Source organism: Citrobacter sp. CK185 (assembly GCF_030333565.1).
In the GTDB taxonomy this organism is placed as follows: Bacteria; Pseudomonadota; Gammaproteobacteria; order Enterobacterales; family Enterobacteriaceae; genus Citrobacter_B; species Citrobacter_B koseri.
Map to the genome: position 1 here is coordinate 1 of NZ_JAOWFR010000020.1, position 57,671 is coordinate 57,671.

General features: G+C 54.9%; 53 protein-coding genes (1 of these 53 running past the window's edge). 38 read left to right on the forward strand and 15 right to left on the reverse strand.

Annotated elements, in window-relative coordinates:
- Positions 1–128: 128 nt before the first annotated feature.
- Positions 129–2,336: a TonB-dependent receptor gene (locus OGV79_RS04465; RefSeq protein ID WP_286467833.1), complete on the reverse strand. Its 2,208-nt coding sequence runs from the start codon at positions 2,334–2,336 to the stop codon at positions 129–131.
- Between the two features lie 341 nt (positions 2,337–2,677).
- Between OGV79_RS04465 and OGV79_RS04470 the strand changes: the two genes are divergently transcribed.
- Positions 2,678–3,745 (forward strand): LacI family DNA-binding transcriptional regulator, encoded by a 1,068-nt coding sequence (locus tag OGV79_RS04470; protein WP_338405124.1) that lies wholly within the window; start codon positions 2,678–2,680, stop codon positions 3,743–3,745.
- Positions 3,746–3,783: 38 nt separating this feature from the next.
- Here the strand turns inward: OGV79_RS04470 and OGV79_RS04475 are convergent, their stop codons facing one another.
- From OGV79_RS04475 to uxaC, 7 genes are all read right to left on the reverse strand, one after another.
- A complete protein-coding gene (locus tag OGV79_RS04475) occupies positions 3,784–4,203 on the reverse strand; it encodes an RbsD/FucU family protein (protein ID WP_200091104.1) in 420 nt (139 codons plus the stop codon).
- A 45-nt stretch (positions 4,204–4,248) separates the two neighbouring features.
- Complete coding sequence (locus OGV79_RS04480; RefSeq protein WP_049011919.1) at positions 4,249–5,013, reverse strand: SDR family NAD(P)-dependent oxidoreductase; 765 nt, start codon at positions 5,011–5,013, stop codon at positions 4,249–4,251.
- A gap of 117 nt (positions 5,014–5,130) precedes the next feature.
- Positions 5,131–7,005 carry a TRAP transporter large permease gene (locus OGV79_RS04485; protein WP_012134503.1) on the reverse strand — a complete coding sequence of 625 codons (1,875 nt, stop codon included), beginning with the start codon at positions 7,003–7,005 and terminating at the stop codon, positions 5,131–5,133.
- A gap of 76 nt (positions 7,006–7,081) precedes the next feature.
- Entirely contained in the window at positions 7,082–8,125 is a 1,044-nt protein-coding gene (locus tag OGV79_RS04490; RefSeq protein WP_012134504.1) for a TRAP transporter substrate-binding protein, read from the reverse strand.
- A 372-nt stretch (positions 8,126–8,497) separates the two neighbouring features.
- Positions 8,498–9,961 (reverse strand): mannitol dehydrogenase family protein, encoded by a 1,464-nt coding sequence (locus tag OGV79_RS04495; RefSeq protein ID WP_049011920.1) that lies wholly within the window; start codon positions 9,959–9,961, stop codon positions 8,498–8,500.
- A 73-nt stretch (positions 9,962–10,034) separates the two neighbouring features.
- The gene (locus OGV79_RS04500) at positions 10,035–11,579 is read right to left on the reverse strand and encodes an MFS transporter (RefSeq protein ID WP_047459551.1); all 1,545 of its coding nucleotides are present in this window, start codon (positions 11,577–11,579) and stop codon (positions 10,035–10,037) included.
- Positions 11,580–11,599: 20 nt separating this feature from the next.
- Positions 11,600–13,009 (reverse strand): glucuronate isomerase, encoded by a 1,410-nt coding sequence (gene uxaC / locus OGV79_RS04505; RefSeq protein WP_047459554.1) that lies wholly within the window; start codon positions 13,007–13,009, stop codon positions 11,600–11,602.
- Between the two features lie 478 nt (positions 13,010–13,487).
- On the opposite strand from uxaC, the gene uxuA reads away from it, so the two are divergent.
- From uxuA to pmrB, 15 genes are all read left to right on the forward strand, one after another.
- Positions 13,488–14,552, forward strand: coding sequence for a mannonate dehydratase (gene uxuA / locus OGV79_RS04510; RefSeq protein ID WP_012134508.1), 1,065 nt, complete (start codon positions 13,488–13,490; stop codon positions 14,550–14,552).
- 207 nt (positions 14,553–14,759) lie between these two features.
- The gene (gene hemP, locus OGV79_RS04515) at positions 14,760–14,939 is read left to right on the forward strand and encodes a hemin uptake protein HemP (protein ID WP_024130814.1); all 180 of its coding nucleotides are present in this window, start codon (positions 14,760–14,762) and stop codon (positions 14,937–14,939) included.
- Positions 14,940–15,014: 75 nt separating this feature from the next.
- Entirely contained in the window at positions 15,015–16,997 is a 1,983-nt protein-coding gene (locus OGV79_RS04520; protein WP_049011922.1) for a TonB-dependent hemoglobin/transferrin/lactoferrin family receptor, read from the forward strand.
- 45 nt (positions 16,998–17,042) lie between these two features.
- Entirely contained in the window at positions 17,043–18,071 is a 1,029-nt protein-coding gene (chuS, locus tag OGV79_RS04525; RefSeq protein ID WP_049011923.1) for a hematinate-forming heme oxygenase ChuS, read from the forward strand.
- Positions 18,068–18,889 carry a heme/hemin ABC transporter substrate-binding protein gene (locus OGV79_RS04530; RefSeq protein ID WP_286467848.1) on the forward strand — a complete coding sequence of 274 codons (822 nt, stop codon included), beginning with the start codon at positions 18,068–18,070 and terminating at the stop codon, positions 18,887–18,889. The genes chuS and OGV79_RS04530 overlap by 4 nt, the downstream gene beginning before the upstream one ends.
- On the forward strand, positions 18,889–19,881 hold the full coding sequence (locus tag OGV79_RS04535; protein ID WP_047459566.1) for a FecCD family ABC transporter permease: 993 nt from the start codon (positions 18,889–18,891) through the stop codon (positions 19,879–19,881). Before OGV79_RS04530 ends, OGV79_RS04535 begins: the two co-directional genes overlap by 1 nt.
- Entirely contained in the window at positions 19,874–20,653 is a 780-nt protein-coding gene (locus tag OGV79_RS04540; protein WP_049011926.1) for a heme ABC transporter ATP-binding protein, read from the forward strand. Before OGV79_RS04535 ends, OGV79_RS04540 begins: the two co-directional genes overlap by 8 nt.
- A 105-nt stretch (positions 20,654–20,758) precedes the next feature.
- Complete coding sequence (locus OGV79_RS04545) at positions 20,759–21,712, forward strand: nickel/cobalt transporter (protein ID WP_049011927.1); 954 nt, start codon at positions 20,759–20,761, stop codon at positions 21,710–21,712.
- A 109-nt stretch (positions 21,713–21,821) separates the two neighbouring features.
- Positions 21,822–23,453 carry a sensor histidine kinase gene (locus OGV79_RS04550; protein WP_047459570.1) on the forward strand — a complete coding sequence of 544 codons (1,632 nt, stop codon included), beginning with the start codon at positions 21,822–21,824 and terminating at the stop codon, positions 23,451–23,453.
- Positions 23,450–24,169, forward strand: coding sequence for a two-component system response regulator DcuR (gene dcuR, locus OGV79_RS04555; protein ID WP_049011800.1), 720 nt, complete (start codon positions 23,450–23,452; stop codon positions 24,167–24,169). Before OGV79_RS04550 ends, dcuR begins: the two co-directional genes overlap by 4 nt.
- A 597-nt stretch (positions 24,170–24,766) precedes the next feature.
- Entirely contained in the window at positions 24,767–26,107 is a 1,341-nt protein-coding gene (gene dcuB, locus OGV79_RS04560) for an anaerobic C4-dicarboxylate transporter DcuB (protein WP_012134520.1), read from the forward strand.
- An 86-nt stretch (positions 26,108–26,193) separates the two neighbouring features.
- A complete protein-coding gene (gene fumA / locus OGV79_RS04565; protein WP_047459573.1) occupies positions 26,194–27,840 on the forward strand; it encodes a class I fumarate hydratase FumA in 1,647 nt (548 codons plus the stop codon).
- 198 nt (positions 27,841–28,038) lie between these two features.
- Positions 28,039–29,682: a phosphoethanolamine transferase EptA gene (gene eptA, locus OGV79_RS04570; RefSeq protein ID WP_058668434.1), complete on the forward strand. Its 1,644-nt coding sequence runs from the start codon at positions 28,039–28,041 to the stop codon at positions 29,680–29,682.
- The gene (gene pmrA / locus OGV79_RS04575; protein ID WP_012134524.1) at positions 29,679–30,347 is read left to right on the forward strand and encodes a two-component system response regulator PmrA; all 669 of its coding nucleotides are present in this window, start codon (positions 29,679–29,681) and stop codon (positions 30,345–30,347) included. Before eptA ends, pmrA begins: the two co-directional genes overlap by 4 nt.
- On the forward strand, positions 30,348–31,433 hold the full coding sequence (gene pmrB, locus OGV79_RS04580) for a two-component system sensor histidine kinase PmrB (protein ID WP_024130816.1): 1,086 nt from the start codon (positions 30,348–30,350) through the stop codon (positions 31,431–31,433).
- Here the strand turns inward: pmrB and pmrR are convergent.
- Together pmrR and proP are read right to left on the reverse strand one after the other, a co-directional pair.
- The gene (gene pmrR / locus OGV79_RS04585) at positions 31,427–31,516 is read right to left on the reverse strand and encodes an LpxT activity modulator PmrR (RefSeq protein ID WP_052194426.1); all 90 of its coding nucleotides are present in this window, start codon (positions 31,514–31,516) and stop codon (positions 31,427–31,429) included. The two genes, pmrB and pmrR, sit on opposite strands and share 7 nt — an antisense overlap.
- Before the next feature lie 178 nt (positions 31,517–31,694).
- Positions 31,695–33,197 (reverse strand): glycine betaine/L-proline transporter ProP, encoded by a 1,503-nt coding sequence (proP, locus tag OGV79_RS04590; RefSeq protein WP_047459579.1) that lies wholly within the window; start codon positions 33,195–33,197, stop codon positions 31,695–31,697.
- Between the two features lie 708 nt (positions 33,198–33,905).
- Between proP and kdgT the strand changes: the two genes are divergently transcribed.
- Positions 33,906–34,904, forward strand: coding sequence for a 2-keto-3-deoxygluconate transporter (kdgT, locus tag OGV79_RS04595; protein ID WP_286467854.1), 999 nt, complete (start codon positions 33,906–33,908; stop codon positions 34,902–34,904).
- Positions 34,905–34,921: 17 nt separating this feature from the next.
- Here kdgT and OGV79_RS04600 read toward each other — a convergent pair whose 3' ends face one another.
- Together OGV79_RS04600 and crfC are read right to left on the reverse strand one after the other, a co-directional pair.
- Complete coding sequence (locus tag OGV79_RS04600) at positions 34,922–35,815, reverse strand: diguanylate cyclase regulator RdcB family protein (protein ID WP_012134530.1); 894 nt, start codon at positions 35,813–35,815, stop codon at positions 34,922–34,924.
- Positions 35,812–38,166 (reverse strand): clamp-binding protein CrfC, encoded by a 2,355-nt coding sequence (gene crfC / locus OGV79_RS04605; protein WP_286467861.1) that lies wholly within the window; start codon positions 38,164–38,166, stop codon positions 35,812–35,814. The genes OGV79_RS04600 and crfC overlap by 4 nt, the downstream gene beginning before the upstream one ends.
- Before the next feature lie 431 nt (positions 38,167–38,597).
- On the opposite strand from crfC, the gene OGV79_RS04610 reads away from it, so the two are divergent.
- The 16 genes from OGV79_RS04610 (at position 38,598) to phnP (ending at position 50,429) form a co-directional block, all read left to right on the forward strand.
- Positions 38,598–38,933, forward strand: a complete 336-nt coding sequence (locus tag OGV79_RS04610; protein ID WP_003031835.1) for a zinc ribbon domain-containing protein YjdM — start codon at positions 38,598–38,600, stop codon at positions 38,931–38,933.
- 120 nt (positions 38,934–39,053) lie between these two features.
- Positions 39,054–39,500, forward strand: a complete 447-nt coding sequence (yjdN, locus tag OGV79_RS04615) for a VOC family metalloprotein YjdN (RefSeq protein WP_047459584.1) — start codon at positions 39,054–39,056, stop codon at positions 39,498–39,500.
- Positions 39,501–39,632: 132 nt separating this feature from the next.
- On the forward strand, positions 39,633–40,421 hold the full coding sequence (phnC, locus tag OGV79_RS04620) for a phosphonate ABC transporter ATP-binding protein (protein WP_012134537.1): 789 nt from the start codon (positions 39,633–39,635) through the stop codon (positions 40,419–40,421).
- A 23-nt stretch (positions 40,422–40,444) separates the two neighbouring features.
- A complete protein-coding gene (gene phnD / locus OGV79_RS04625; RefSeq protein WP_024130817.1) occupies positions 40,445–41,461 on the forward strand; it encodes a phosphonate ABC transporter substrate-binding protein in 1,017 nt (338 codons plus the stop codon).
- A 104-nt stretch (positions 41,462–41,565) separates the two neighbouring features.
- The gene (gene phnE / locus OGV79_RS04630; RefSeq protein ID WP_012134539.1) at positions 41,566–42,345 is read left to right on the forward strand and encodes a phosphonate ABC transporter, permease protein PhnE; all 780 of its coding nucleotides are present in this window, start codon (positions 41,566–41,568) and stop codon (positions 42,343–42,345) included.
- A 20-nt stretch (positions 42,346–42,365) separates the two neighbouring features.
- Complete coding sequence (phnF, locus tag OGV79_RS04635) at positions 42,366–43,091, forward strand: phosphonate metabolism transcriptional regulator PhnF (protein WP_024130818.1); 726 nt, start codon at positions 42,366–42,368, stop codon at positions 43,089–43,091.
- 4 nt (positions 43,092–43,095) lie between these two features.
- Positions 43,096–43,548 carry a phosphonate C-P lyase system protein PhnG gene (gene phnG / locus OGV79_RS04640; protein WP_286467868.1) on the forward strand — a complete coding sequence of 151 codons (453 nt, stop codon included), beginning with the start codon at positions 43,096–43,098 and terminating at the stop codon, positions 43,546–43,548.
- Positions 43,545–44,129, forward strand: a complete 585-nt coding sequence (phnH, locus tag OGV79_RS04645; RefSeq protein ID WP_058668431.1) for a phosphonate C-P lyase system protein PhnH — start codon at positions 43,545–43,547, stop codon at positions 44,127–44,129. The genes phnG and phnH overlap by 4 nt, the downstream gene beginning before the upstream one ends.
- Positions 44,129–45,196, forward strand: a complete 1,068-nt coding sequence (locus OGV79_RS04650; RefSeq protein ID WP_012134543.1) for a carbon-phosphorus lyase complex subunit — start codon at positions 44,129–44,131, stop codon at positions 45,194–45,196. Before phnH ends, OGV79_RS04650 begins: the two co-directional genes overlap by 1 nt.
- Before the next feature lie 46 nt (positions 45,197–45,242).
- Positions 45,243–46,034 (forward strand): alpha-D-ribose 1-methylphosphonate 5-phosphate C-P-lyase PhnJ, encoded by a 792-nt coding sequence (gene phnJ / locus OGV79_RS04655; protein ID WP_174234025.1) that lies wholly within the window; start codon positions 45,243–45,245, stop codon positions 46,032–46,034.
- Positions 46,031–46,789 (forward strand): phosphonate C-P lyase system protein PhnK, encoded by a 759-nt coding sequence (gene phnK / locus OGV79_RS04660; protein WP_047459591.1) that lies wholly within the window; start codon positions 46,031–46,033, stop codon positions 46,787–46,789. Before phnJ ends, phnK begins: the two co-directional genes overlap by 4 nt.
- An 81-nt stretch (positions 46,790–46,870) precedes the next feature.
- Entirely contained in the window at positions 46,871–47,551 is a 681-nt protein-coding gene (gene phnL, locus OGV79_RS04665) for a phosphonate C-P lyase system protein PhnL (protein ID WP_047459594.1), read from the forward strand.
- Complete coding sequence (gene phnM, locus OGV79_RS04670) at positions 47,548–48,684, forward strand: alpha-D-ribose 1-methylphosphonate 5-triphosphate diphosphatase (protein WP_248623025.1); 1,137 nt, start codon at positions 47,548–47,550, stop codon at positions 48,682–48,684. Before phnL ends, phnM begins: the two co-directional genes overlap by 4 nt.
- Before the next feature lie 2 nt (positions 48,685–48,686).
- The gene (gene phnN / locus OGV79_RS04675; protein ID WP_012134548.1) at positions 48,687–49,241 is read left to right on the forward strand and encodes a ribose 1,5-bisphosphokinase; all 555 of its coding nucleotides are present in this window, start codon (positions 48,687–48,689) and stop codon (positions 49,239–49,241) included.
- Complete coding sequence (phnO, locus tag OGV79_RS04680; protein WP_012134549.1) at positions 49,228–49,662, forward strand: aminoalkylphosphonate N-acetyltransferase; 435 nt, start codon at positions 49,228–49,230, stop codon at positions 49,660–49,662. Before phnN ends, phnO begins: the two co-directional genes overlap by 14 nt.
- An 8-nt stretch (positions 49,663–49,670) precedes the next feature.
- Positions 49,671–50,429, forward strand: a complete 759-nt coding sequence (gene phnP, locus OGV79_RS04685) for a phosphonate metabolism protein PhnP (RefSeq protein ID WP_049011829.1) — start codon at positions 49,671–49,673, stop codon at positions 50,427–50,429.
- A 55-nt stretch (positions 50,430–50,484) separates the two neighbouring features.
- Here the strand turns inward: phnP and yjdP are convergent, their stop codons facing one another.
- The 3 genes from yjdP to rpiB all read right to left on the reverse strand — a co-directional run bounded on the left by yjdP (position 50,485) and on the right by rpiB (position 52,144).
- Positions 50,485–50,817 carry a DDRRRQL repeat protein YjdP gene (yjdP, locus tag OGV79_RS04690; RefSeq protein ID WP_286467881.1) on the reverse strand — a complete coding sequence of 111 codons (333 nt, stop codon included), beginning with the start codon at positions 50,815–50,817 and terminating at the stop codon, positions 50,485–50,487.
- A 69-nt stretch (positions 50,818–50,886) separates the two neighbouring features.
- Positions 50,887–51,519, reverse strand: coding sequence for an N-acetyltransferase (locus OGV79_RS04695; protein WP_048902409.1), 633 nt, complete (start codon positions 51,517–51,519; stop codon positions 50,887–50,889).
- A 175-nt stretch (positions 51,520–51,694) separates the two neighbouring features.
- On the reverse strand, positions 51,695–52,144 hold the full coding sequence (gene rpiB / locus OGV79_RS04700) for a bifunctional allose-6-phosphate isomerase/ribose-5-phosphate isomerase RpiB (RefSeq protein WP_024130821.1): 450 nt from the start codon (positions 52,142–52,144) through the stop codon (positions 51,695–51,697).
- A 359-nt stretch (positions 52,145–52,503) separates the two neighbouring features.
- On the opposite strand from rpiB, the gene OGV79_RS04705 reads away from it, so the two are divergent.
- The 5 genes from OGV79_RS04705 to alsE form a co-directional block, all read left to right on the forward strand.
- Positions 52,504–53,394 (forward strand): MurR/RpiR family transcriptional regulator, encoded by an 891-nt coding sequence (locus OGV79_RS04705; RefSeq protein WP_012134556.1) that lies wholly within the window; start codon positions 52,504–52,506, stop codon positions 53,392–53,394.
- Positions 53,395–53,447: 53 nt separating this feature from the next.
- Complete coding sequence (alsB, locus tag OGV79_RS04710) at positions 53,448–54,383, forward strand: D-allose transporter substrate-binding protein (protein ID WP_012134557.1); 936 nt, start codon at positions 53,448–53,450, stop codon at positions 54,381–54,383.
- A 250-nt stretch (positions 54,384–54,633) separates the two neighbouring features.
- Positions 54,634–56,166, forward strand: coding sequence for a D-allose ABC transporter ATP-binding protein AlsA (gene alsA, locus OGV79_RS04715; RefSeq protein ID WP_112001345.1), 1,533 nt, complete (start codon positions 54,634–54,636; stop codon positions 56,164–56,166).
- Positions 56,145–57,125 carry a D-allose ABC transporter permease gene (gene alsC, locus OGV79_RS04720; RefSeq protein ID WP_012134559.1) on the forward strand — a complete coding sequence of 327 codons (981 nt, stop codon included), beginning with the start codon at positions 56,145–56,147 and terminating at the stop codon, positions 57,123–57,125. Before alsA ends, alsC begins: the two co-directional genes overlap by 22 nt.
- Positions 57,126–57,134: 9 nt before the next feature.
- A protein-coding gene (gene alsE / locus OGV79_RS04725) for a D-allulose-6-phosphate 3-epimerase (protein WP_047459608.1) crosses the window boundary here: on the forward strand, positions 57,135–57,671 show its 5' portion. It continues 159 nt past the right edge of the window; the window shows 537 of its 696 coding nt (coding positions 1–537); it begins with the start codon at positions 57,135–57,137; its stop codon lies beyond the right edge, outside the window.

Consider the following 57,671-nt stretch of genomic DNA (forward strand, 5'->3'; position numbering starts at 1 on the left):
TAGTACCGTAGGCCGGATAAGGCAAAGCCGCCATCCGGCATTACCCGCACCACACCGTAGTACCGTAGGCCGGATAAGGCAAAGCCGTCATCCGGCATTACTACCGGGCATCCCTGCCCGTTTTTAACTCAGAAGTCGTAATTAATAGACAGCTTCAGGGTACGCGGTTCGCCACGGAACACATACACGCCATCGTAGTCGGATACGCCAGACCAGTATTGCTCGTTGGTGACGTTATCCACCCCTAAACGCCATACCATCTCATTCTGCTCCTGGTTTACGCGCATCCGGTAACGAACGCCGAGGTTAAGCGTGGTGTAACTGTCCAGCTTCTTCTCATTAGCGGCGCCGTCATACTGCGAGCCGGTGTGATTCAGTCGCGCGGTAGCGGTCAGCCCATCAACCTGCCGGATATCATATTCAGCACCGAGAACGGCGGTGAAACGTGGAGTACCGGAAGCATCATTCCCCTGGTTGACGCCATCCTGCGTTTTGGTCAGTTTCGGCTGTAACCAGGTCGCACTGCTGTTCAGACGCAGACCGTAAACCGGCTCACCAAACAGGTTAACTTCCACACCCCGGTTACGCTGCTCGCCATCGGTCGAATATTCCTGCGTCGTCTCGTTCTTAATCACAGACGGTTTCTTAATCTCAAACAGCGCCAGGCTACCGCCGACAGTGCCGAAATCAATTTTCACGCCCACTTCATTTTGCTTAGAGTGCAGAATACCGATGCTTTTACCGTAATCCGGCGACTCCTGATCGGTAATGTTTTCACCCGGCTGTAATGCCTCGGTGTGGTTGGCATACAGTGACACCGTGTCCCACGGCTTATATACGATACCGTAGGTCGGCATCCATCGACTTTCCGTATAGCGAGAAGCGGTGTCTTCTTCACCGGTCGCATTGCTGTAGTTACGCACCACCACTTTCTGATTACGCGCGGCAACGGTCAGCAGCACCTGGTCATCAAAGAATCCCAGCGTATCACTGAGGAGATAACCCTGAGTACGGTTTCGGGAGGTTGTCAGCGGATCGTGATAGTTGCCGCCGGCGAGATCCCACTGCGGCATTGGCACATCATGGTTGTCATAGATATTGGTCATGGAGCCAGGGTTAGCCCAGTTCATACGCCATGCCGTTTTATCGCGTTTGATCACCGCCGAATAGCCCAGGTTCACCTTATGGCTGACCGACCAGGTATCAAATTCGCCGCGAATACCCGCCATACTGCTGAACGCGTCAATAATACGGTTGGTATACAGCACATTGACGACAGCATCACCCGATCTGTCCAGTAATTTTGGCGCGGTATAAATCCCGGTTTCATGCGCATGTTGCGCCCCGGCGCCGCCGTAGACCGTCCAGTTATTCAGGATGTCGTATTCAGCGCGCGCCATACCGAACTGGTTAGTGATATCACTGTAGCCCCACTTCTGGCTGTAGTTATCCGTGTTGTTCGGTACATCCGGCACGAAATCGACGCCGCTTAAGTTAATTCCCATCGTCCCGCCGTGGAACGTCTTTTTCTGGGCGGCGACATCCAGCGAGGAGCGCAGTTTATCGCCGCGATAATCCAGCCCGAGGGCGGCCAGCGTCGTGCGCTTTTTCTCGTTATCAACGGCGGTTTCGCCTTCACGATGCAGAATGTTTACTCGCGCGCCAAACTGATTGTTATCGCCAAAACGACGACCGGCATCCAGCGTGGTGCCTACCTGAGTTGAAGAGGTGTAATCCACTCCCAGGCGCGTCAGCGGCAGGTCATCAGCATGTTTCGGCTCCATGTTGACCATACCGCCCACGCCGGAACTTGCTGCGCCGTTCACGAAAGAGCTGGCGCCTTTAAACACTTCCACGCGCTCAAACAGCGAAGCATCCACGACCTGACGCGGCAGCACGCCAGCCAGACCGCCCCAGGTCACGTCATCCCCCGCCAGCTCAAAGCCGCGAATACGATAGTTTTCTGAGAAGTTCCCGTATCCCTGTACGGGCTGTACTGCGGCGTCGTTTTTCAGCACCTCGCCGATGGTCTTCGCCTGCTGGTCTTCCACCAGTTTTGAGGTGTAACCGATAACGTTAAACGGCACATCCATCGCTTTTTGTTCGCCCAGAACCCCCAGTCGTCCTCCGTGGGCAACCTGCCCCTCCAGGAACGCGGGCACCTGCGCGTCGCCACCGGCTTTAAAACCACTGTTTGCGGATTTGGCCTCAACGACCATCGTATCTTCTTTCCCGGTAGTGTCTTCTGCTGCGTAAACACCGTGAGCGGCGGCACCAATCGCGAATGCCAGCAAGGATTTTTGCAGAGAATAATTATTTTTTGCGCTGCTTTTCATCATTAATCTCATGAATACAAGGACACGAAAAAAACCCTTTAAAATGGGGTTTTATTGAATGAAACCCGAACAAAAATGCTCGTTTTATGTATGGGAAGGGTTTTCCATATATATGTTCTGTGTCCATCCTTGATACGAAGAATAATCACCGAAACCCGCACAGCAAACATGATAATGAGAGTAAAACTCATTATCAATGTTATTTAGATTTTTCATTGTGTGAACAACGGTTACGGGATTTATGGCATTGACACGATTAGCTGTAACGTTACACTAAACCGTTGTAGTTTATACTCTGCTATCCAGATGGCGATACTGAATGAGCCGCCATTCACCGATTGCTGCAAAGGAGATGTATGGCAAACATTCGAGATGTCGCAAAGCATGCGGGCGTTTCCGTCAGCACGGTGTCCAATGTGCTTAACGGCCGCGCCGATCAAATGCGCCCGGAAACGCTGGCGCGCATTCAGCAAAGCATGCAAACGCTCAACTATTTCCCCAACCGGGTCGCCCAGCAGCTCAAAACGGGGCAGGCAAAAATGATCGGGTTACTGGTGCCATCCATCGTGAACCCCAGCTTTGCGGCACTGGCGCGTGAAGTGGATCTGGCCGCCAAAAAACACCTCTACCGCGTGCTGATCGGCAACACCTATCGCCAAATCGAAGAAGAAGAAGCGTTTCTGGAAGATATGTTTGCTCATGGCGTTCGCGGGATTATTGTGGCCGCCTGTGATATCGAAAAGCCGCATTTCGCCCGCGCGGCGGCGCAGGGCATGATAATGGTGAACTACGATGGCCGTATGCCCGCAAGCGTTGACTCTGGCGGTTTCGCGCTGGACAGCGTGTCGATGGATAACGTTGAGGCGGGCCGAATGGCGGCAGAGCATCTTATCGCGCGCGGGTGTCGCCGCCTCGCGTTTGCGACCGTCGCAGGAATGACCCCCAGCCGCGCGCATAAAATAGAAGGCTTTCTCAGCGCGGTACGCCAGCACGGCATGTATCGTGAAGGGATGATCATCGAAGGAAAAGCGATGGCCGCCTACGGAGATACCGAAATGACCGAACTGGGCCGTTCTCTGGCGCAAACCCTCTGCCAGCAATCCCTTCGTCCTGACGGCATCGTCGCCATTAACGATGCGCTTGGCATTGGTTTGATGAGTGGTTTGCACGAAGCCCGCATCCGCGTGCCGGAAGAGATCTCTCTCGTCGGTATCGACAATATTTCACTCTCTGGCCTGGTTTACCCCGGCCTGACCTCTATTATGCCGCCGCTCACGGAGATGGCGGACGTGATGGTTGAGCGCCTGATCGCCCGAATAGAGACTCCGGCAATCCCTCCCGACGAGTTTTTGTTTCCCCCTTCCCTGGTATGCAGACAATCGGTGCGGGAAGCGGAAAATATACGATGAGAATAACGCGAGAAGAACATCGCGTTCTTCTCGTCTTCTCAGAGTAATGTCGGGCCGACGGTGAGGAGAATATTGGCAAAACGGCGGGTTTCGCCCGACGCGATCACCAGCAGCGTATCCGATGATTTCGCCAGCGCGTAAAACGCATTTCGCTCAACATGAGAAAGTTCCGTCATTTCTGAAAGCAGACCACGGTATTCACGCTCAATCGTGTTATCAAATTCAGCCGGGCTCGTCATTAACGTCGCTTTCTCTGCGTTAATATAGCCAAGAATTTTCTCCAGAATCATCACGCTGCCAATTAAGCCGGGAGAAAAGTTAAGCCAGATAATACGTGCCTGCGGTGACGAGTTGGTCAGGAAAGAGTAATTCGCATCCGCGATCAGAATATTGGCTTTATGACCGCACTGCGCCAATGCCTGTAATAAATCGGGATGAATAATATCTGACTTTATCATAAAGAGTCCCTTTTAAATCAGGCGGGTTTTACAACCCGCCCGCTTTTACGCCCGATAAATACCGCCATTAATATCAATCGTCGCGCCGGAGACAAAACCATCATATTCAGAGGCGAGGAAACAGATTACCCGGGCGACATCTTCAGGCGTACCGGCGCGCCCCAAAGGAATAGCCTGAATCGTCTGGTCGGCAGACGCCTGCGTCGTATGCTGATTATGAAAACGGGTGCCCAGAATCAATCCTGGGGCCACGGCATTCACCCGAATGCCAGATTCGCCCAGTTCGGCGGCAAGTGAGCGCGTCCAGGTCAAGACGGCGCCTTTCGTGGTGGAATAAACCAGAGAGCCCGCATGGCCGCCGGAACGACCGGCTAATGACGCCAGATTCACAATGCTCGCCCCATCTGGCGAGGCTTTCAGCCAGGGTAACGCCTGCTGGGTGACATTGAGCATCGTGGTCATATTCACGTCAATAACGGTACGCCAGAACTGTGGTTCGATCTCGCCGAGCCATTTTCGGGCGATAATTCCACCGACGTTATTCACCAGAATATCAATGCCGCCAAGAAACGCCGCGCCCTGTGCAACGCACCGCGCGGCATCTTCCTCATTCGTTAAATCAGCATAACCGCAAGCCGCCCGGCTTCCCTTTTGCTCCGCAATGGCCATTAATTCTCGTGGGCCTTCTTCGCCGCTGAAATAATGAATATAGATATCACATCCGGCCTCAATTAATTTTCTGGCCGTTTCTTTACCAATACCCTGTTCCGCACCGGTAATAAAAACTTTTTTACCCACTAATGATCCCATTTCATACTCCACTTATTCAGATTTAAACATCGCCAGGCGATAACCTGTCGCGTTACTGCCATTTTCAGCGCGCGGACATCCCCGCCACTGAGCGTGGCGAATATCCGTAATGAATAATCAGTAGCCTGCCAGTCCAGGCAACCAGGTGGTTAATGGCGGTGCCATCGCCACAATGATGATGCCGACGAAAACAACCGCCAGATATTTCGCCATTGGCCGAATAACATGTTTCATCTCCACGCCGCAGATGGCGCAGGTGGTATACAGCCCTAATCCAATCGGCGGTGAAAATAAGCCAAAGCCCATCGCCAGAATCATGACAATACCGAAATGCAGCGGGTTAAACCCAAGCTGAATGGCGATTGGCACCAGGATAGGGGCGAAAATGATCAACGCTGGCGCACCTTCCAGAACCGCGCCAAAGATAATCAGAATCACAATGGTCAACAGCAGGAACAGCCAGGCGCCCTGCTCCATCCCAATCCCCACCAGCAGTTCAGCAATTTGCTGCGGAATCATCTGTATCGTCAGCGCATAAGAAAGGCTGGTCGCGCAGGCGACGATGAACAGCAGTACGCCGGACATGGCCGCGATATCAATAAACATTTTCACCGTCGCTTTCAGCGTCAGCTCGCGAAACGCCAGACGACCGACAACGATGGCGTAAATCACCGCAAAGGCAGAGATTTCTGTCGAGGTCGCAATCCCCATCATCACCCCACGGCCAATCATAAAGATCATGACCAGCCCCACGGCGGCACCAAGGTAGAGCTGCGCACGCGGGCGTAAAACCGGGTAAGCCTCGCTGACGTTAATTTTTCCGCCGAAACGATTGGCCGCGATCATCAGCAGTACCAGCAGGCAGACGGCGGGAACCAGGCCGGCGATAAACAGCGCGCCGATGGAGATATTCGCCACAAACCCCATGACGATCAGGTTTACGCACGGAGGAATGGTCTCCGCCATCACCGCCGATGCGGCGAACACCCCTGCGGCCTCTTCGCTGTCCTGCTTAGCGCGACGCACCGCAGGCATCAAGACACCGCCCACTGCGGCGACATCCGCCAGTTTGGAACCGGAAATCCCGGAGAAGAAGGCCATCGACAGCACGGTCGTCATGTTTAACCCGCCGCGAAAGCGCCCCATCCCGCGCACAATCAGCTCAACCAGACGCGTTGACATCCCGTTGATTTCCATTGCCGCCCCGGCAAGTAAAAAGAACGGAATCGCCAGCAGAACAAAGTGATCCACCCCGGCGGCAACCTGCTGAGAGAAAAAGACAAACGGTAACGATGGATCGCAAATAAAGAACACCATTGCGGACATGCCCAGCGTAAACGCGATAGGCACACCGGCCAGGATACCCAGCGCAAAACAGATCAGCATCAGCCCCGCCGCCGCGCTGGCCGGATCGGCCATCAGCGAGAGTTTCAGATACCCCAGCGCCGCCAGCACCAGGATTCCGCCGCCGCTGAGCAGAACAACCCGCGCGCGTTCATGCAGCGCATGTTCCAGCGCGGCCACCATCATCACCACGGAACCGATCAACACCGGGATAACGTAAATCGTCTGCGGCAGGCCGGTCTCGGTCGTTTGTACCCGCGCGGCCTGCACCAGGTCATAACTGGAAATCACCAGCCCCACCGACACCAGAAACAACACCCAACGACTGGCGTGGATAACATAAGGGCGCACCTGCTCGGGCAAAAAACGCAGGAACAGATCGACGCCAATATGCCCGCCTCTGCCTGTGGACGTGGCCACGCCAAAAAAGACGAGGGCAATCATCAGCGCACGCGCCACCTCTTCCGCCCAGTGAATCGGTGAATGCAATGCGTAGCGCCAGATAACGGATGCGAATACCACCAGTACGTTGATAAACAGCACCAGTGCCCCGGCCCAGGATGTTAAGGTCGTTAAGCCTCTGCTCAGTCGGCCTAACAGCATCAGCAAAGCATTTTCATCCTTTGCTTTCATAGAGATATCTGCCATGTTGGACTCCTTTCATGGGCTTACCGGGTGATACCGCCGACCCACCCCAAAACCGGCTGAATCGGCGGCTCACGTATTACGACTTATCGCCTGGCGCCGCGGCGGTAATCTCATCAACAATCGGTTTCATATCAGGATATTGATCGAGGAATGCCTTCCAGACCGGCTGCACCTGCTGCGCAAAGTACGCGCGATCGGTCTCGCGGAATGTCACCCCTTTGGCTTCCAGGTTTTTAATCGCTTCCTGCTCTTTCTGGCTTGCCTGCTGGCGCTCGTACTCTGTGGCTTCCTGCGCCGCCGCAAGGACGTCGGCCCGCAGCGCTTCTGGAATTTGCTCGAAGCTCTTCTTATTCATGGCGATCATCAGCGGGTTAAAGCTATGGCGGGTCAGGGTGCCATTCTTGATAATTTCATAATATTTGCTGGAGTAGATGGTCGGCGCATCATGTTCAACGCCGTCGATAACGCCCATTTGCAGACTGGAATAGACCTCGCCGCCCGGCATCGGAATCGCCACCGCGCCCATATGATTCAGCGTGGCGATAAAGTTAGGCACTGGCAGAACGCGGATTTTCAGATTCTTTAAATCTTCAGGTTTTTCAATGGCCTTTTTGGTATACACATTACGCGCGCCTAAGTTATAGCCATAACCCAGCACCATAACGTTGGCTTTATTCAGCATTAACGCAGAAAGCTGCTCGCCCGCTTTTCCGTCCAGCGTTTTGCCAACCTGGTCGTAATCTTTAAACAGATAGCCCAGATCCAGAACGCCAATTTCAGGCACCAGCGTGGCCCAAATCGAGGTGCCGGAAATCATCATATTGATTGCGCCAATGCGTACCTGCTGCGTGGCATCGGCCTCTTTTCCTAACATCCCGTTGGCGAAATAGTTGAGCTTAATTTGCCCTTTCAATTTTTCGTTTTTGTTCAGGTTCTCCTGAAAACGGGTAAACCAGATATAGTGCGCGGAGGAATCATCCCCGGGCAAAGAGGAGTAAACGCGAAAATTAAGCGCTGCCTGAGCAAAAGAAGTCACCACACTGCCCGCTATCAGCGCGGTACTTAAGCAAGCTAAAGCTAAAAAACGTCTGGTCGAACGAAGCTGTTTTATTTCCATCATGATTGTCCTTCCACATACCATTAGGGTAGCGATAACGCCGTCTGGCACCGCTAAATCGCCAGGAGAGTAAATGAGAAAAACTGCTGTATGTTTCTTCTGTAACGTTTTAGTGTAACGTTACAGAAACTATCCGCCTCCCTGTACAAAAGCAAGTCGCTTCCTTTCATCAGTGGGAGTGATATGTGAATTTTGTGGCGGACATCGCTAATTCGCGCAGGTGCGTTACATCGTTAAAACGACATCATTGCTGTTTAGTCACTGTTTAGCGCAGAAGGAAGCGACGGGAGAAAAAAAAGAGGAAAAGGGTTGGTGAATGGGGGGCGTCAGTCAACGCAGGAGTGCCGTCGTTATCTGGCGGCACTCCTTTACGCTTTACCGTTCAGAGATATAGCGGGCGACCGTCGCTTTCGCGCCGTTTTCCAGCAGCGACAGGTAAGCCTGCGTTACCTGCGCCACAAACAGCGGCTCATGCGGTAATTCGTTCCCGAAAATGGCCTCCACGCCCAGCAGCGCTTTTACCCGCGCCTCGCCTTCCGCGCTCTGCATCACCGCATTCTGCAAGACCGGCAACAGTGGATCGCTAACGTCAATACGGTTTCCCTGTTCGTCCACCCCGCCGACGTAACGCATCCAGCCCGCAACGCCCAGCGCCAGCAGATCGAAACGATGGTGGTGAACCAGGTGCCAGCGAACGGAATCCAGCATGCGCTGCGGCAGTTTCTGGCTGCCGTCCATCGCAATCTGCCAGGTACGGTGACGCAGTCCCGTGTTGCTGTAGCGCGCAATCAGCATATCGGCATAGCGAGTGAGATCCACCCCCGTCACGTTCAGCGTCGGCGCCTGCTCTTCCAGCATCAGCGCCCTCGCGGCGCGTCGGAAGTGCTCATCTTCCATACACTCATTAATGTGCTGATAGCCGGAAAGATAACCCAGATAAGCGAGGAAAGAGTGGCTGCCATTAAGCATACGCAGCTTCATCTCTTCAAACGGCAGCACGTCAGCCACCAGTTCGGCTCCGGCCTTTTCCCATTCCGGGCGGCCTGCGACAAAGTTATCCTCGATAACCCACTGACGGAATGGCTCGCAGGCCACGCCTGCCGGGTCGCGCACGCCAGTAAGCTGTTCAATCTTATCCAGCGTTTCCGCCGTCATCGCCGGGACGATACGATCCACCATCGTGGAGGGGAACGTCACGTTCTGCGCAATCCAGGCAGCCAGCCCGGCATCAACGGCTTGCGCATAGGCGCATATTACGTTGCGCATAACATGACCGTTTTCCGGCATATTGTCGCAGGACATCACGGTAAACGCCGGGAGACCCGCCGCTCTGCGGCGCGCCAGCGCGGCGACAATAACGCCCGGCGCTGACTTTGGCTGCTGAGGGTTTTGCAGATCGGCAACGATAGCCGGGTGATCGAGCATCAACTGGCCGGTAGCCGGAGAGTGGCAGTAGCCTTTTTCCGTGATCGTCAACGATACAATGGCAACCTGCGGCTCGCACATGGCAGCCAGCACCGTTTCCAGGCCATCCACCTGCGCATGCAGCGCGTTCTTCACTACGCCAACCACGCGGGCGGTCCATGCATCAGCCGACATTTCCGCCACCGTATAGAGGCGATCCTGATTTTTCAGATCGGCGATCTGCTGCTCGCCGCCAATCAGGTTAACTTCGGTGTATCCCCAGTCGCTGCCGTGTTCCGCAGCCAGAATATCCGCATAAACGGCCTGATGCGCACGATGAAACGCGCCGAATCCCAGGTGAACAATTCGCGGAACCAGCGCGTTGCGATCCCAGTTCGGAACGGTGGCATTCGCGTGTAATAGCTTATTTTGCATCTTTCTACTCACTGTATAAAAAGAGGGATTGGCGGCAGCAGGCCTATTGCGCCCTTGCTGCCGCCAGGCTGTATCAGCTCAGTATGGAGGTGGGTTCAGCGGGCTTTACCCGTTCAGGCGCGCTTTGACACCAGAGCGAGTCATAGCTGTAGCCCGTCAGGTCTTCCACAATATGGCGGGCTTCCGGCGTCACATCCTGTTTAAGACCGTCCGCTTTGAGGCGTTCAATTTCGTCCACGAAAATTTTGTGCGTGCGCTTATTCAGATGGAAGGTCAGCGCTTGCCACAGTGCAATGATCAGAAGCCCGGCCGTACCAACGAACAGCAGCATGGCAATGGTCGTGATCGCTTCCTGCGGCTGCGTCTGGCTGCCTTTCACGAAGCCGCCGCTTTGCAGAAGCAGGCCCACGGCAAAGGTCGCAATAGCTACCGTTGTCTTACGGGAGAACGTCATGACGGCGGCAAACAGCCCTTCACGGCGCTGACGGGTGATCATTTCGTCAATGTCCGGGATGAACGGGAACACGTTCCACGGCGTGAACTCCAGAATGCAGCGCCCGACCTGGTAAACCCCGGCGAGAATCACCAGCAATACGATTTTGTTGTCTGTCGGGAACTGGTAAACCAGGAAGAACCCGCCCAGGCACAGCATCATCAGGCTGTAGGAGAAGACATAGAGGCGAGAAGGGCCATATTTAATAATCGCCACGCCCGCTGCCAGCGTGACCGGCAAGCCGACGATACTCATCGACAGCAATGTTCCCGCCAGCGAGGATGAAACATTCAGGCAGTAGACGCAGAAAAAGACGAATACGGTGTTGTAGACATCCTTGGCGGTAAAGGAGAAGAGATAGATCGCCAGATGTTTACGGAACGCGCGTACTTTTAACGTTGAGGCATACTCTTTGAACAGGTTGCCAAACGCCGCCAGTTTTTCGCCAGCGGTCATCGGCTGACGCTCTTTTTCCATTTCCGCCAGCATTTCCGGCGTCAGTTCACGTTCCCAGGTCACTTTCCAGGAGATAAACACACAGACCGTAAACAGCACGGCAAATACAACGCCGTTGATCAGATATGCATCCGCGTTGTTTTCACCCAGCCAGCCGATCAGCAGGCCCGGAATAAAGGTGGCAAGGAACGTCCCGGATGCCGACAGGAACATGCGGCACGTTGACAGTTTGGTACGGTCATTGAAGTCTTTGGTCATCTCAGACGGCAGCGTTTCCCACGGGATCAGCACCATAGCGGCGATAATCTCAAAGGCCAGGTACACAGCGAGATAGAACCAGAAGTTCATGCCGTTCATCCATAACAGGATGTAAACCAGCATGAGTGGCGCGCCAATGAGCAGGAAGAACCGGCGGCGGCCAAATTTCTTGCCCAAATAATGCTTATAGAAATGGTCCGTGAAGCTGCCCATAAACAGGCTCACGATCGCATCGACAATACGCGCGATCGCCACAATAGACGCCGCTTCAATCGGCGACAGACCAACAAAGGTGGTATAGAAGAAAAGCAGCCAGGCACCGATAACGGTAAATGCGCCGCCCCCCATGATATCCGTCAGGCCGTAGCCGATACTGACGGGAATGGTGACTTTTCTGTTCTTACGGGTCATCGTTTATTCCTGCATCAGTCTTATCGAAAACGGAAATAGCGGCGGGCGTTATCCACGCAGATGCCACGAATCATGTTATTGAGGATCGCATCGTCCTCCGGCACTTCCCCTCTTTCGACCCACCCGCCAATCAAATCACAGAGGATTCGGCGGAAATAATCGTGTCGGGTATAGGAGACAAAGCTACGGGAATCCGTCAGCATACCAATAAAGTTAGAGAGTAATCCCTGATCGGCAAGCGCATTGAGCTGATTCACCATGCCGCGTCGCGTATCGTTAAACCACCAGCCGGAGCCAAATTGCAGCGGGGATTTCACGCCATCTTCACCGCTCTGGAAATTAGCGATGGTGGAGGCAACCACATCGTTATAGCTGGCGTTGAGGTTATAGAGGATCGTTTTCGGCAGACCGTTGTTTTCCGCCATTGCGTTCAGCAGACCATTCAGGCTTTCCGCAAGGTGCGTCTGATCGCCAATGGAATCAAAGCCACAGTTAATGCCGATTTTTTCGAACATTGGCGTGTTATTGTTGCGAATCGCGCCAAAGTGAATCTGCATTGCCCAGTCGCGCTGTTTGTACATTTTGGCTAAGGCGACAAAAATAAGGCTATCCCAGGCCTGAAGTTCATCTTCACTCAGCGCATCACCTGCCAGTCGGCGCTGGAACAGCGCGGCCTGCCCGGCAGCATCAAGCGGGCGAAAACGAACGGCCAGCGGCCCATGATCCGACACCCGGCAACCCGTGCTGTGGAAAAAATCGACGCGCGCTTCAAGCGCCGCGAGAAACTCATTCAGAGTGGTAATGGTTTTTCCGGTTTTCTGCGACAGGCGGGAAACAAACGTCAGGAAACGATCGGGATGCGTTTCAAACAGTTCATCGGGACGGAAGGTCGGCAGCACGAGCGTTGAAAAATCACGCTTTTCCGCCAGTCGCTGATGATATTCCAGATCGTCAAGCGGCCCATCGGTTGTGCAAAGCGCTTCAACATTTGAACGGGTAATTAACGCCTGCGGTAAAAAATCATCGCGACGTAATTGTTCATTACACTGCGCCATAATCGTGCGCCAGTTCTTACTGTTTAGCGTTTCCTCAATCGCGAAATAATATTTCAGTTCAAGATGAGTCCAGTGATACAGCGGATTACCAAAACTGGCCTCAACGGTTTGCGCCCACGCTTCAAATTTTTCCTCTGAAGAGGCATCGCCGGTAATTTTCCGCTCGGGTATGCCATTGGCGCGCATCGCCCGCCATTTATAATGGTCCCCTTCCAGCCAAAGCTGGGTAATATCGGCAAAAGGTTTGTTTTCCCAAATCGCTTTCGCTTCAAGATGGCAGTGATAGTCAATAATAGGTAACGTCTTAGCCAGCTCAGAATACAACCGCTGACCCGGTTCGTTATTTATCATAAAACTTTGATTTATCATGGACATAATTACTCCGCACAAGGGGATGGCTTTTGCTAAAACGTCCCCAGGTTGAGGCTAAAATCGGTGTATGACAGGTACTTAATAGCCCCGACATTACCCCTCCCGCCCATTTAAAGTCTACTACCATACAAGTGTAATTAAGAAATTTGTGACTTAAATCATGTTATGCAACTTTCAATAAAAAAATCACTTTCAGTCGTAATGGCGTGTATTAATCCCTGTGCTATAGCGGTTATTTTCACGATAAACGACAAATAAGAACAAACTGATCATTATATTTTACAAAATTAAAACACTTACCGGAAATAAGCTTTCCAGTAAAAGCTTCCCCTTAACGGAAATGTATATTCCTGGCGGCATTTAATCTTTTTTCTACGGTAAGGTTGATCAAATTGTCATTACTGAATATGCTAGTCAATACTAGTATGGTATGAAGTCAAATATACGAAATACGCAATAAGATAAGAAAGGCGGACAAAGAATGCAGATGACAATGCGCTGGTTTGGGCCACAGGAAGACAAAATCCCGTTGGAATACATTCGCCAGGTGCCGGGTGTAGAAGGCGTCGTCGGGGCGCTCTATGATGTCGCCCCTGGAGAAGTGTGGCCGGTTGAAAAAATTAAGGCGCTGGTTGAGCAGGCGCACGCTGCGGGCCTGAAGATGGAAGTCATCGAAAGCGTCAATATCCACGATGACATCAAAATCGGCACCCCGGAACGCGATCGCTATATTGAGAATTACAAGCAGACGATCCGCAACCTGGCGGGCTTTGGCATAAAGGTCATCTGTTATAACTTCATGCCGGTCTTCGACTGGATGAAAACGGACATGAACTACGTCCTGCCGGACGGTTCTCTGACGATGGCCTTTGAAAAACATGGCATTGATAAGACGCTGGAAGAGGTCGTAAAAGAGGTTCTGGATAACTCCAACGGTTTCGCATTACCGGGATGGGAACCTGAGCGCCTGGCTAAAGTGCAAGAATTATTCGCGCGCTACAGTGGGGTGGATGACGACAAGCTGCGGGAAAACCTGTTTTATTTCCTCCGGGAGATTATTCCCGTGTGCGAAGAAGTGGGCGTGAAAATGGCCATTCACCCGGACGATCCGCCGTATTCTATTTTCGGCCTTCCGCGCGTGGTCAAAAACCACGCCGACCTGGCGATGATTTGCGATGCCGTTGACTCTCCGGCGAATGGCATCACCCTCTGTACCGGTTCGATCGCGGAAGATCCAGAAAATAACGTCTATGAAATCCTGGCTGAATTCACGCGTCGCAAGCGCCTCCATTTTGCGCACGTACGCAACATTAAGCTGATCAAAGATAAAGACTTCTACGAGTCGGCCCACCCTTCGCAGTACGGTTCGCTGGACATGTACCGCGTAATGCAGGCGCTCCACGATAACGGCTTTGATGGCTATATCCGCCCGGATCACGGTCGCTTTATCTGGGGAGAAACGGGACGCCCAGGCTATGGTCTTTACGACCGCGCGCTCGGCGTCACTTACCTGTCAGGTCTCTGGGAAGCGCTGGAGAAAAAATAAAGTCCGTTGTGAATCACGATGTAACGAGATAAAAAACCCGCCATTTTGCGGGTTTTTACTTGCCGTACCCCTCAATATCACCGCTTTTCTCACCAAAGTTGATCCAGACGCTATTTTACGAAAAAACGCTTGATGCAAAAATTGATCTTGATGATAATCATTCTTGTTATCATGTTTATTATCATTTTCATAACGGATGTGCCCGCTATGCATAACACTATGGCTGCAATAATAAAAAACAACGCTCCGCTTTCTCCTTCAGGCACCAAACGCCAGATAGACAGCAAAGTATTGCTCGGCGAAGAAGGCTGGGTACTGATTGAGCATAAGGGTGAACATTATCTGCTCCGCCAGACGCAATCCGGGAAACTGATCCTGACTAAATAAATAACCAATTTCGCCAGCCACCCAGGTCTCCCCCCAGGCAGCCAGCACTTTTCAATTTCCTTATGGAGAGTTGTTATGTTACGCCTGCAATCTGCCTCTTTGCGCCCATCTCTGCTGGCGCTGGCAATCGTTAGCACCCTGCCAGGAGCGGCTTACGCGACCACAGACGATATCACCGTCACTGCGACCGGTAATGCGCGCAGCACCTTTGAAGCCCCCATGATGGTGAGCGTTATCGATACGTCCGATCCCGAAAACCAGACCGCCAGCTCGGCAGCCGATCTGCTGCGTCCTGTTCCAGGGATCACCCTGAGCGGAAGCGGGCGAACCAACGGCCAGGATATCAGTATGCGTGGCTATGACCGTCGCGGCGTACTGATTCTGGTGGACGGCGTTCGTCAGGGAACCGATACCGGGCACCTCAACAGCACCTTCCTCGATCCGGCGTTGATCAAACGTATTGAGATCGTTCGCGGCCCTTCCGCACTGCTGTACGGCAGCGGCGCGCTGGGCGGCGTGATCTCTTATGAAACCGCCGATGCGAAAGATCTGCTTCAGGAAGGCCAGAACAGCGGTTTCCGCGTCTTTGGCACTGGCGGCACCGGTGATCACAGTCTGGGAATGGGCGCCAGCGCCTTTGGCCGAACCGATAACCTTGATGGACTGGTGGCGTGGTCCAGCCGCGATCGTGGCGACCTGCGCCAGGGCGACGGCTCCACGGCGCCAAATGATGAATCGATCAATAACATGCTGGCAAAAGGCACCTGGTATATTAACGATGCGCAGGCGCTGAGTGGGTCATTACGTTACTACAACAACGACGCGCAAGAGCCGAAGAACCCGCAAACGATTGATGCCTCCACCAGCAACCCTCTTGTGGATCGCTCGACCATCCAGCGCGACATGCAGCTCTCTTACAGGATCGCGCCGCAGGGCAACGACTGGCTGAATGCCGATGCTAAAGTGTACTGGTCTGAAGCGCGCATCAACGCCCAGAACGTCGATAGCACGGGCGAATTTCGCAAACAAACCACCAAAGGCGGAAAAGTTGAAAACCGCACGCGTCTCTTCAGCGACGCTTTCGCCTCTCACCTGCTGACGTATGGCGGAGAGTATTACCGTCAGGAGCAAAAACCCGGCGGCGTGACAACCGGCTTCCCGGAAGCAAAAATCGACTTCAGTTCCGGCTGGTTGCAGGATGAAATCACCCTTCGCGACCTGCCCGTCACCCTGCTGGGCGGCACGCGTTACGACAACTATCGCGGCAGCAGCGACGGCTATGACGATGTTGATGCCGATAAATGGTCATCCCGCGCCGGGTTAACCGTCAGCCCGACGGACTGGCTGATGCTGTTTGGCTCTTACGCCCAGGCATTCCGCGCGCCGACAATGGGTGAAATGTATAACGATGCAAAACACTTCTCCATTGGCAGCTTCTACACTAACTACTGGGTGCCAAACCCTAACCTGCGCCCGGAAACCAACGAAACGCAGGAGTACGGTTTTGGTCTGCGTTTCGACAATCTGATGCTGTCCAACGATGCGCTGGAGTTCAAAGCCAGCTACTTTGATACCAAAGCAAAAGATTACATCTCCACGACCGTCGATTTCGCCGCCGCGACCACCATGTCTTACAACGTCCCGAACGCCAAAATCTGGGGCTGGGATGTGATGACGAAATATACCGCTGATCTGTTCAGCCTCGACGTGGCCTACAACCGCACCCGTGGGAAAGACAAGGATACCGGAGAGTATATCTCCAGCATTAACCCGGATACCGTCACCAGTAAGCTGAATATTCCCGTCGCGCAGAGCGGCTTCTCCGTTGGCTGGGTAGGAACGTTTGCCGATCGCTCAACGCATATCAGCAGCGAATACAGCAAACAGCCGGGTTATGCCGTCAACGACTTTTACGTTAGCTACCAGGGACAGCAGGCGCTGAAAGGCATGACCACCACGCTGGTGTTGGGTAACGCCTTCGATAAAGAGTACTGGTCGCCGCAGGGCATCCCGCAGGACGGGCGCAACGGCAAGATTTTCGTGAGCTATCAATGGTAATCACCCGCCCCGGTTCGCCGGGGCAAACACTGGAAGGAAGAAACAATGAACCACTACACACGCTGGCTTGAGCTAAAAGAACAACATCCTGGTAAGTACGCGCGTGACATCGCTGGTTTACTGGGGATCAGCGAGGCGGAGCTGACGTTTGCCCGCGTCGGTCATGACGCATGGCGGCTGCGCGGCGACACGCGTGAAATTTTCGCGGCGCTGGAATCCGTTGGCGAAACAAAATGCATCTGCCGCAACGAGTATGCGGTACACGAGCAGGTCGGCGCATTCACCAATCAACACCTGAGCGGTCACGCCGGACTGGTACTGAACCCACGCGCGCTCGATCTGCGCTTATTTTTAAATCAATGGGCCAGCGTGTTCCACATTAAGGAAGCGACCGCCCGCGGCGAGCGCCAGAGCATTCAGTTCTTTGATCATCAGGGCGATGCGCTCCTGAAGGTGTATGCCACGGACAACACCGACACCGCCGCCTGGAACGAGCTTCTGCAACATTTTATCGTGACCGAGAATGCGCCGCTGGCGCTGAAAGCGGCTGAAACCCCTGTTAACGAAACGGCTGCCGATGCCGTGACCGTTGACAGAGAGTGGCGCGCGATGACTGACGTTCACCAGTTCTTCACGCTGCTCAAGCGCCATAACCTGACCCGCCAGCAGGCTTTTGAACGGGTCGCTGACGATCTGGCCTGCAAGGTGCCGAACAGCGCGCTGGCGCAGCTCCTCGACGCCGCCCTTAAAGACGGCAATGAAATCATGGTGTTCGTCGGCAACAGAGGCTGCGTGCAAATTTTCACCGGCGTGGTCGAAAAAGTCGTGCCGATGAAAGGCTGGCTGAATATTTTCAACCCGACGTTTACGCTGCACCTGCTGGAAGAGACGATTGCCGAGACCTGGATAACCCGCAAACCTACCGCAGACGGCCACGTCACCAGTCTGGAACTCTTTGCGCATGACGGCACGCAAATCGCTCAGCTTTACGGTCAGCGTACGGAAGGCGAACCAGAACAGACACAGTGGCGCAAACAGATTGAGGCGCTGATACCAAAAGGGCTGGCGGCATGAAAAAACTGCCTGCCCTGATTGCCGCCCTGCCGCTGACGGTTCTTGCCGCGAAACAGGATAAGATCGTCGCGCTCGGCGGAGATGTCACCGAGATCGTGTACGCGCTCGGCGCACAGTCTTCGCTGGTCGCCCGCGACAGCACCAGCCAGTGGCCGCCGGAGGTCACTGCCCTGCCGGATGTGGGGTATCTGCGCCAGCTAAATGCCGAAGGTATCCTCGCCACGCGTCCCGATCTTGTGCTGGCAAGCAGCCAGGCTCAGCCCTCGCTGGTACTCAAACAGGTCGAGCAAAGTCATGTTCGGGTCATTACCGTACCGAGCCGCAACGACCTGCGCGTCATCGACGAGAAAGTGCAGGTCATCGCCAACGCCACCGACCGGGTGGCTGAAGGCGAGGCGCTGCGCCAGACGCTGAATAAAGAGATTTCCGCGCTGCCGACCACGCCGCTCAATAAGCGGGTGCTGTTTATTCTTAACCACGGCGGAATGAGCGCGATGGCCGCCGGACAGCAAACGGGAGCGGATGCCGCCATTCGCGCGGCAGGGCTACAAAATGCGATGCAGGGCGTCTCCCGCTATCAGCCGCTCTCACAGGAAGGCGTGATCGCCAGCCAGCCCGATCTGGTGGTGATTCCCCAGGAGGGATTAACGGCGATGGGCGGCGAAGAGAATCTCTGGAAGTTACCTGGACTGGCGCAGACCCCTGCCGGTCGCAATAAGCAGGTGTTCGCGGTTGATGATATGGCGCTGCTCGGTTTTAGCGTGCGTACGCCTCAGGCGATTCAGCAGCTACGCGCGAAAGCGGAGTCATTGCCCTGATGCCACGGCGGATCACGCTTTCTCTGTATACGCTGGCGCTGATGCTGGCAGTGGTGACGGTCGTGGCAAGCGGTTTTGGCGCATTACGCCTGCCGCTCAGCCTGCTCTGGCATGACGGCGACGACGCGTTACGCCAGATCTGGTTCAACATTCGTCTGCCCCGGGTTCTGCTCGCGCTGGTAATTGGCGGCTCGCTGGCGCTGGCCGGGTGCGTGATGCAGGGGCTCTTTCGCAACCCCCTCGCCGATCCGGGACTGCTCGGCATCAGCAGCGGCGCGGCGTTAGCCGTTGCGCTGTGGGTCGTCCTTCCGCTCACGCTGCCTCCCCTGATTATGCTGTATGCGCCGATGCTGGCGGCATTCATTGGCGCGCTCATCGCAACAGTCGTTATTTTCCTGCTCAGCCGACAGCGGGACAGTTCGCTCTCCCGGCTGCTGCTGGTCGGCATCGCCATTAATGCGCTATGTGGCGCGGCGGTGGGCGTGTTGTCGTGGATCAGCAATGACACCCAGCTACGCCAGCTCTCGCTATGGGGAATGGGCAGCCTTGGCCAGGCGCAGTGGTCAACGCTGCTGGCGGTCGCCTCTTTGATGATCCCAACGGTATTTCTCATCTGGCGTCTTGCTGGCGCGCTTAACCTGCTGCAACTGGGAGAGGAAGAGGCGCATTACCTGGGCGTCGATGTCCGGGTTGTTCAGCGAATCCTGCTGATCTGTAGCGCGTTGCTGGTGGCGGCGGCTGTCGCCGTCAGCGGCGTGATCGGGTTTATCGGTCTGGTCGTGCCGCATCTGATACGGATGTGGCTAGGGGCGGACCATCGTGCGGTGATCCCCGGCTCCGTGCTGGCGGGCGCCTTTCTGCTGCTGATTGCCGATACCATCGCCCGAACGCTGGTTGCCCCGGCTGAAATGCCGGTCGGGCTGCTGACCAGTATTCTGGGCGCGCCGTGGTTCCTGTGGCTTATTTTCCGCCGGGGAGGTCAATATGGCTGAACGTTTTCTCGCTGACAGCGTCAGCTACGCCGCTGCGGGCAGAACAATTATTCGCGATATCTCGCTCTCCCTGACCCAGGGAGAACTGCTGGCATTAATTGGCCCCAACGGTGCCGGGAAATCGACGCTGTTAAGGCTGCTCACCGGTTATCTCACTCCGGCAGACGGACGTTGCCTGCTGGCCGGCAAACCGCTTGAGCAATGGCCTGCGCAGACGCTGTCCCGCTACCGCGCGGTCATGCTTCAGCAAACGCGAATGGGGTTCGACTGGCCCGTTGAGGCCGTAATCGGCATGGGGCGAATGCCCTGGACGCAGCAGCCCGAAGCGGCGGTGATCCATCAGGTGATGCAGCTTACCGAATGTTTGCCGCTGGCGGGAAGACGCTACGCTTCCTTGTCCGGCGGCGAACAGCAGCGCGTACAGCTGGCGCGCGCGCTGGCGCAGCTATGGTGCGACGGCTCCCCACGCGGCTGGCTTTTTCTTGATGAGCCCACCTCCGCGCTGGATCTGTTCCACCAGCAGCATTTACTGCGGTTGCTGAAAACGCTGACCCGTAAGGGCCATCTGCATGTTTGCATCGTGCTGCACGATCTCAACCTGGCGGCCCTGTGGGCGGATCGAATCGTATTGCTGCATGGCGGCAACATCGTTGCCGAAGGCGCACCCGCCGAGGTTCTGCAAGCCGGTACGCTAACCCGCTGGTACGGCGCGGAAGTCCACGTCGGAACACACCCGACAAGCGGCGGGCCGCAGATCTTCCTCGCGCCTTAACCGGAAAATGCCGGATAACGGCTTCGCCTTATCCGGCTGACAATTCTGCGGAGAATCGCTTTCCTCAGGCTATACTTTCCGCAAAACTCATTACCAGGCGGAATCATGATCGCACCAAAACAGCTTCCCTCCCTGCGTTTACCGCTGGCAGGACTTCTGATGTTGACGCTGCTGTGGGCAGGTTTCACCGTGCACAGCCATTGGGAAGCGTTTATCCAGTGGTGTCTCGCCGCCCAGATCACCCTGCACCGCTATCTGGTCATGTATTTGCTGCAACTCAATAACCACCAGTACACCGGCGGGCTATGGCTGCTGACCGGCGCGTTCTTCTATGGCGTACTGCATGCGATTGGGCCGGGGCATGGGAAATTTATCGTCACCACCTGGCTGAGTACGACGAAAGAGAGCCTGCTTGCCGCGCGGGTCGTGCCCTTTATTGGCAGCCTGATGCAGGGCGTCAGCGCCATACTGTTCGTGTTTATTCTGGCGGTCGGCTTCAACCTGGCCGCCGGCGATCTCAGCACCAGCCGCTGGTACGTCGAGAAAATCAGCGCCGTCCTGATTGGCGCGTTCGGGCTATTTATCATCTACCAGGCGCTAAAAACCCTGCGTCCAAAGCCCATTTTCTCGCGTTTCTCCCAGCCGCACAGCCACGACGAACACTGTGGCTGCGGGCATCACGGCGTGGGCGCAGAACTCACCGACGGCAACTGGAAAACACGCCTCGGCGTGATTCTGGCGACAGGCGCCCGCCCCTGTAGCGGGGCAATCATGATTTTACTGTTCTCCAACGCGCTCGGTATTGTCAGTTGGGGGATTGCCGCCGTCATGACCATGTCCTTCGGCACGGCGCTGTCGATTATGGGGCTGTCGCTGGCGGTACGTTACGCCCGCAACCAGACCCAGGCGCTGTTTGCCGGGAACCATGCCCCCCTGCGCTGGCTGGGGCCGGTTATCCGTATCATCGGCGGGCTGGCGCTGGTACTGTTTGCCCTCATTCTGTTTCTGACGGTGATCCCCATCAGTGCGAACGGTGATTATATTGCGGCGGGGTGTTAACCTGTTTGCCGGGCGATAGCGTGCTTATGCCCCTGTCTTTCCCTACCTCCTTTGAATTACCCGTCCCATCAGGGATAATACCCACACAATGTGTAATCTCAGGATCGCGATGAAACATTCTCTGCAACGCCGCGCTGGACGAAAACGCCAGATGAAACTCGGCACGACCGTGATATTGATGGTCAGCGCCGTGTTGTTCTCCGTGCTGCTCGTCGTCCATCTGATTTATTTCTCACAGATCAGCCACATGACGCGCGACGCGCTGGCAGACAAAGCGCTGGCGGTCGCCCGTACGCTGGCGGACTCCCCGGAAATTCGCCAGCGTATGAAGCAAAAGCCGACAGAGAGCGGCATTCAGGCGATCGCCGAGGCGGTTCGCAAACGCAACGATATGTTATTTATCGTAATTACCGATATGAAAAGCATTCGCTATTCGCACCCGGAAGCGCAGCGAATCGGCCAGCCGTTTAAAGGCGACGACATCCTGCTGGCGCTACAGGGGCATGAAAATGTCGCCATCAATCGCGGTTTTCTTGCCAAAGCGCTGCGGGTTTTCACGCCCATTTATGACGACAATCATCAGCAGATCGGCGTCGTGGCGATTGGCCTTGAACTCAGCAGAGTAACGGAGCAGATCAACAACAGCCGCTGGAGCATCATCTGGTCGATTCTGTTCGGCGCACTGGTGGGATTGCTGGGCACTTACGTGCTGGTGAAGGTGCTCAAACGCATCCTGTTCGGCCTGGAGCCGTATGAAATTTCCACGCTGTTTGAGCAGCGCCAGGCGATGTTGCAATCCATCAAAGAGGGGGTGGTCGCCGTTGACGATAGCGGCGAGGTGACGTTAATCAACCAGGCGGCGCAGGAACTTCTCGATTACCGCAAATCGCAGGATGACGCGCACTTATCCTCGCTTAGCCACGCCTGGTCGCAGGTAGTGAATCTGAACGACGTGCTCCGCGACGGTACGCCGCGCCGGGATGAAGAGATTACCGTTAAAGATCGTCTGCTGCTTATCAACACCGTTCCGGTGCGCAGCAATGGAAAAATCATCGGCGCGATCTCCACGTTCAGGGACAAAACAGAAGTCCGCCAGCTCATGCAGCGTCTGGACGGAATGGTCAACTACGCGGATGCACTCCGTGAACGATCCCACGAATTTATGAACAAATTACATGTCATTCTGGGATTATTGCATCTGAAGAGTTATAAGCAGCTTGAAGATTATATTATTAAGACGGCTAATAACTATCAGGAAGAGATCGGCTCACTGTTGGGGAAAATAAAGTCGCCCGTTATCGCAGGCTTTTTGCTCAGTAAGATTAATCGCACCTCCGATTTAGGGCACAGCCTGGTGATTAGCAATGAAAGTCGATTACCGGACAGCCGTAATGAAGATCAAATCACCGTATTGATTACCATTCTGGGCAATTTAATTGAAAACGCGCTGGAGGCGCTAGGTCAACAACCCGGCGGTGAAATCAGCGTATCCTTGCATTATCGGCATGGCTGGCTGCATTGTGAAGTCAACGATGACGGGCCGGGAATTGACCCCGAACGCATAGAGCAAATTTTTGACAAAGGCGTTTCGTCAAAGGGAACGGAGCGTGGCGTCGGTCTGGCGATAGTAAAACAGCAAGTTGAGAGTATCGGCGGCAATATTACCGTCGAATCGGAACCCGGGATCTTCACACAATTTTTTGTTCAAATACCCTGGGACGGGGAGAGGACCAGCATATGATCAATGTTTTAATTGTCGATGACGATGCGATGGTAGCAGAGTTAAACCGCCGCTATGTTGCGCAGATCGCTGGCTTTCACTGCTGCGGCACCGCGTCTACGCTGGAGAAAGCAAAAGCGTTTATCTTCGATGGCGAAAACCATATTGATCTGATTTTACTGGATATTTACATGCAGAAGGAGAACGGGCTGGACCTGCTGCCCGTCCTGCACAGCGCCGGATGCAAATGTGACGTCATCGTTATCTCCTCCGCCGCCGACGCCACCACCATCAAAGATTCGCTCCATTACGGCGTGGTCGATTATTTGATCAAACCGTTTCAGGCTTCCCGCTTTGAAGAGGCGCTGACCGGCTGGCTGCAAAAGAAAACGGCGATGGAGAAGCACCAGTATTATGAACAATCAGAGCTGGATCGGCTGATTCACGGCAGTTCATCCAATGAGCCAGATACCCGACGCCTGCCTAAAGGGCTGACGCCGCAAACGCTGCGCACCCTGTGTCAGTGGATCGATGCGCACCAGGACCAGGAATTTTCAACTGACGAGCTGGCGAATGAGGTCAATATTTCCCGCGTTTCCTGCCGTAAATATCTTATCTGGCTGGTCAATTGCCATATTCTGTTTACCAGCATCCATTATGGCGTGACCGGCAGACCGGTTTACCGTTATCGTATTCAGGCCGAACATTATTCTTTACTTAAGCAATATTGCCAGTAGAAAAGAAGCCGCTTCGCATTATGCGTTATATAAAGGTAACAATTATTACAATAATGAAAAATAACAAAGGCACAAGTTACACCCTCAAAAATAGAGAATTTGTGCCAGATCAAATATGAACAAAAATATGTTTTAATTCATCAGCTTATTATTCAGAAGCGTCACATTGTTTTTAATTTCAAAAACGGTAACAAAAGTTAATTAAGTATTATGTGACTCGTAGAGTGTGTATTTTTAACTATAAAGGAGTAGTCTGGGATTCACCGGACACATAAAAAAAATTAAAATAACGCTATTTTTGTGAGCAGACGATATGTTCCTGAAATTCAGTGACATAGAATACAAAACACACAACCTGCCCTGCTCTTCTTTGTTAACCAGCCCATCGCCAGGGAGCTTCGTTCTCTGAATACGCCATAAACAGAAGCCAAGAATGACTCATGATTTACTGAAAAATTCTTATTTCATGTTTAGAGATTAATCATCAATACAGACAAAGCGAATATTCGTCAGGCTCTGAGGACAATTCACAAAAAACAGAACATGACTGTGATCTATTTATCAAAAATTAAACAGGTTTATCGCGAGGGTAGATAAATGTTATTTAGTATACAACTTATCATAATATTAGTGTGTTTGTTTTATGGCGCCAGAAAAGGCGGTATCGCGCTGGGTTTATTAGGCGGTATCGGTCTGGTCATTCTGGTCTTTGTTTTCCACCTCCAGCCGGGTAAACCGCCCGTCGACGTAATGCTGGTGATCATCGCCGTGGTCGCCGCCTCCGCCACGCTACAGGCCTCCGGCGGCCTGGATGTGATGTTGCAGATTGCCGAGAAGCTGCTGCGTCGCAACCCCAAATACGTCTCCATCGTCGCCCCGTTTGTAACCTGCACGCTGACCATCCTGTGCGGTACGGGCCATGTGGTGTACACCATTCTGCCCATCATCTACGACGTCGCGATTAAGAACAATATTCGCCCGGAACGTCCTATGGCAGCCAGTTCTATCGGCGCGCAGATGGGGATCATCGCCAGCCCGGTTTCTGTGGCGGTCGTTTCGCTGGTCGCGATGCTGGGTAACTTCACTTTTAACGGTAAGCATCTGGAGTTCCTTGACCTGCTTTCCATCACCATTCCATCGACCCTGCTGGGTATCCTGGCTATCGGTATTTTCAGCTGGTTCCGTGGTAAAGATCTGGATAAAGACGAAGAGTTCCAGAAGTTCATCTCCGTCCCGGAAAACTACCACTACGTGTATGGCGACACCGCCACGCTGCTGGATAAAAAACTGCCGAAAAGCAACTGGCTGGCCATGTGGATCTTCCTGTCGGCCATCGCCGTTGTCGCTCTGTTAGGCGCCTTCTCTGAACTGCGTCCGGTCTTCGGCGGCAAACCGCTGTCGATGGTACTGGTCATTCAAATGTTCATGCTGCTGACCGGCGCGCTGATTATTATCCTGACAAAAACCAATCCTGCTTCTATCTCAAAAAATGAAGTCTTCCGTTCAGGTATGATCGCGATTGTGGCGGTGTACGGTATTGCCTGGATGGCGGAAACCATGTTCGGCGCGCACATGACTGAAATCGAAAGCGTGCTGGGCGAAATGGTGAAAGAGTATCCGTGGGCCTATGCGATTGTTCTGCTGCTGGTCTCCAAGTTTGTAAACTCCCAGGCGGCGGCGCTGGCGGCGATTGTTCCGTTGGCACTGGCTATCGGCGTAGACCCGGCTTACATCGTGGCGTCAGCACCAGCGTGCTATGGCTACTACATTCTGCCGACCTACCCGAGCGATCTGGCCGCGATTCAGTTCGACCGTTCCGGCACCACCCACATTGGTCGCTTCGTCATTAACCACAGCTTTATTCTGCCCGGTTTGATTGGCGTAAGCGTCTCCTGTGTATTTGGCTGGATCTTCGCCGCCATGTACGGGTTCCTGTAACAGCACCTTGCGTGCCGCCCGTTATCGCGCGGCACGCCATCTATACAATTCAAATAATTCAGGATAATTAAAAAGGCTGGAAGCATATGTCGAATAAAGAATTTATATATCAGGCGCCTTTCCCGATGGGGGAAGACAAAACGGAGTATTATCTCCTGACCTCCGATCACGTTAGCGTTGGCGAATTTGAAGGAGAGTCGATACTGAAGGTTGAGCCACAGGCCCTGACGCTCCTGGCCCAGCAAGCCTTCCACGATGCCTCCTTTATGCTCCGCCCGGAGCACCAGCAACAAGTCGCCTCCATTCTCCATGACCCCGAAGCCAGCGAAAACGATAAGTACGTCGCGCTGCAATTTTTACGCAACTCCGAAATTGCCGCTAAAGGCGTTCTGCCGACCTGCCAGGATACCGGCACGGCGATTATCGTCGGTAAAAAGGGCCAGCGCGTCTGGACGGGCGGCGGCGATGAAGCCGCGCTCTCCAAAGGCGTGTTCAACACCTATATCGAAGACAACCTGCGCTATTCGCAGAACGCCGCGCTGGATATGTACAAAGAGGTCAACACCGGCACCAACCTGCCCGCGCAAATCGACCTCTACACGGTTGATGGCGATGAATACAAGTTCCTCTGCGTGGCAAAAGGCGGCGGCTCGGCGAACAAAACCTATCTGTATCAGGAAACCAAAGCGCTGCTAACGCCCGGCAAGCTGAAAAACTTCCTCGTTGAGAAAATGCGCACTCTGGGCACCGCAGCCTGCCCGCCGTACCACATCGCGTTTGTGATTGGCGGGACATCGGCGGAAAGCACGCTGAAAACCGTGAAGCTGGCCAGTACGCATTATTACGACGGTCTGCCGACTGAAGGTAACGAACACGGCCAGGCCTTCCGCGATATTCAACTGGAACAGGAACTGCTGGAAGAGGCGCAGAAGCTCGGCCTCGGCGCACAGTTTGGCGGTAAATACTTCGCGCACGATATCCGGGTAATCCGCCTGCCGCGTCACGGCGCGTCCTGCCCGGTCGGCATGGGCGTCTCCTGCTCGGCTGACCGCAACATCAAAGCCAAAATCAACCGTGAAGGGATCTGGATCGAAAAACTGGAACACAATCCCGCGCAGTACATCCCGGAAGCCCTGCGTCAGGCCGGTGAAGGCGAAGTGGTGAAAGTTGACCTCAACCGGCCGATGAAAGAGATCCTCGCCCAGCTTTCACAGTACCCGGTATCAACCCGCCTGTCGCTGAGCGGCACCATCATCGTCGGTCGCGATATCGCCCATGCGAAGCTGAAAGAGCGCATCGAATCCGGTGAAGGTCTGCCGCAGTACATTAAAGATCACCCCATCTACTACGCAGGCCCGGCGAAAACGCCAGCAGGCTACCCGTCCGGCTCCCTGGGGCCAACCACCGCAGGACGCATGGACTCCTACGTTGACCTGCTGCAATCTCACGGCGGCAGCATGATCATGCTGGCGAAAGGCAACCGTAGCCAGCAGGTCACCGACGCCTGCCACAAATACGGCGGCTTCTATCTGGGCAGCATTGGCGGCCCGGCTGCGGTGCTGGCGCAGCAGAGTATCAAGCATCTGGAGTGCGTGGAGTACCCGGAACTGGGGATGGAAGCGATCTGGAAAATCGAAGTGGAAGACTTCCCGGCGTTTATCCTGGTGGATGACAAAGGCAACGATTTCTTCCAGCAGATTGTCAGCAAACAGTGCGCGAACTGCGCGAAATAACCTGCCCGGCCCGGCGATCCTGTCGGGCCGTTTTTCCCTTTATTTACAGCATGGCGGATACGCCGTTTACCCCCCGATGGCGCTACGTTTATCAGTCCTGTGGCGACGATCGCAGGTCGCCCCACAACCTTAAAAAATTAAGGTTGGCTTAATGTTGCTTTGCGAGGATCGGCGCACTTAGTTGATGGACATACCATAATGCTGAAGCGCGTTTTAAAAAGACCGACCCTCGGACACATTACCTGGCTGTTACTCCTTTCATTCTACATCGCCGTCTGTCTGAACATCGCTTTCTACAAGCAGGTGATGCAAGCCCTGCCGCTGGATTCAATGCACAACGTGCTGGTGTTTTTATCCATGCCGCTTGTCGCGTTTAGCGTCATCAATATCGTACTGACGCTGGCGTCGTTCCTGTGGCTTAACCGCCCGCTGGCCTGCCTCTTTATTCTGACGGGCGCCGCCGCGCAATACTTCATCATGACCTACGGCATCGTCATGGACCGCTCCATGATCGCCAACATGATGGATACCACACCGGCAGAAACGTTCGCGCTGGTCACGCCGCAAATGGCGCTTACGCTGGGATTAAGCGGCCTTCTGGCGGCGGTAATCGCCTGTAGCATCAAAATCAAACCGACCTCTCTGACATTACGCAGCGGCGCGTATCGCGCCCTCAACGTGCTGGCTTCGCTTTTGCTGATCGTGCTGGTCGCCGCCTGCTTCTACAAAGATTACGCCTCGCTTTTTCGCAATAACAAAGAGCTGATCAAGTCTCTCAGCCCGTCGAACAGCCTGGTCGCCAGTTGGTCGTGGTATTCACATGAGCAACTCGCCAACCTGCCTTTGGTACGCATTGGCGAAGATGCGCATCGCAATCCCGCGATGCTGAAAGAAAAACGACATAATCTGACCATCCTGATCGTCGGCGAAACCTCGCGTGGGGATAACTTCTCGCTGTCTGGCTATTCACGGCAAACCAACCCGCGTCTGGCGCAGGATAATGTGGTCTACTTCCCGCACACCACCTCCTGCGGCACCGCAACGGCGATCTCGGTTCCCTGCATGTTTTCCGGTATGCCGCGTAAACACTACAACGAAGGGCTGGCGCACCATCAGGAAGGGTTGCTGGACATCATTCAACGAGCCGGAGTTAGCGTGCTGTGGAACGATAACGACGGCGGCTGTAAAGGCGCCTGCGATCGCGTGCCGCATCAGGATATGACCGCGCTGAAATTGCCGGGTCAGTGCATTAACGGCGAATGTTACGACGAAGTGCTCTTTCACGGGCTGGAGGAATACATCGATAAACTCCAGGGCGACGGCGTCATTGTGCTGCACACCATCGGCAGCCACGGCCCGACCTATTATCACCGTTATCCGCCGCAGTTTGCGCAATTTACCCCGACCTGCGACACCAATGAAATTCAGACCTGTTCACAGCAACAGTTAGTGAATACTTACGATAATACCGTACTGTACGTGGACTATATTGTTGATAAGGCAATCAATATATTAAAAGCGCATCAGGATAAATTCACCACCAGCCTGGTCTATCTTTCCGACCACGGTGAATCTTTAGGAGAAAATGGCGTCTATTTGCATGGGCTGCCATACGCCATTGCGCCGGATGCGCAAAAGCATATCCCGATGCTCCTCTGGCTCTCGGAGGATTATCAGAAACGTTACCGGACAGACCTGACATGTTTGCAAAAGCGGGCAGCCCAGGAGGATTTCTCGCAGGACAATCTTTTCTCAACCATGCTCGGATTAACGGGCGTACAGACCAGGAACTACCAGGCCGCAGACGATATTCTGCAACCTTGCAGGAGGCTAACTGAATGAAAATTCTGATTGTTGAAGACGATACGCTGTTATTACAGGGACTGATACTCGCTGCACAAACGGAGGGTTACGCCTGCGACGGCGTTTCTACCGCCCGGGCGGCGGAACACTGTCTGGAAACAGGGCATTACAGCCTGGTCGTGCTGGATCTTGGGTTGCCTGATGAGGACGGTCTGCACTTTCTGACGCGAATAAGACAGAAAAAATACACCCTTCCGGTATTGATCCTCACCGCCCGCGACACGCTCAACGACCGCATCACCGGGCTGGATGTCGGGGCGGATGATTATCTGGTGAAGCCGTTTGCGCTGGAGGAGTTACATGCGCGTATTCGCGCGCTGCTGCGTCGTCATCACAATCAGGGTGAAAGCGAATTGACCGTCGGCAATCTGATGCTGAATCTGGGGCGTCGTCAGGTGTGGCTGGCCGGGCAAGAGCTTATCTTAACGCCCAAAGAGTATGCGCTGCTGTCGCGGCTGATGCTCAAAGCAGGCAGCCCGGTACACCGTGAAATCTTGTATAACGACATCTATAACTGGGATAACGAACCGTCAACCAATACCCTGGAAGTGCATATTCACAACCTGCGCGACAAAGTGGGGAAATCACGTATCCGCACGGTGCGCGGGTTTGGTTATATGCTGGTTGCCGTTGAGGAAAACTAAGTGAACCTTACGCGTTTTCTGCACAGACCGATGACCCTTCGTCAGCGTCTGATGCTGACCATTGGCTCTATCCTGCTGGTGCTGCAACTGATCAGCACCTTCTGGCTATGGCACGAGAGCACCGAGCAGATTGAGCTTTTCGAGCAGGCGCTGCTGGAGGACAGGAATAACGATCGGCACATCAGGCATGAGGTTCGCGAAGCGGTCGCCAGCCTGATCGTTCCCGCCGTGTTTATGGTCAGCCTGACGCTGCTGATCTGCTATCAGGCCGTCCGGCGCATCACCCGCCCGCTTGCCGACCTGCAAAAAGAGCTGGAAGCCCGCACGGCCGATAACCTGACGCCCATCGACATTCACAGCTCGACGATTGAAATTGAAGCCGTTGTCTCGGCGCTTAACCAACTGGTCACTCGCCTGACGACAACGCTGGAGAATGAACGCCTGTTCACCGCCGACGTCGCCCACGAGCTACGCACGCCGCTGGCGGGCGTGCGTCTGCATCTGGAACTGCTGGCGAAAGCGCACAACGTTAACGTCACGCCGCTGATTGCGCGTCTTGATCAAATGATGGACAGCGTTTCGCAGCTGCTGCAATTAGCACGCGTGGGGCAGTCGTTCTCATCCGGTAATTACCAGTCGGTGAAGCTGCTGGATGATGTGATCCTGCCCTCTTACGATGAACTGAACACCATGCTGGAAACACGCCAGCAGACGCTGCAACTGCCGGAAAGCACAGCAGACGCCACCGTGCGCGGCGATGCCACGCTACTGCGTATGCTGTTGCGTAATCTTGTGGAAAATGCGCACCGCTACAGTCCGAAAGGGTCAACCATCACCATTATCCTCAATAATGCGGAAAGCGACGCGATGATGGCCGTCGAAGACGAAGGGCCGGGAATTGATGAAAGTAAATGCGGGGAGTTAAGTGAAGCGTTTGTCCGCATGGACAGCCGCTATGGCGGTATCGGGCTGGGATTGAGCATCGTCTCCCGCATCACGCAGCTGCACCACGGGCAATTCTTTTTGCAAAACCGTGTGGGAACGACGGGAACCCGCGCGTGGGTGCTGTTGAAAAGAGATCAGTAAGTCGTGACCCAGACATACAGGAAACTACTGACAATCAGCATACTGAACAGGGTTGTCAGACTTTCATACATTCGCGTTTTCATCACACTCTCCTCCGATGGTCTGGAGGAGAGTATGCCTGACGAAGATTAAGCGAACATTAAGATTTGTCAGCCTGATAAACGCAGCCTGTAGGCCTGATAAGCGTAGCGCCATCAGGCAAAGGTGTTGCACCGTCTGTAGGCCTGATAAGCGCAGCGCCATCAGGCGGTGCGCTAAAGCTTACTCGTCAATACGCGGATGCTGCTGCACTAACCGCGAACGTTTAGCCTGCAACTCCTCAATCTCCTGATCGATATCTTCGATTTTCTGCTCGATATTATCGTAGTGCTCGCCAAGGATTTCTTTCGCTTCCTGGATATCCGAGGCCGCTGGCGTCGCCCCTTTCAGCGGACGGTTGGCGGTCTCTTTCATGGTAATACCGGTAATAAAACCGACGACCGCAATCGCCATCAGGTAATAGGCTGGCATCATCAGGTTCTGCGAGCTTTCCACCAGCCAGGCGGCCAGGGTCGGCGTCAGACCTGCAATCAGCACCGAGATATTAAACGCCGCCGCCAGCGCGCTGTAACGGATGTGCGTCGGGAACATCGCTGGCAGAGAAGAGGCCATCACCCCGGTAAAGCAGTTCAGGATCACCGCCAGCATCAGCAGACCGGCAAAAATCAGGCCGATAATATTACTGTTGATCAGAATAAAGGCCGGAATAGCCAGCGCAAACAGCGCGATACTGCCCATAATCACAAACGGACGACGACCGAAACGGTCACTGAGCAGCCCCATCACCGGCTGCACAAACAGCATCCCGATCATGATGGCGATAATAATCAGCACGCCGTGGTCTTCCGAGTAGTGCAGGTTATGCGACAGGTAGCTCGGCATATAGGTGAGCAGCATGTAGTAGGTCACATTGGTGGCAATCACCAGGCCGATACACGCCAGCAGGCTGCGCCAGTGTTTGGTTGCAATCTCTTTAAAGGAGACTTTTGGCCCTTCCTGCAAACCTTCGCGATCGCCCTGCTCCAGCTTATCCACATGCTGCTGGAAGGCCGGGGTCTCTTCCAGCGCATGACGCAGATAAAGACCTATGATCCCTAGCGGCAGTGCGATGAAGAACGGAATACGCCAGCCCCAGTCGAGGAAGTTCTCCTCGCCGACAACGGTGGAGATCAGCACCACCACGCCCGCGCCCAGCACGAAGCCCGCAATGGAGCCGAAGTCCAGCCAGCTTCCCATAAAGCCGCGTTTACGGTCCGGCGAGTATTCGGCGACAAAGATCGACGCGCCGGTATATTCGCCGCCGACCGAGAAGCCCTGCGCCATCTTACACAGCAGCAGCAGTATCGGCGCCCAGATGCCGATAGAGGCATAAGAGGGAATCAACCCGATACAGAACGTACTGATCGACATAATCACAATCGTGATGGCAAGAATCTTCTGGCGACCATATTTATCGCCGAGCATACCGAAGAATAAGCCGCCAAGCGGTCGAATCAGGAAGGGAACGGAGAAGGTGGCAAGTGCGGCAATCATCTGCACGCTGGGGTCAGCCCCCGGGAAAAACACTTTACCTAACGCGTAGGCGACAAACCCATAAACACCAAAATCAAACCACTCCATCGCATTACCCAGCGAGGCTGCGGTAATCGCTTTACGCAGTTTACCATCATCAATAATGGTCACATCGCGAAGCGTAATCGGTTTTACTTTTTTCCTTTTCAGCATAGCTGTCCTCGTAGACTAAGCCCTGTCTCGCTACATACTGCATTCATTGGCGCACAAAGCGCTAACGTCACCGTCGAGCGTTGGAATCGTGCGGGCACAATTCCTCGTAGAACAAGCGTAGCAGGTTTACTTACACTGACTGGTCAAGGTCTGTACAACCGAACCTGTTGACGCCTGATTGGGCGGTTAATGACCTCTTTACCCTACCAGTGTTTAAATTTGTGATCAACTTCACACATATATTGCCGTTTCGTCAGCGGGCGTAAATAAGGGCATTTTTATCTGTATTTTTACATTGTCAGCAAAGCGCATTATTGACAATAAATGAGAGGCGATTTCGTTATTCTTTTCGAAATATCACGTCCGTCACTATTATGCTGCTAGCAAAAAATACGCCATAACTCTTCACAAACAATTTACAGCATTTTTAATAATCATCGCGTTCCCTGGCCTTTACGCAAAATATGTGATGAAGATAACTAAAACAGTGTTTTATTTTGATTGAATCAATATTCCACTGAATGCAAGATAACACCCGACGCAACATCCCTGAGGATTGTGACAAACAGACGTATGCCACATTCGATTATGTATCACGCAGGGAGAAAGAGGGTTTCCCGCCGTTCTCTTTGTGAAATAACAAATTGAAATTAAATAATATTTATCGACTTGTCCGTTAGTTCCGCGCGACAAGATGTGAGGACTTTTATGAAAATTAAAGCCACGATTGAACGCATCCCTGGCGGGATGATGTTGATCCCTCTGCTGCTCGGCGCAATGTTAAATACCCTGGCCCCGGATACCGGCGCCTATTTTGGTTCATTTACAAAAGGCATGATCAGCGGCACCGTGCCAATTCTGGCCGTCTGGTTCTTCTGTATTGGCGCCTCGATTGATTTACGCGCTACCGGGACGGTATTACGTAAATCGGGTACGCTGGTTATTACTAAAATAGCCGTGGCGTGGGTGGTCGCGATGATTGCCGCCTCGTTTATCCCGGATACCGGTATTCAAACCGGCTTCTTCGCCGGTTTGTCCGTACTGGCGATCGTCTCCGCAATGGACATGACCAACGGCGGCCTGTACGCCAGCCTGATGAACCAGTACGGCACCAAAGAAGAGTCCGGCGCGTTCGTCCTGATGTCTCTGGAATCAGGCCCGCTGATGACGATGGTGATTCTGGGTTCCGCAGGCCTCGCCTCCTTCGAACCGCATCACTTTGTCGGCGCCGTGCTGCCGTTCCTGATTGGCTTCACATTAGGCAACCTGGACCACGACCTGCGCGCATTCTTCAGCAAAGCTACGCCGGTGCTGATCCCGTTCTTCGGCTTTGCGCTGGGTAACACCATTAACCTGAGCGTGATTGTCGATACCGGCCTGCTGGGTATCCTGCTGGGTGTCGCGGTTATCATTATTACCGGTATCCCGTTGATTATCGCAGACCGCGTCATTGGCGGCGGTAACGGCACTGCGGGCGTCGCGGCCTCCTCTGCGGCAGGCGCTGCGGTAGCTAACCCGGTGATCATCGCGCAGATTAACCCGGCGTTTGAACCCGTCGCCGCGTCCGCCACGGCGCTGGTTGCCGCCAGCGTGATTGTGACGGCGATTCTGGTTCCGATTATCACCGCCCTGTATGCAAAACGTTTCGGCAACGTCCCGGCGCCGGGCAACGCGGAGGCAAACCCAACGGAATCCCTCCATCACTAAACGTCATACGTCCCCTCTCAGCCCACGAGAGGGGACGGCGCAAAAATCTCCTCAATCATCGCATCCACCAGGCGCTGTGCCGAACACAGCCTTGGCATCCCCAACGCCACCGTCTGCCAGCGCTGGGTCACTGACCAGCACACCGGATGTTTATCGGGATCGCACCAGTCGCCAATCCAGCTCAACATGTCATTGTGCTCCCCCGCGCCGGCCACGGCGGGCGAATGAAGCCACTGATGGTAATAATGACGCGTGGTGGGCGCGGCGTGAATACTGTGCGCCAGATAATCGGTAGCCATCGCGCGCAAATTATCTTTCAGCATCGCGACCACTTCCATATTGCCCAACCGACAGGCATCGCCAAACGGCCCCCAGCGCAGCTCCTCCAGCGCGACAAAACAGCGCCCCGGCAATGACCAGCCGTCATAGGCTCCGGCGCGCCAGCGGGTAAAAATCTGCTCGCTGTGTTCGCCCGCCTGCACCGTCAATCCACGCCGGGTCAGCGCCTTCTCTTTATGTTCGCTGCGCCGGGCAAACCCGTCGCTCAGCGCCGCTAACTGCTGCGTGATGCCAGGAATAGCTTGCCCTCTGGGGCTTTCCGTCTGTTGCAGAAGGGTCAATTGCCGGGAAATGCGCGTCAGCGCCAGATGGCCGGGATCGAGCATCCCCGCCAGTTTTTCCACCAGCTTAAGACGCATCATCAGATGCTCATTGAATACGCCCGCCATGACCCAGGCGCGAAGCTGCGTCTGGCTCAGAATTTCTTGCGTCAGGCGTTCGCGAAAACGCTGCTGCTGTTGCAGGTTGCCGCCAGGTCGCTTCGGCTCTTCTCCCTGAACCAGATCGACCATAAACTTCGGGTGGATGCATTCCAGCATCCGTCCCGGGCCTTCCAGTAACACGTTCGTCATGAGTGCTCGGCTGCAAAAAGGGTCTGGATATCATCACGTAACAGGCGGGAATCTTCATGAATCCACCGGGTGGCGGAGATACTGTGCTGTAACTGTTGGCTCAGTCTGTTCACAACCGATTCATGTTGCTGGCGCGTCACCAGACTCTCGCGCAAGCTCTCCTGCAATCCCGACAGACACAACGAAAAATCGGCAAAAAAGGTCGCCATACCTGCCGTAACAGAAACATCGACCTGGGCATCTAAAGCTTTATGAATTTGTTGGAAGAAATGGCTGACATGCTGGATCAGAGTGTTATGCAATGCCGTTATATCAATGACATAGCGTGTCCTGGCTTCCACATAATCATTCCATCCCCAGTTCGGTTGATTCAGCCAGCGCGCAAAGGTGTCGCGCACGCCGCCCGCGCGAGGCGTGGCGCCTTCCGGCGGGTTCTCCTGAGCGACCGCCTCGCTAAACAACGGTTGAGTATTGAAGTTAAACATACTGGCATGAAACGTCGGGAAGCTGATTCGCGCCCGGAACCCCGCCTGGCTCAGATCGTCTTTTACCCGCGCTTCAATTGGCCGCATCGCGTCATTTAACACCCGGCTTAGCGTCGATTCGAGCTGTTCGAAGCGCAGCGCCAGATCGCGGCTAATGTTCTCCTGCGCCGCCAGTAATACCGCTTCGCATGACGCACGCATTTTGCTTAAAACGACCTGCGCCTGCCTTTCGTTATGCAGCACCAGCGTTTCGCCCTCGACCACCGCCTCCTGCTCAGGGGAAAGGGGATCGCGCGGCAGCCACGCCACTACGCTCTCTTCGCGAAAAAGCGGCGCGATGCGGTGCAAAATATCGGCCTGCTGCTGGCTCAGGAACGTGTTTGCCGCCTCCATCATCCGTTCAACTTCATGGCCGACCTCATCGCTCACGCGATCCTGGCTCACCTGAAGCTGTCGCATATCTTCTTCGACGCGGGAAATATTGACCTGCAACGCGTCATGCGCCACCGTCAGCCCGTGATAGCGAAAATCCAGATATTCACGCGCGCGCTGTGCGTAATTCAATAACTTATGCGACGCCGACCGAAGCGCATACAGTGAGGCGTTGGCGTAAGCGGCGTGAATCAGTCGCTGTACGGGCTGTTCAAATAGCGAATCTTCCCACAGCAGATCGGCGGCATGACGAATATGTTCGATATCATCAAGATCGGCACTCCGCCAGCGCCTGCCGAGCGCGGCCTCGGCAAAATCCTGCACCCAGCGCTGTTCCTGATGATCCGGCAACCGCCCGTGCACCCGCAGTTCGTGACGCGCGCGGTTCGCCAGATACCCCCACATGGAAGAGACCGGAAAAATTTGCCCGGGCGTAATGCTGCCATTCATCAGCGTGCCGGAAATCAGCGCGCGAACCTGTTCTTCATCGTCGCTGTTGCGGTCTTTCTGATCGAACTTATTCACCAGCGCGTACAGCGGCACGGATTTCCCCACCGCCGCAATGGCCTGGCGAACCTCTTCATCCGAAATGGATTTCAGTTGGGTGTAATCCATCACCGCCAGTACGGCAGAAGCGCGCGCCAGCTGTTCATTAAGCATCTTTTGCAGGTGCGGCTGCCCGGCTTCATTAGGGCCGGGCGTATCCAGTAGCGTCAGTTGCCCCGGATAGTTCTCCAGCCCCGCCAGATGCACAAACTCCACCTCAATCACCGGAATATGTTCAATCGCAGCATACGCCGCAAAAGGAAAATCGACCCCCAGCGCTTTTGACAAGCGCACCAGATCGTTCAGGCTTTTCAGACAGTGGAAGATGGGCTGCGCGCCCAGGTAATGACGCTCAAAAGCCACGCCCTTTTCAATTCGCTGGAGCAGCGCATTCATGTCTTTATCGATTTCCAGCACCTGGGTCAAATGCTGGCGATCGCACGCCTGCATACGCTGTTGCAGCGTTTGCATGAGCATATCAATCGGCGCGACGTGAGAAAAATGCAGCACCGGCTCTTTCTGCCCTGGCGTATGGCGAATCAGCGTCGGTAACGCCGTCATCGGCCGATTACGATTAGGTAAGACTTCGGTTCCGACAATGGCGTTAATTGTCGTCGACTTCCCTGCCTTCATCGTCCCGACAATCGCCAGCACCATCTCCAGGCGCGTTATTTTACGTAGCTCATTATTGAGCGTGCCGTGCTGAGCCTCCACGTCACGCCCGCTAACATACTGAGGCCGGGTATTTTCATTCCCTTCCCCATCTTCCTGAGCGACGCCATCCAGCGAAGCCACAGGCAGTTGTTGCAATAACCGGAGATGTTCCAGAGAAAGCAGCAACAATCTTTCCGCTTCCTGGCTTAATTCATATATTGTCTGTGTGTACATGGAAAATCTTTCCTTAACGCAAACTTTATTACTTTTATTTAGCCGGATGATTTTATTTGTTTGCTTTTCGGCTTTTATAATTACGTGTGGAAATAATTTTATTAAAATAACTTATTGTTAATATTAGAGATATTTTTATCAACCACACCTGTCTCTCTTACTGTGTAAAAGTAAGAGGGATAAAGATTTATAAAGCGTCTGGTCGTTCCTCTCACCTTATCTTAAATAGTAAAACGTAGCAATTTCCCTTAAAAAAATAGTCATGACATTTTTCTTACCCTGGCGGCAACCTTCAGCCACAGGTTGTCGTATCCTTAAATTGCGAGTAGTCCCGACAACGTTAAGGATTTTGTGTATAATTGCGGCCTTTTTCGGCAATCTGCCATTTTTTGGGCGCTTTTGCCCCTGCTGACTTTTTTGAGGAAATCGACATGTCATTACCCCATTGCCCACAATGCAACTCCGAATATACCTACGAAGATAACGGCATGTTCATCTGCCCGGAATGCGCCCATGAATGGAACGACGCAGAACCGGCGCAGGACAGCGACGAGCTGATCGTAAAAGATGCCAACGGCAACCTGCTGGCAGACGGCGACAGCGTGACCGTTGTTAAAGATCTGAAAGTAAAAGGCAGTTCTTCCATGCTGAAAATTGGCACCAAAGTGAAGAACATCCGTCTGGTTGAAGGCGACCACAACATTGATTGCAAGATCGATGGCTTTGGCCCGATGAAGCTGAAATCTGAGTTCGTGAAAAAGAACTGATTTTTCCAGGCCCGGTAAGGCGTTTACGCCGCCATCCGGCATTTATTGCCCGGTGGCGCTTCGCTTACCGGGCCTACGATAACTACACTTAACTGGCTTCTCTTACCTGAGGTCACGATTATGCCGTTAAGTCCCTACATCTCTTTTGCCGGTCACTGTGCCGACGCTATCGCGTACTATCACAAAACGTTAGGCGCGGAACTCCTCTATAAAATCACCTTCGGTGAAATGCCCCCGCCAGAGCAGGGCAGCGAAGACGGTTGCCCGTCAGGCATGCAATTCCCTGATACCTCCATCGCCCACGCCAACGTGCGCATTGCAGGCAGCGACATCATGATGAGCGACGCCGTCGCGTCGGGTAACGCGAGTTACTCCGGCTTTACGCTGGTGCTCGACACGCAGGATGTCGCCGAAGGGAAACGCTGGTTTGATAACCTGGCCGCACAGGGACAAATCGAAATGGACTGGCAGGAAACCTTCTGGGCGCACGGTTTCGGGAAAGTGACCGATCAATATGGCGTACCGTGGATGATCAATGTGGTGAAACAGCCGCAGCCGACAGAGTAAACCGACGGGAGGCGCGCCCTCCCGTGCTGTCATCGAAGCCCCTTCAATTCTTCATCGTCAAGTAACCATCCCTTAACTAAAACGTCACATTAATCCGCCACGATGGGGCCACTTTTTTAGGGAGGCCGCATCATGCAAACGGTTATTCGCGTCGAGAAACTCTCCAAAACGTTCAATCAGCATCAGGCGCTGCATGCGGTTGATCTGAACATCTCTTCCGGTGAGATGGTGGCTCTGCTTGGGCCTTCCGGTTCCGGCAAATCCACCCTTTTACGTCACTTAAGCGGTTTGATTACCGGCGATAAAGCGCCGGGCTGCCATGTCGAGCTGCTGGGCCGCACGGTACAGCGTGAAGGCAAACTGGCGCGGGACATCCGCAAAAGCCGCGCTCACACCGGCTACATCTTCCAGCAGTTCAACCTCGTGAACCGTCTGACCGTACTGGAGAACGTGCTGATTGGCGCGCTCGGCAGCACGCCGTTCTGGCGTACCTGTTTTAGCTGGTTCACCCAGGCGCAGAAGCAGCGCGCGTTACAGGCGCTGACCCGCGTCGGGATGGCGCACTTCGCGCATCAGCGCGTATCGACGCTTTCCGGCGGACAGCAGCAGCGCGTTGCTATCGCCAGGGCATTGATGCAGCAGGCGAAAGTGATCCTCGCCGATGAGCCGATCGCCTCGCTGGACCCGGAGTCGGCGCGCATTGTGATGGACACCCTGCGCGACATTAACCAGACCGACGGCATCACCGTGGTCGTCACGCTGCATCAGGTGGATTACGCCCTGCGCTACTGCGAACGCATTGTGGCGCTGCGTCAGGGGCATGTGTTCTATGACGGCAGCAGCCAGCACTTTGATAACGATCGTTTTGACCATCTCTACCGCAGCATGAACCGCGTCGAACAGAACGCGCAGGCTGCTTAACATCCCCACAATGAGGAATGGAAATGAGCTACAAAGCCGTTGCCGCGCTGGCGTTCACCAGCATGTTCAGCATCAGCACCTTGTTAAGCCCGGCACATGCGGAAGAACAGGAAAAAGCACTGAACTTTGGCATTATTTCGACCGAATCACAGCAAAACCTGAAGCCGCAGTGGGACCCGTTCCTGAAGGACATGGAAAAGAAACTGGGCGTCAAAGTGAACGCCTTCTTCGCGCCTGACTATGCGGGCATCATTCAGGGAATGCGCTTCAACAAAGTGGATATCGCCTGGTACGGCAACCTCTCGGCGATGGAAGCCGTGGATCGCGCTAACGGTCAGGTATTTGCCCAGACCGTCGCCGCAGACGGATCGCCGGGCTACTGGAGCGTGCTGATCGTAAACAAAGACAGCCCGATCAATAACCTGGACGATCTGATCGCCAAACGTAAAGATCTCACCTTCGGCAATGGCGATCCGAACTCCACCTCTGGCTTCCTCGTCCCCGGTTATTACGTCTTCGCCAAAAACGGCATCTCCGCCAGCGACTTCAAACGCACCGTTAACGCCAGCCACGAAACCAACGCGCTGGCCGTCGCCAACAAGCAGGTGGATGTCGCGACCAATAACACCGAAAACCTCGACAAACTGAAAACCTCCGCGCCAGACAAGCTGAAAGCACTGAAGGTTGTCTGGAAGTCGCCGCTGATCCCGGGCGATCCGATCGTCTGGCGTAAAAATCTCTCCGAAACCACCAAGGACAAGGTGTACGACTTCTTTATGAATTACGGCAAAACAGCGGAAGAGAAAACCGTGCTGGAACGCCTGGGCTGGGCGCCATTCCGCCCCTCCAGCGACCTGCAACTGGTGCCGATTCGCCAGCTGGCGCTGTTTAAAGAAATGCAGGGTGTGAAGGACAACAAAGGGCTGAACGAGAGCGAAAAAACCAGCAAAACCTCCGCGATTAAAGCGCAGCTGGACGATCTCGACCGCCTGACCGCCGCGCTGGGCGCGATGACCAGCGTCACCAAAGCGGTGCAGTAAACCTGATACCCGGTGGCGCTTCGCTTACCGGGCCTACGATGTTCTGTAGGCCGGATAAGGCGCAAGCGCTGCCATCCGGCAATAAACGACGCACGGAGCTAAACATGCAAAGCATCACCGTCGCCCCGCCAAAGCGTAGCTGGTTCTCGCTCCTGAGCTGGGCCATCCTTCTCGCCGTCCTGGTCGTTTCGTGGAAGGGCGCCGAAATGGCCCCGCTCACGCTAATTCAGGATTCCGGCAACATGGCGACCTTCGCCGCCGACTTCTTCCCGCCGGACTTCAGCCAGTGGCAGCACTATCTGGGCGAAATGGCCGTCACTCTGCAAATCGCCGTCTGGGGCACTGCGCTGGCGGTCATTCTGTCAATTCCCTGCGGCCTGATGTGCGCCGATAACCTCGTGCCGTGGTGGATTTACCAGCCGATGCGTCGCCTGATGGACGCCTGCCGCGCGATTAACGAAATGGTTTTCGCCATGCTGTTCGTGGTCGCCGTTGGTCTCGGGCCGTTTGCCGGGGTAATGGCGCTGTTTATCCACACCACCGGCGTGCTCTCCAAGCTGCTTTCTGAAGCGGTGGAAGCCATTGAACCCGGCCCGGTTGAAGGCATTCGCGCCACCGGCGCCAACAAAATTGAAGAGATCCTCTACGGCGTGCTGCCGCAGGTTATGCCGCTGCTCATCTCCTACTCGCTGTACCGTTTTGAGTCCAACGTCCGCTCCGCCACGGTGGTCGGCATGGTGGGCGCAGGCGGCATCGGCGTCACGCTGTGGGAAGCGATTCGCGGCTTTCAGTTCCCGCAGACCTGCGCCCTGATGGTGTTAATCATCATTACCGTCAGCCTGCTGGATTTCCTCTCCCAGCGTTTGCGTAAGCACTTTATCTGATTAGCGAGGCATTGATGGCTATGCACTTGTCTACACATCCGACCAGTTACCCAACGCGCTATCAGGAGATTGCCGCGAGACTTGAGCAGGAGCTTCGCCAGCATTACCGCTGCGGCGATTACCTTCCGGCGGAACATCAGCTTGCCGCCCGCTATGAGGTGAACCGCCACACGCTGCGCCGCGCCATCGACCAGCTCGTGGAGCGCGGTTGGGTGCAGCGTCGCCAGGGCGTCGGCGTGCTGGTGCTGATGCGCCCGTTCGATTACCCGCTCAATGCCCAGGCGCGCTTTAGCCAGAATCTACTGGAACAAGGCAGTCATCCCACCAGCGAAAAACTGCTGGCGGTGCTGCGCCCGGCATCCAGCCACATCGCCGATGCGCTGAGCGTCAAAGAGGGCGATAACGTCATCCACCTGCGCACCCTGCGCCGGGTAAATGGCATCGCCCTGTGCCTGATCGACCATTACTTTTCCGACCTCGCCCTCTGGCCGCTGTTGCAGGGCTTTAACCACGGTTCGCTGCATGACTACCTGCGCGAGCAGTGCGGTCTGGCGTTACAGCGCACCCAGACGCGCATCAGCGCCCGCCGTGCGCAGGCCAAAGAGAGCAAGGTGCTGGAAATTCCCAACATGGCGCCGCTGCTGTGCGTGCGCACGCTGAACCACCGTGACGGCGAAGAAAACGCGACGGAGTATTCCGTCAGCCTGACCCGCGCCGACATGATCGAATTCACTATGGAGCACTGACGGAATGCACTTCGATACCGCCACACGCCAGCGCTGGATGCGCGCGCTGGCTTACAGCAACGCCGACGCGCTTAACGTGAAAATGCAGGCGCTGAAACTCACGCCGGAATACGAACTGATTCGCGCCCCGGAAACCGGGCTGATGCAGATTCAGGCCCGCATGGGCGGCACCGGCAACCGCTTTTTCGCCGGAGATACCACGCTGACCCGTGCGGTGGTGCGTCTTAAGAGCGGCACGCTGGGCTACAGCTACCAGCTGGGGCGCAACAAACACCACGCCGAGCAGTGCGCCGTCATCGACGCGCTGTTGCAGGAGCACACTCACTTCCAGACCTTAATGGAAACCTTAATTGCCCCGCTGGAGGCGGAACGCGACGCACACATTACCGCTCGCCGCGCCGAAGTAAACGCCAGCCGGGTCGACTTCTTTACGCTGGTACGCGGAGATAACGCATGACCCTACAAACCGCCTTTACCCTGCCCGTTCAGGACGCGCAACAGAGTTTTCGTCGCCTGCTGAAGGCGATGAGCGAGCCGGGGGTGATTGTCGCCCTGCATCAACTGAAGCACGGCTGGCAGCCGCTGAATCTGGCCACCACCAGCGTATTGCTCACTCTGGTCGACGGCGACACCCCGGTATGGCTCGCGCCGTCCATCAACAACGACATTGCCAGTCAGAACCTGCGCTTTCACACCAGCGCGCCGCTGGTTGAACAGCCGCAGCAGGCCGCCTTTGCCGTCGCCGATGAACACATCAGCAGCGAGCAGCTAAACGCCCTTTCCGCCGGAAGCGCCGTCGCGCCGGAAACCAGCGCCACCCTGATCGTCCAGGTCGCCAGTCTGAGCGGCGGACGTATGCTGCGCCTGACCGGGGCGGGTATCGCCGAAGAACGCATGATTGCCCCGCAACTGCCGGAGTGCCTCATCCATGAACTGACTGAGCGCCCGCACCCGTTCCCGCTGGGGGTCGATCTCATCCTCACCTGCGGCGAGCGACTGCTGGCGATTCCGCGAACCACCCATGTGGAGGTGTGCTGATGTACGTAGCCGTCAAAGGGGGCGAAAAGGCGATAGCCAACGCCCACGCGTTGCAGGAAAACCGACGCCGGGGCGACGACACCCTCGCCGAACTGAGCGTGGCGCAAATCGAGCAACAGTTGAACCTGGCCGTGGATCGCGTGATGACCGAAGGAGGCATCGCCGACCGCGAACTGGCCGCGCTCGCCTTAAAACAGGCCAGCGGCGATAACATCGAAGCCATCTTCCTGCTGCGCGCGTACCGCACCACGCTGGCAAAGCTGGCGGTCAGTGAGCCGCTGAACACCGCAGAGATGCGTTTAGAGCGCCGTATTTCCGCCGTCTACAAGGATATTCCCGGCGGGCAGCTGCTGGGGCCGACCTACGATTACACCCATCGCCTACTCGATTTTACCCTGCTGGCGAACGGCGAAACGCCGCCGCTGCGTACCGCTGACGCCATGCAGGACGCCGCGCCGCACGTTTTTTCTCTGCTGGCGAACCAGGGGCTGGCGAAGCGTGAAGAAGACAGCGGCGCCGTGCCGGATGACATCACCCGCACGCCGCCAGTTTACCCTTGTTCGCGCTCCTCACGCCTGCAACAGCTGATGCGCGGCGACGAAGGGTATCTGCTGGCGCTGGCGTATTCCACGCAACGCGGCTACGGGCGCAACCACCCGTTTGCCGGTGAGATCCGCAGCGGCTACGTCGGGCTGGAAACGGTGCCGGAGGAGCTGGGATTTGCCGTGAACGTCGGCGAACTGCTGATGACGGAATGCGAAATGGTCAACGGCTTTGTCGCACCGGAAAACGACGCCCCGCACTTTACCCGCGGCTACGGACTGGTGTTCGGCATGAGCGAACGTAAAGCAATGGCGATGGCGCTGGTGGAAAGAGCCCTACAGGCACCCGAATACGATGAAACGGTCACGGGACCGGCGCAGGACGAAGAGTTCGTGCTGGCGCATGCGGATAACGTCGAGGCGGCGGGTTTTGTTTCGCACCTCAAACTCCCCCACTACGTCGATTTCCAGGCTGAACTGGAACTGCTCAAACGCCTGCAACAGGAGGCCGCCCGTGACGACTAACCTCTCCGGCTACAACTTTGCTTATCTCGACGAGCAAACCAAGCGCATGATCCGCCGCGCTATTTTAAAAGCGGTGGCGATCCCCGGTTATCAGGTGCCGTTCGGCGGGCGTGAAATGCCGATGCCCTACGGCTGGGGAACGGGCGGCATTCAGCTTACCGCCAGCGTGATTGGCGAGCCGGACATTCTGAAAGTGATCGACCAGGGGGCGGATGACACCACCAACGCCGTGTCGATCCGCAACTTCTTTAAGCGCGTAACCGGCGTGAACACCACCGAACGCACCGAAGACGCGACGCTGATCCAGACCCGTCACCGGATCCCGGAAACGCCGCTGACCGAAGATCAGATCATTATCTTCCAGGTGCCGATCCCTGAACCTCTGCGTTTTATCGAACCGCGCGAAACCGAAACCCGCACCATGCACGCGCTGGAAGAGTACGGCGTCATGCAGGTGAAGCTGTACGAAGATATCGCCCGCTTCGGCCATATCGCCACCACCTACGCCTACCCGGTGAAGGTCAATGACCGCTACGTCATGGACCCGTCGCCGATCCCGAAATTCGACAACCCGAAGATGAATATGATGCCCGCGCTACAACTGTTCGGCGCGGGGCGCGAAAAACGCATCTATGCCGTGCCGCCCTGGACCCGCGTGGAAAGCCTCGATTTCGACGATCACCCGTTCACCGTACAAACCTGGGATGAGCCCTGCGCCATCTGCGGTTCAACGCACAGCTATCTCGACGAAGTGGTGCTGGATGACACCGGCAAACGGATGTTTGTCTGCTCCGACACCGATTATTGCCGCCAACAGAGCGAGGCACTCAGCAAATGACGCAACCGCTGCTTTCAGTCAATAACCTGACCCATCTCTACGCGCCGGGCAAAGGCTTCAGCGATGTTTCTTTTGACCTGTGGCCTGGTGAAGTGCTGGGCATTGTCGGGGAGTCCGGTTCCGGCAAAACCACCCTGCTGAAATCGATCTCCTCACGCCTGACGCCGCAGTCCGGCGACATTTTGTACCAGAACCGTTCACTGTACGGCATGAGCGAAGCCGACCGCCGCCGCCTGCTGCGCACGGAATGGGGCGTGGTGCATCAGCATCCGATGGACGGACTGCGCCGCCAGGTCTCGGCGGGCGGCAATATCGGCGAACGCCTGATGGCCACCGGCGCGCGTCACTATGGTGAAATTCGCGCCACGGCGAAGCGCTGGCTGGAGGAAGTAGAAATTCCGGCCTCGCGCATCGACGACCTGCCGACCACTTTTTCCGGCGGGATGCAGCAGCGTTTGCAGATCGCCCGCAACCTGGTCACTCACCCGAAGCTGGTGTTTATGGACGAACCCACCGGCGGGCTGGACGTTTCCGTACAGGCAAAGCTGCTGGACCTGCTGCGCGGCCTGGTGGTGGAACTGGATCTGGCTGTGGTGATTGTCACCCACGATTTGGGCGTGGCGCGCCTGTTAGCAGACCGTCTGCTGGTGATGAAGCAGGGTCAGGTGGTGGAAAGTGGATTAACCGACCGCGTGCTCGACGATCCGCATCATCCGTATACCCAGTTGCTGGTGTCGTCGGTATTGCAGAACTGATTTTTTGTTTTGCCGGGTGGCGCTTTTTGTAGGCCGGATAAGGCGAAGCCGCCATCCGGCAATCAGAATTAAGAGGCCAAAATGATTCGCGTAGAAAACGTCAGTAAAACCTTTGTGCTGCACCAGCAAAATGGCGTGCGCCTGCCGGTGCTGCAAAACGCCTCTCTGGAGGTACAAAACGGTGAATGCGTGGTGCTGCACGGCCACTCCGGGAGCGGTAAATCGACGCTGTTGCGCTCGCTATATGCCAACTATCTGCCGGACGAAGGGCACATCCACATTCGTCATAGCGATGAGTGGATCGATCTGGTGCAGGCCCCGGCGCGCAAGGTGCTGGAAGTGCGTCGCTCGACGATCGGCTGGGTAAGCCAGTTTCTGCGCGTGATCCCCCGGATCTCCGCGCTGGATGTGGTGATGCAGCCGCTGCTGGATCTGGGCGTCGCCCGCGAAACGTGCGCCGCGAAAGCCGCGAACCTGTTGACGCGCCTGAACGTCCCGGAACGGCTATGGCATCTCGCGCCCTCCACCTTTTCCGGCGGCGAGCAGCAGCGCGTGAATATCGCGCGCGGGTTTATCGTCGATTACCCGATCCTGCTGCTTGATGAACCCACCGCCTCACTGGACGCCAAAAACAGCGCCGCCGTGGTCGCGCTGATTGAAGAAGCCAAAGCGCGCGGCGCGGCGATTGTCGGCATTTTTCACGATCAAACCGTACGCGATCGCGTAGCGGATCGTTTGCATCTGATGGGAACCACATCATGATTATCAACAACGTAAAGCTGGTGCTGGAAGACGAAGTGGTGCAGGGATCGCTGGAAATGCAGGATGGGATTATCCGCGCCTTTGCGGAAAGTCAGAGCCGTCACCCCGAGGCGCTGGATGGCGAAGGCGGCTGGCTGCTGCCGGGTTTAATTGAGCTGCATACCGATAATCTCGACAAATTCTTCACCCCGCGCCCGAAGGTGGACTGGCCCGCTCATTCCGCCATGAGCAGCCACGACGCGCTGATGGTCGCCAGCGGTATCACCACCGTGCTGGATGCCGTTGCGATTGGCGATGTCCGCGACGGCGGCGATCGCCTGGAAAATCTGGAAAAGATGATCAATGCCGTCGAAGAGACGCAGAAACGCGGTGTTAACCGCGCCGAACACCGTCTGCATCTGCGCTGTGAATTGCCCCATCACACCACCCTGCCGCTGTTCGAAAAGCTGGTGGATCGCGAGCCGGTAACGCTGGTCTCGCTGATGGATCACTCGCCGGGTCAGCGCCAGTTCGCTAACCGCGAGAAGTACCGTGAATACTATCAGGGCAAATATTCACTCAATGATGAGCAGATGGCCCACTACGAAGAGGAACAGCTTCAGCTTGCGGCGCGCTGGTCGCAGCCGAACCGCGCCGCCATCGCGCAGATGTGCCGCGAACGTCATCTCGCGCTGGCGAGCCACGATGACGCAACACCCGATCATGTGCTGGAATCGCACCAGCTTGGCAGCGTGATCGCCGAATTTCCCACCACGTTCGAGGCGGCAGAGGCGTCACGCAAGCATGGGATGAACGTACTGATGGGCGCGCCCAACATCGTGCGCGGCGGTTCGCACTCCGGCAACGTGGCGGCGCATAAGCTGGCAGAACTGGGGTTGCTGGATATCCTCTCCTCCGACTATTACCCCGCCAGCCTGCTCGACGCGGCATTCCGCGTGGCGAACGACGAAGCCAACACATTTACGCTGCCGCAGGCAATGCGCCTGGTGACACGCAACCCGGCGCGCGCGCTGAATCTCGACGATCGCGGCATCATCGCCGAAGGCAGGCGCGCCGATCTGGTGCTGGCGCACCGTAAAGGCGATCACATTCATATCGACCACGTCTGGCGTCAGGGTAAAAGGGTGTTCTGACTATGGGAAAACTGATCTGGCTGATGGGGCCGTCCGGCTCCGGTAAGGACAGTTTGCTGGCGGCGCTCCGCCAGCGGGAACATACGCAGTTGCTGGTTGCGCACCGCTATATCACGCGTGCGGCTAACGCGGGCAACGAGAACCATATTGCGCTGAGCGAGCAGGAGTTTTTCACTCGGGCAGGGCAAAATTTACTGGCGCTGAGCTGGCACGCTAATGGCCTGTACTACGGCGTTGGCGTGGAGATCGATCTGTGGCTGCACGCCGGTTTTGACGTGGTGGTTAACGGCTCACGCGCCCATCTGCCGCAGGCGCAGGCCCGCTACGGCAAAGCGCTGCTGCCCATCTGTTTACAGGTCTCTCCCGATATTTTGCGCCAGCGTCTACAGGCGCGCGGGCGTGAAAGCGAAACCGAGATTGCCGCTCGCCTGGCGCGCGCGGCCCGTTACGCCCCTTTTAACTGTCATATCCTCAATAATGACGGAAGTTTGCTACAGTCAGTCGATACCTTGTTAACGCTAATGGGCCGCCAGGAGAAAAGCCATGCCTGTCTGTGAACTACGCCGGGCCACGCCGGACGATACCGACGCGGTGTATCAACTGATCTGCGAACTGAAACAAGCGGAGTTCGATCGCCAGGCCTTTCGCGCCGGATTTGCCTCAAATTTGCAGGATCGCACGATACGCTACCAGCTGGCGCTGCGCGACGGGCAGGTTGTCGGGATGATCGGTCTGCATATGCAGTACCACCTGCATCACGCTAACTGGATCGGGGAGATCCAGGAACTGGTGGTGATGCCGCAGGCGCGGGGTCTGAAAGTCGGCAGCCGGTTGCTGGCATGGGCGGAAGAAGAGGCCCGCCAGGCCGGCGCGGAGATGACGGAGCTGTCCACCAGCGTGAAACGCCATGATGCGCACCGGTTTTATCTGCGCGAGGGGTATGCGCAAAGCCATTTTCGTTTTACCAAAGCGCTTTGAGGTGACTAATGAGCCTGACGATTACGCTAACAGGAACCGGCGGCGCACAGGGCGTGCCAGCATACGGCTGCGATTGTCTCGCCTGCCGTCGGGCACGCTTACAGGAGCAGTATCGCCGCCGCCCCTGTAGCGGCGTCGTCAAATTCAATGACGCGGTAACGCTGCTTGATGCGGGCCTGCACGATCTTACCGATCGCTGGCCCGCCGGATCTTTTCAGCAGTTTCTGCTCACGCATTATCATATGGATCATGTTCAGGGGCTGTTCCCCCTGCGCTGGGGCGTGGGCGCCGCGATTCCAGTTTATGGTCCGCCGGATGAACAGGGCTGCGACGATCTGTTTAAACATCCAGGCATCCTTGATTTCAGCCACACCGTCGAACCGTTTGTGGTCTTCGATCTCCAGGGATTACAGGTAACGCCGCTGCCGCTTAACCATTCAAAACTGACGTTTGGCTATCTGCTGGAATCTGCGCACAGCCGCGTCGCGTGGCTGTCGGACACCGCAGCGCTGCCGGATAAGACAGTAAAATTTCTGCTGAATAACCAGCCGCAAACGATCGTCATCGACTGTAGTCACGCGCCACGCGCGGAAGCGCCACGTAATCACTGCGATGTAAACACGGTTATCGCGCTCAATGAGGTGATTCACTGCCCACGGGTCATCCTCACCCACATCAGCCACTCGTTCGACGTATGGCTGATGGATAACCCCCTGCCGGGCGGCATTGAAGCCGGATATGACGGAATGGAGATTGTGCTGGAGTAGCCTTACGCCGGATGGCGGCGCATTGCGCCTTATCCGGCCTACGATTGTCGCGCGGTTAACGATCGTACTCGTCTTCCATTCTGCGCTCTTCATCTTCCAGTTGACGACGTTCTTGATCGAGCTGGCGTTGGCGATCGTCCAACTGGCGACGCCGATCTTCAAACTGACGGCGTCTGTCATCATATTGTCTGCGACGATCGTCGCTTATCTGGCGCTGCCACTCTTCATCACGGCGGTCATCCTCATAATCCCGCCCGTTGTCAGATTTATACGCGTCATTGATCGCCTGCTGAATATTACCGATGGTGTCATCAACAATATCGGCGTGCGCAGGAAGCGTCGTCAGCGACAACAGGCCCAGAGCAATGAGCGTAGAATAGCGTTTCATAAAACCAGCCTCGCAGAGATCTTCCCCTCACGGTAGCGAATGGCCTGTTCGACGTGTAGCGGAGGAATCTCAAACCCGGTAAGGCGCGGTCGTTTCCATTAGCTGGTTTGCGCGCTGTTTGTCCTCTGCAACCAAAACAACGCCATGACATTTTTGATCCGGCGAGATGCTCCAGATACGCTCCTCAGGGATACAACCGCCATCATAAATTACCTTTGTACCGTCATATGGCCAGAATGCGCCCAGTTCCGTATCTAATACGAAAACCGCGATCTGATCGGACTCGCGAGCGATCTTCTGCCAGAGCATCTTTCCACCGTCATACTGTTCAAAATCACTGATCAAGGTGATGCCACACTTCAGGATCAGCGCTTCGTACAAACGCGTGGCTAATCCCTTATCACGCTCAGCCGGATCAACACATACCCCTTCAGCCTGAAGAACATGTGTATCTTCCCAGCATCGTTCTACGGCAACGATATCTCTGCCTAAAGCGGATTTATACTGCAAATCAAGCGCAGCAATAACGCGATGGCGAGGCACGCCTTCAAACATCTCAACATCCGCTTCAATAATCGCTGCTCGCGGAGTCTGTCTATCATAAATAACATGCAAAACGCGCCCTGAAAGCGCAAATTCTTCCACGACATTAAAAGCGCGGGCGACGGTCATTGGGCTGTAAGTTGTCGGCATCACAATCATCTGTGAGTCACCTCTTGTCAGTACCGGCATAATTCCCTTTATATCCTAATCAGGCAGTATTTGCGCAGATTAGCATCACCGGTTTTGCCTTCGCTCTTGATGAATTCCTAAACCCTTCAGGGGCGTTGATTTTCTGATACTCGCTCGCAAATCAAATGAAAGAACATGAAAAATCTCATTTGCCCTGCTGTTCTATCGCCATAATCGCCTCCACGCGCTTTTGATGGCGCCCCCCTTCAAACCCCGCATCCAGCCAGGCATCCACGATCATTTTTGCCAGCTCCAGCCCAACAACCCGCGAGCCAAAAGCCAGCACGTTGGTATCATTATGCTGGCGCGAAAGCTGTGCCGAATAGGGTTCGCTGCAAACGACGGCGCGGACTCCGGCAAACTTGTTTGCCGTTATCGAAATCCCCACACCGGTGCCACACACCAGAATACCGCCATCAACCTCGCCAGAGACAACGGCTTGTGCCACCTCGCTGGCATAATGCGGGTAATCCGTGCGCTCCGGCGACCAGGTTCCCTTATCAATCACCGTAATACCGCGCTGGGTTAAGTGCGTCAAAATATCCTGTTTCAGGATAAAACCAACGTGATCACAGCCAAATGCTATCTTTTTCATACTCATTCTCGCCCCGGTCAAACTTTACGAATAAAAAATATTTGTGATTTAAATGAATTTAAAAGAACAATAAATCGACAGAAAGACGCTGTATGGGCCTGTTCTACACACCTCCGTTCGGCAAAGCAAGAGCGACAAATACCCGACCTTGATGCTTACACAGGCTGCGCCTGAACAAGTCAAAACTATAATTCATTGTTTTATATTGACTTATTTTCATTCCGTATTTTTATCAACGTTATTAAATTCACAAAATGACAAACTTTATAAATTTAACTATTTTGTGAAGTAGTCAGCATCTTTTCTGTTCCTGCTGTGGTGATATAGTGGCGTCTTCATTTCAAGGACAAGAGAACGTAATGAGTCAGTCAGAATTTGATTCAGGGCTTCCAAACGGCATCGGGCTTGCGCCTTACCTGCGCATGAAGCAGGAAGGCATGACGGAGAACGAGAGCCGTATCGTCGAGTGGTTACTCAAGCCGGGTAATCTCAGTAGCGCGCCAGCCATTAAAGATGTCGCAGAGGCGCTGGCGGTATCTGAAGCCATGATTGTTAAGGTATCGAAACTGCTGGGATTCAGCGGGTTTCGCAACTTACGCAGCGCGCTGGAAGACTATTTTTCTCAGTCTGAGCAGGTATTGCCTGCCGAACTGGCCTTTGATGAAGCGCCGCAGGATGTGGTGAATAAGGTATTCAACATTACCTTGCGCACCATTATGGAAGGTCAGTCAATCGTCAACGTGGATGAGATTCATCGCGCCGCACGCTTCTTTTATCAGGCGAAGCAGCGTGATTTGTATGGCGCTGGCGGGTCGAATGCCATCTGCGCAGACGTACAGCATAAGTTCTTACGCATCGGCGTGCGCTGCCAGACTTACCCGGACGCGCACATCATGATGATGTCCGCATCGCTATTAAAAGAAGGCGATGTCGTGTTGGTAGTGACCCATTCCGGGCGCACCAGTGATGTAAAAGCCGCGGTTGAACTGGCGAAAAAGAATGGTGCCAAAATTATCTGTATCACCCATAGCTACCATTCACCTATCGCCAAATTGGCTGACTATATTATTTGTTCGCCAGCACCAGAAACACCTTTATTAGGGCGTAATGCTTCCGCACGCATATTACAACTCACTCTACTGGATGCATTTTTTGTTTCCGTCGCCCAACTGAATATCGAACAGGCAACCATTAATATGCAAAAAACTGGCGCAATTGTTGATTTCTTTTCACCAGGCGCGCTGAAATAAAATGCTCGTTGCTCTCATTTTCGGGAGCAACACCCTACACTGAGAATACTGCTATGAATAAATATCTGAAATATTTCAGCGGTGCGGCTATGGGCTTAATGTTGTCCACCAGCGCATTTGCCGCCGCCGAATATGCCGTAGTATTAAAAACATTATCCAATCCATTCTGGGTGGATATGAAAAAAGGTATTGAAGATGAAGCAAAAACGCTGGGCGTCAGCGTCGATATTTTTGCCTCGCCTTCGGAAGGCGACTTTCAGTCTCAGTTGCAGCTATTCGAAGATCTCAGCAATAAAAATTACAAAGGTATCGCCTTTGCGCCATTATCCTCAGTAAACCTGGTGATGCCCGTCGCCCGCGCGTGGAAGAAAGGGATTTATCTGGTCAATCTCGATGAAAAAATCGATATGGATAACCTGAAAAAAGCGGGCGGTAACGTCGAAGGGTTTGTCACTACCGATAACGTCGCCGTAGGCGCCAAAGGCGCGGAGTTCATTATTGAAAAACTGGGCGCCGAGGGCGGTGAAGTCGCCATTATTGAAGGTAAAGCCGGTAACGCCTCCGGCGAGGCGCGCCGCAATGGCGCAACCGAGGCTTTCAAAAAGGCAAGCCAAATCAAGCTGGTCGCCAGCCAACCCGCAGACTGGGACCGAATCAAAGCGTTAGACGTTGCCACCAACGTGCTGCAACGCAACCCGAATATCAAAGCGATTTATTGCGCTAACGACACCATGGCGATGGGCGTCGCCCAGGCCGTGGCTAACGCCGGGAAAAGCGGAAAAGTGCTGGTAGTGGGTACAGACGGTATCCCGGAAGCCCGCAAAATGGTGGAGGCCGGACAGATGACGGCGACCATCGCTCAGAACCCTGCGGATATCGGCGCGACAGGGCTCAGGCTGATGGTTGATGCCGCGAAATCAGGCAACGTGATCCCGCTGGATAAAGCGCCGGAATTTAAGCTGGTCGACTCCATCCTGGTCGCAAAGTAAGTCCGTAAATAGGCCGGATGGCGACGCGAAAGCCTCTTATCCGGCCGACCCGAACGTAAGCCTGATAAGCGTAGCGCCATCAGGCAATGGCACTGATTTAGTCAATATTTTTCTTACACAAAATCATTCGAGATGCATCGAGGCGGCAACTGAGTAAATCCCCAGGAGCTTACATAAGTAAGTGACTGGGGTGAGCGAAGACAGCCAACAAAGAGGCAGCTTGAAGGATGAAGTGTAAAAGAGGTTAATTATGGTCACGCCATATATCTCGATGGCGGGGATCGGCAAATCCTTTGGTCCGGTTCACGCATTAAAATCGGTTGATTTAACGGTTTATCCTTATGAAATACACGCATTATTAGGAGAAAATGGCGCCGGTAAATCAACGTTGATGAAGGTTCTGTCGGGAATACATGAACCGACCAAAGGCACCATTACGATTAATAACGTTAATTACGACAAGCTGGATCATAAATTAGCGGCACAACTCGGCATTGGCATTATTTATCAGGAACTCAGCGTGATTGATGAATTAACCGTGCTGGAGAATTTATATATTGGTCGTCATCTGACGAAAAAAGTCTGTGGCGTCAATATTATTGACTGGAAAGAGATGCGCGTACGGGCCGCCATGATGTTGCTGCGCGTCGGTTTAAAAGTCGATTTAGACGAAAAGGTGGCGAATTTATCCATCAGCCATAAGCAAATGCTGGAAATCGCCAAGACGCTGATGCTCAACGCCAAAGTGATCATCATGGACGAACCCACCTCCTCGCTCACCAATAAAGAGGTGGACTACCTGTTTCTGATCATGAACCAGCTACGCAAAGAGGGCACCGCCATCGTCTACATCTCGCATAAGCTGGCGGAAATTCGCCGCATCTGCGACCGCTATACGGTGATGAAAGACGGCAGCAGCGTTTGCAGCGGGATGGTGAGCGACGTCAGCAACGACGATATCGTCCGCCTGATGGTTGGCCGCGAACTGCAAAACCGCTTTAACGCCATGAAAGAGAGCACCGGCAATATCGAGCGCGATACGGTATTCGAGGTGAAAAACGTCACCAGCCGCGACAAGAAAAAGGTTCGCGATATCTCCTTTAGCGTCAGCCGGGGCGAAATTTTAGGCTTCGCCGGACTGGTCGGCTCCGGGCGCACCGAGCTGATGGATTGCCTGTTCGGCGTCGATAAACGCGCAAGCGGCGAGATCCGTCTGAACGGGAAAACCATCTCCCCGCGCTCACCATTAGACGCGGTGAAAAAAGGGATGGCTTACATCACCGAAAGCCGCCGGGATAACGGCTTCTTCCCCAATTTCTCTATCGCCCAGAACATGGCGATCGGCCGCAGCCTGAAAAGCGGCGGCTTTAAGGGGGCGATGGGCCTGTTCCACGAAGGCGACGAGCAGCGTACCGCCGAAGCGCAGCGCGAACTGCTGGCGCTGAAGTGTCATTCCGTTAACCAGAACATCACCGAACTCTCCGGCGGAAACCAGCAGAAAGTGCTGATTTCCAAATGGTTGTGCTGTAGCCCGGAGGTGATCATTTTCGACGAGCCGACCCGTGGTATCGACGTCGGTGCGAAAGCCGAAATTTATAAAGTGATGCGCCAGCTGGCGGACGACGGAAAAGTCATCCTGATGGTGTCATCTGAACTTCCTGAAATTATCGCCGTCTGCGACCGCATCGCCGTGTTCTGCGAAGGACGACTGACGCAAATCCTGACCAATCGCGATGACATGAGCGAAGAGGAGATTATGGCATGGGCATTACCACAAGAGTAAAAGGTGACGTGAACGGGAAGAAACCGTTCAACTTTGCGCTGTTCTGGGATAAATACGGCACCTTCTTCATTCTGGCGATTATCGTCGCCATCTTCGGTTCGCTGTCGTCAGAATATTTTCTGACCACCAACAACATCACCCAGATTTTTGTCCAGAGTTCGGTAACGGTGCTGATCGGCATGGGTGAATTTTTTGCCATCCTGGTCGCCGGTATCGACCTCTCCGTCGGGGCGATTCTGGCGTTGTCCGGGATGGTGACGGCCAAACTGATGCTGGCAGGCGTCGATCCGTTCTTTGCGGCGCTGATTGGCGGCGTGCTGGTCGGCGGTGCGCTGGGGGCGATTAACGGCTGCCTGGTGAACTGGACCGGCCTGCATCCGTTCATTATCACCCTTGGCACTAACGCGATTTTCCGTGGTATCACGCTGGTGATTTCCGACGCCAACTCGGTATACGGCTTCTCATTCGACTTCGTGAACTTCTTCGCCGCCAGCGTGTTAGGTGTTCCCGTACCGGTCATCTTCTCGCTGATTGTCGCGGTGATCCTCTGGTTCCTCACTACTCGGATGCGGCTTGGGCGCAACATCTACGCGCTCGGCGGCAACAAAAACTCGGCGTTCTATTCCGGGATTGACGTGAAGTTTCACATCCTGGTGGTGTTTATCATCTCCGGCATTTGCGCGGGACTGGCGGGCGTGGTTTCTACTGCGCGACTCGGCGCCGCAGAACCCTTAGCCGGAATGGGTTTTGAAACCTACGCCATCGCCAGCGCCATCATTGGCGGCACCAGCTTCTTCGGCGGCAAGGGGCGCATCTTCTCGGTGGTGATTGGCGGCTTAATCATCGGCACCATCAACAACGGTCTGAATATTTTGCAGGTACAAACCTATTACCAGCTGGTGGTGATGGGCGGATTAATTATCGCGGCTGTCGCCCTTGACCGTCTTATCAGTAAGTAAGGAATGATCATGAAAATCTCTCCCTCTTTAATGTGTATGGATCTGCTGAAGTTTAAAGAACAGATCGAATTTATCGACAGCCATGCAGACTATTTTCATATTGATATTATGGACGGCCACTTTGTGCCGAATCTGACGCTGTCCCCCTTCTTCGTCAGCCAGGTCAAGAAACTGGCGAGCAAACCTCTTGATTGTCATCTGATGGTGACGCGTCCGCAGGACTATATTGGTCAACTGGCGCGCGCCGGTGCGGATTTCATCACGCTGCACCCGGAAACCATCAACGGTCAGGCATTCCGTCTGATTGACGAAATCCGCCGCCACGGTATGAAAGTGGGCTTGATTCTCAACCCGGAAACACCGGTTGAGGCGATGAAATACTATATCCATAAGGCTGATAAAGTGACGGTGATGACCGTCGATCCCGGCTTTGCCGGGCAACCGTTCATCCCGGAAATGCTGGATAAAATCGCCGAGCTGAAAGCCTGGCGCGAGCGTGAAGGGCTGCATTACGAAATTGAAGTGGATGGTTCCTGCAATCAAGCC

Bases quoted from the DNA above. Each gene is read 5' to 3' on its own strand.
- hemP (WP_024130814.1), top strand. From the start codon at position 14,760: ATGCATAACACTATGGCTGCAATAATAAAAAACAACGCTCCGCTTTCT.
- OGV79_RS04535 (WP_047459566.1), top strand. From the start codon at position 18,889: ATGCCACGGCGGATCACGCTTTCTCTGTATACGCTGGCGCTGATGCTG.
- dcuB (WP_012134520.1), top strand. From the start codon at position 24,767: ATGTTATTTAGTATACAACTTATCATAATATTAGTGTGTTTGTTTTAT.
- phnH (WP_058668431.1), top strand. From the start codon at position 43,545: ATGACCCTACAAACCGCCTTTACCCTGCCCGTTCAGGACGCGCAACAG.
- kdgT (WP_286467854.1), top strand. From the start codon at position 33,906: ATGAAAATTAAAGCCACGATTGAACGCATCCCTGGCGGGATGATGTTG.
- uxuA (WP_012134508.1), top strand. From the start codon at position 13,488: ATGCAGATGACAATGCGCTGGTTTGGGCCACAGGAAGACAAAATCCCG.
- alsB (WP_012134557.1), top strand. From the start codon at position 53,448: ATGAATAAATATCTGAAATATTTCAGCGGTGCGGCTATGGGCTTAATG.
- OGV79_RS04550 (WP_047459570.1), top strand. From the start codon at position 21,822: ATGAAACATTCTCTGCAACGCCGCGCTGGACGAAAACGCCAGATGAAA.
- OGV79_RS04705 (WP_012134556.1), top strand. From the start codon at position 52,504: ATGAGTCAGTCAGAATTTGATTCAGGGCTTCCAAACGGCATCGGGCTT.
- phnJ (WP_174234025.1), top strand. From the start codon at position 45,243: ATGATCCGCCGCGCTATTTTAAAAGCGGTGGCGATCCCCGGTTATCAG.
- OGV79_RS04500 (WP_047459551.1), bottom strand. From the start codon at position 11,579: ATGACCCGTAAGAACAGAAAAGTCACCATTCCCGTCAGTATCGGCTAC.
- phnP (WP_049011829.1), top strand. From the start codon at position 49,671: ATGAGCCTGACGATTACGCTAACAGGAACCGGCGGCGCACAGGGCGTG.
- crfC (WP_286467861.1), bottom strand. From the start codon at position 38,166: ATGTACACACAGACAATATATGAATTAAGCCAGGAAGCGGAAAGATTG.
- phnL (WP_047459594.1), top strand. From the start codon at position 46,871: ATGATTCGCGTAGAAAACGTCAGTAAAACCTTTGTGCTGCACCAGCAA.
- dcuR (WP_049011800.1), top strand. From the start codon at position 23,450: ATGATCAATGTTTTAATTGTCGATGACGATGCGATGGTAGCAGAGTTA.
- alsC (WP_012134559.1), top strand. From the start codon at position 56,145: ATGGGCATTACCACAAGAGTAAAAGGTGACGTGAACGGGAAGAAACCG.
- yjdP (WP_286467881.1), bottom strand. From the start codon at position 50,817: ATGAAACGCTATTCTACGCTCATTGCTCTGGGCCTGTTGTCGCTGACG.
- OGV79_RS04545 (WP_049011927.1), top strand. From the start codon at position 20,759: ATGATCGCACCAAAACAGCTTCCCTCCCTGCGTTTACCGCTGGCAGGA.
- OGV79_RS04695 (WP_048902409.1), bottom strand. From the start codon at position 51,519: ATGATTGTGATGCCGACAACTTACAGCCCAATGACCGTCGCCCGCGCT.
- OGV79_RS04490 (WP_012134504.1), bottom strand. From the start codon at position 8,125: ATGATGGAAATAAAACAGCTTCGTTCGACCAGACGTTTTTTAGCTTTA.
- eptA (WP_058668434.1), top strand. From the start codon at position 28,039: ATGCTGAAGCGCGTTTTAAAAAGACCGACCCTCGGACACATTACCTGG.
- pmrA (WP_012134524.1), top strand. From the start codon at position 29,679: ATGAAAATTCTGATTGTTGAAGACGATACGCTGTTATTACAGGGACTG.
- phnN (WP_012134548.1), top strand. From the start codon at position 48,687: ATGGGAAAACTGATCTGGCTGATGGGGCCGTCCGGCTCCGGTAAGGAC.
- pmrR (WP_052194426.1), bottom strand. From the start codon at position 31,516: ATGAAAACGCGAATGTATGAAAGTCTGACAACCCTGTTCAGTATGCTG.
- OGV79_RS04520 (WP_049011922.1), top strand. From the start codon at position 15,015: ATGTTACGCCTGCAATCTGCCTCTTTGCGCCCATCTCTGCTGGCGCTG.
- rpiB (WP_024130821.1), bottom strand. From the start codon at position 52,144: ATGAAAAAGATAGCATTTGGCTGTGATCACGTTGGTTTTATCCTGAAA.
- phnC (WP_012134537.1), top strand. From the start codon at position 39,633: ATGCAAACGGTTATTCGCGTCGAGAAACTCTCCAAAACGTTCAATCAG.
- phnM (WP_248623025.1), top strand. From the start codon at position 47,548: ATGATTATCAACAACGTAAAGCTGGTGCTGGAAGACGAAGTGGTGCAG.
- OGV79_RS04480 (WP_049011919.1), bottom strand. From the start codon at position 5,013: ATGGGATCATTAGTGGGTAAAAAAGTTTTTATTACCGGTGCGGAACAG.
- fumA (WP_047459573.1), top strand. From the start codon at position 26,194: ATGTCGAATAAAGAATTTATATATCAGGCGCCTTTCCCGATGGGGGAA.
- OGV79_RS04650 (WP_012134543.1), top strand. From the start codon at position 44,129: ATGTACGTAGCCGTCAAAGGGGGCGAAAAGGCGATAGCCAACGCCCAC.
- phnG (WP_286467868.1), top strand. From the start codon at position 43,096: ATGCACTTCGATACCGCCACACGCCAGCGCTGGATGCGCGCGCTGGCT.
- OGV79_RS04495 (WP_049011920.1), bottom strand. From the start codon at position 9,961: ATGCAAAATAAGCTATTACACGCGAATGCCACCGTTCCGAACTGGGAT.
- OGV79_RS04600 (WP_012134530.1), bottom strand. From the start codon at position 35,815: ATGACGAACGTGTTACTGGAAGGCCCGGGACGGATGCTGGAATGCATC.
- OGV79_RS04530 (WP_286467848.1), top strand. From the start codon at position 18,068: ATGAAAAAACTGCCTGCCCTGATTGCCGCCCTGCCGCTGACGGTTCTT.
- OGV79_RS04465 (WP_286467833.1), bottom strand. From the start codon at position 2,336: ATGAAAAGCAGCGCAAAAAATAATTATTCTCTGCAAAAATCCTTGCTG.
- OGV79_RS04540 (WP_049011926.1), top strand. From the start codon at position 19,874: ATGGCTGAACGTTTTCTCGCTGACAGCGTCAGCTACGCCGCTGCGGGC.
- phnD (WP_024130817.1), top strand. From the start codon at position 40,445: ATGAGCTACAAAGCCGTTGCCGCGCTGGCGTTCACCAGCATGTTCAGC.
- OGV79_RS04485 (WP_012134503.1), bottom strand. From the start codon at position 7,005: ATGGCAGATATCTCTATGAAAGCAAAGGATGAAAATGCTTTGCTGATG.
- chuS (WP_049011923.1), top strand. From the start codon at position 17,043: ATGAACCACTACACACGCTGGCTTGAGCTAAAAGAACAACATCCTGGT.
- yjdN (WP_047459584.1), top strand. From the start codon at position 39,054: ATGCCGTTAAGTCCCTACATCTCTTTTGCCGGTCACTGTGCCGACGCT.
- phnF (WP_024130818.1), top strand. From the start codon at position 42,366: ATGCACTTGTCTACACATCCGACCAGTTACCCAACGCGCTATCAGGAG.
- proP (WP_047459579.1), bottom strand. From the start codon at position 33,197: ATGCTGAAAAGGAAAAAAGTAAAACCGATTACGCTTCGCGATGTGACC.
- phnE (WP_012134539.1), top strand. From the start codon at position 41,566: ATGCAAAGCATCACCGTCGCCCCGCCAAAGCGTAGCTGGTTCTCGCTC.
- OGV79_RS04610 (WP_003031835.1), top strand. From the start codon at position 38,598: ATGTCATTACCCCATTGCCCACAATGCAACTCCGAATATACCTACGAA.
- phnO (WP_012134549.1), top strand. From the start codon at position 49,228: ATGCCTGTCTGTGAACTACGCCGGGCCACGCCGGACGATACCGACGCG.
- OGV79_RS04475 (WP_200091104.1), bottom strand. From the start codon at position 4,203: ATGATAAAGTCAGATATTATTCATCCCGATTTATTACAGGCATTGGCG.
- phnK (WP_047459591.1), top strand. From the start codon at position 46,031: ATGACGCAACCGCTGCTTTCAGTCAATAACCTGACCCATCTCTACGCG.
- uxaC (WP_047459554.1), bottom strand. From the start codon at position 13,009: ATGTCCATGATAAATCAAAGTTTTATGATAAATAACGAACCGGGTCAG.
- alsA (WP_112001345.1), top strand. From the start codon at position 54,634: ATGGTCACGCCATATATCTCGATGGCGGGGATCGGCAAATCCTTTGGT.